The following is a 55199-nucleotide window of genomic DNA, read 5'->3' as shown; positions in this document are numbered from 1 at the left end:
TCTGCAGCCCCTTGCTGAGGATCAATACCGCGGCCACGGTGATGACCGCCGGATGACCGAAACCGACAAAGGCCTCGGTGGCCGGTGTCAGGCCGCACACCACGCAGGCCATCAGCGCCGCCAGCGCGACCACATCGTGGCGCCAGCGGCCCCAAAGGAACAGCCCGACGGTACAGGCGAGGATCAGCAGAATCAGTTGCTGGCTGGCGTCCATGCGTGGGCAGGCCTCCCGGGTTGGTTGTTCAGATCAGCCGCACCTTGAAGCGGCGCCCCTTGATCTTGCCGTCTTCCAGGCGCTGCAGCGCGAGTTTGGCCTGATCACGGCGGATGGCGACGAGGGCCTGATAGTCGCTGATGCTGATCTTGCCGATCGCATCACCAGTCAGGCCGGCCTCGCCGGTAAGGGCGCCGAGCAGATCGCCGGGGCGCAGTTTGTCCTTGCGGCCACCGGCTACTGCCAGTGTACGCATGGGGGCAATCAGCGGCCGGTCCGGGCGCTCCGGCAGGCGTTCGATATCCTGCCAGTTCAGCTCGCCGTAGGCTTCCTCAATCGGCTTCAGACGCTTGAGTTCGCGCGGGGCGACCAGACTCAACGCCAGACCGGACTGGCCGGCACGACCGCTGCGACCGATGCGGTGAACATGGGCGGCCGGGTCGGCAGCCAGCTCGACATTGATGACTGCCGCGACGCCGGCGATGTCGATGCCGCGTGCGGCGACGTCGGTGGCGGTCAGCACGCTGCAGCTCTGGTTGGCGAACAGCGCCAGTACCTGATCGCGCTCGCGCTGCTCCATGTCGCCGTGCAGGGCCTGGGCGCTGATACCTTCCTTGTTCAGATAATCGGCCAGTTCCTGACACTGCTGGCGCGTATGACAGAAGGCGATGCAGGGTTGCGGGCGGTTGGCTGCGAGCAGGCGCAAGACGGATGCGAAGCGCTGCTCCGGCTGAATTTCATAGAAGCGCTGTTCGATCGGGTTTTCCGGCGCGGACTGCGCAATCCGCACCTGCGCCGGATTGCGCTGAAACTCGCCGGTCAACTGCTCCAGACTCTCGGGGTAGGTAGCCGAAAACAGCAGGGTCTGGCGGCGGCTCGGGGTCTGCTGGATGATCTCGCGAATGGCGTCGACAAAGCCCATGTCGAGCATCCGGTCGGCCTCATCCAGCACCAGGCAGTTCAGCTTGTCGAGGCTCAGGGTGCCGCGCTTGAGGTGATCCTGAACCCGGCCCGGCGTACCGACGATGACGTGGGCGCCCTGCTCCAGCGACGCTGCCTGCGGGCCGAAGGGAACGCCACCGCTGAGTGTCACGATCTTGATATTGCCCATGCCGCGGGCCAGCTTGCGCAGCTCATCGGTGATCTGGCCCGCCAGTTCGCGGGTCGGGCTGAGTACCAGTGCCTGACAGCCGAAAAAGCGCGGGTTCAGCGGCGTCAGCAGGCCGATGCCGAAGGCGGCGGTCTTGCCGCTGCCGGTAGGCGACTGGGCGATCAGGTCCTGACCGGCCAGAATCGGTGGCAGTGCCTGTGCCTGAATCGGCGTCATGCGCTCGTAGCCAAGCTGGGTAAGTGTCGCCAGCATGCTTTGCGGCAGTGGCAGGGTATTGAACTGATCGGAAGTCACGGCAGGCGCCCTTTGGACCGGGCGCTGCAGTGTAGCAGAGATGACTGGTACTCAGCGACGGATGCGGGTCTTGCGAAAGCCGCCGTGGCTGGGAAAGGTGCCGGTGTCGCCGGTCAGCCAGAATCGCGTCGCCCGGTAGGCCGCTTGCAGTTTGCCGGTGTGATAGCTGCGGGCCTTGGCATAGGCCCAGCGCCAGCCGCGCTTTCGATCGTCCATGGTCGTTGGCCAGTATCGTACGGTGCAAAACGGAGCTGTTTTGCAGGATTAATGGTAATCAGGCCCGGCTCTGTCGTGCCCGGGCTGCCAGAGAATAACGGTATTTTGATATCACTGACAACCGCTGCTGTCAGTGATCGCCTGCTATGCCTGAGGAGCCAGTGTGACCCGGTTTCGTCCTTGCTCCTTGGAGGCATACAGGGCTTTGTCTGCGCGCTCCAGCAGTATCTGGTAGTTGGCCATGTCATCGCTGATAGTGGCTACACCGAGGCTGATGGTGTAGCTCAGCGGTGAGCCCTGATAGTCGAGTACCTGCTGCTCAACCGCCTGACGCAAGCGTTCGGCGAACTGGGCTGCGCCTTCCAGATGGGTGCCCGGCAGCAAGACGACAAACTCCTCGCCGCCGTAGCGTCCGGCGAAGTCGGTTTCGCGGGCCAGCCGGGAAGTGATTTCGGCCACCGAGCGGATGACTTCGTCGCCGGTCTGATGGCCATAGGTATCGTTGACCCGTTTGAAGTGATCGATATCGAAGATGACCAGGCTCACCGGGCTGTCGTAACGCTGGTGACGGGCGAACTCCCGCTCCAGGCAGCTCTCCCAGTAGCGTCGGTTGAGCAGTCCGGTCAGTCCGTCGCGCAACGCCAGCTCCTGCAGCTTGGTATTGGCGGACTCGAGCTGACGCTTGTTCACGGCAACGCCGGTTACATCGTAGATGATCAGGCAGACATGGTCGGTTTTGCCGGTGGCACTGCGCAGTGGCAGGATGGTGACGTTCTGGTACATCTCGTCGGCCAGGCCGGTGATTGGCTGGTAGCTCTTGAAATGAACCAGATTGGGGCGTTGCTCCCAGATAGTGAAGGCGCGGGTGCCTAGCATCACGGCCGTTTCAACCTTGTGGGTGAACCAGCTCTGGTCGATCTCCGGAAACAGTTCGAACAGCGAGTGGCGCGAAGCCTGCTCGGCGCTGACACCGGAGTGGTTCTCCATGAAGCTGTTCCAGACTTCGACGTTGTAGTCGCGGTCGAGTACGACCACGCCGACGTCGATGCTCTGGACGATATCGAGCAGCCAGTGAAGTTCATTGATATCGAAAGTGTCGGCCATGTGCTGCGTCTTCTTCCTTGATCAGTCGATCATGTAGTCGAGCCGCTCCCGCAACTTGGGTACCGAATCTTCGGTAAACAGCAGCAGCAGATCGAAATGAATGTCCAGGTTCTCGAGACCGTAGCTGATTTCGACAGCCAGCGTGCGTTTCCAGCGCCGCTGATTGATACGAATCAGGTCTTCGATCGGGCAGTGCTGGCCGAGCACCAGTGGATGCCCCTGCGACAGCGTAATGTTGAGCTGTTCGGACAGACCGTTGAGGCAGGCGCCGATGATGATACTGGCCAGGTCCAGCAGCATTTCAAGCTGGGCACCCTCATCGCGCTGGGTGTTCAGCAGTCGGGCAACATCATCGATCTCCGAGTCGTGGAAGATCAGCAGTGCCTCGCCGGCAATACCTCCACCAATATAGCCTTGGCAGATGGCGGACAGCCGGGCGTCGCGCTGGGCGTCTGCCAGGGCCATGTGCAACTCGCCCACCTCGAGAATGTTGACGTTGGGGATCGGCAGTTTGATGAATACACCCAGCACGCGTGCGAGCAACTCGGCGGCGCGGCCCATGGCGACGTTGGACACCTCGCGGAAGGCGTCGCGGAACGAGACATTGGGCAGCGTGCGGTAGACGTCTTCTTCTGCCGTCGCTGCTGTCGCCATCGGGACATCAACGCCGAGTGTGTTCAATGCCTCGGCCAGTTGCATCGGGTCAGCCGGCTTTTTGATGAAAGCGCGTGCACCGAGTGCCTTGGCTCGGCGTACTGCTTCATCCTGTACGTCGCCGGAAACCACGATGACTTCAGGCGTCAGGCCTTCCTCGCGTAATGCCGCCAGCACGCCAAAGCCATCCAGCTCCGGCATGGTCAGGTCAAGCAGCACGATCTGTCCGTTGCCCTGGCGGATGGCCTCAAGGCCCTCGACACCGTTGGCGGCCTGGCTGATGCGGAACGGCCAGTTGGCCGGCAGCGCACGGATAAGCTGCTTCCGAGCCATGTTCGAGTCGTCGCATACAAGCAGAGGAATGGCACTCACGGCATGATCCTTGTTGCTAAGCTGTCCGGCAGAGTTCAGTTGAGGGCAGGGTGGCCGATAGAAGGCAGATAGCCATCAATAAGTCTATTGGCCAAGCATGACAACTTATTGACCTGTTGAGAAGGGATATCAGGGTATATGTTTCGGGTTTTTCCGCGAGAATTCGGGTATTTTGCTGACCATGTCCGGCAAACAGGGATTAAAGGATGATCCACTACCAGGAGTGGTCCGTTGGCTGTGGTGTTCAAACGGTGATCTGGCATGACTGACAGTCTCGAGCGCAACCTGCAGCATCGGCGGCGGGTGCTGCGGGCGCTGTTGTGGATGACCCTGATCGCGGGTGCCAGCTTTGCCCTGATCAACATCAAGCGCGAGCTTTATCTGCTGGCGTCGCTGGAGCTGATCTACGCCGCCTTCGCCGCTTTCATGCTGCGCTTTGTTGATACTACGCCGCATCTCAAAGCCTGGACCCTGGCTTTTCTTGTGCCGTTTTTCTGCATCATGGTAATTGCCCTGTTGTTGCCGCAAAGCTCGTTTACGGTCTTTGCCTGGATTCAGTCCATCCCGATCATTTCCTACCTGCTGCTGGGTAAGCGCGGAGGCTTCTGGATGGCGTTGATCTTCATCAGCCTCGGTGTACTGGCCTTCAACGTGCGCTATGTGACCGAGTTGAGCCTGGTCAATATGGCGGTGATGGCAAACGTGGGCTTCAGCGCTCTGGCGGTGATGCTGTTTTCGCATATCTACGAGCGCAGCCGTGACGATAACGAGCAGCGGCTGATCGAACTGGCCGGCACTGACAGCCTGACAGGATTGGCCAATCGCATGCGTTTGTCGGAGGCCTTTCGTGCGATGCGCAGTCAGGCGGACCGAAGCAATACCCCGTTGTCGCTGGTGGTGCTGGATCTGGATCATTTCAAGCAGGTCAATGACCGCTATGGCCATGAGGTTGGCGATAGCGTCTTGCTGCACACCGCGCAGTTGCTCAAGCGCCGGCTGCGAGACTCTGATCTGCCCTGTCGGCTGGGGGGAGAGGAGTTCGCCATGCTGCTGCCGGGTGCAACGCTGGAGCAGGCCGCTGATCTGGCCGACGCTGTCCGTGTGCTGCTGGCTCAGAGCCCGGTTGCAGTCGGCCGGGAAAGACTGAATGTAACCTTCAGTGCCGGGGTTGCCACCCTCGGTGAGGACGGAGACAGCCTGAGCGAGCTGCTCAGGATCGCTGACCGACGAATGTACGAGGCCAAGGGCGGTGGACGTAATCAGGTGGTGGCGGCCGGGCAGCGCTATGCGCTGGCAAAGCCGGACTGCGCCTCTGATGCGTGTTCTGAATAAAGAACGAGTCGTTCAGATTAATTGCCGATGACGTGGGCTCTTCTACACTGTTCACAGAAGTTGATTAACGGACGGGAGAGCGAGCCATGCGTATCGGCGTACCACGAGAAATCAAGAATCATGAATACCGGGTCGGACTGACTCCTGCATCGGTGCAGGAGCTGGTCGGCCACGGTCACGTGGTGCTGGTCGAGTCAGGTGCCGGTGACGCGATTGGTTACGATGACGCGTCATACCGGCAGGCTGGCGCCCAACTGGTTGCCTGTGAGCAGGTTTTCAGTGACAGCGACCTGATCGTCAAGGTCAAGGAGCCGCAGGCCGAGGAGCGGCAACGCCTGCGTCCAGGGCAGACGCTGTTTACCTATCTGCATCTGGCGCCGGATCCGGCCCAGACCCGGGACCTGCTTGCATCCGGGGCAACCTGCATCGCCTATGAAACCGTGACGGACGCGGCCGGCCGTTTGCCGCTGCTGGCGCCCATGTCTGAGGTTGCCGGCCGTATGGCCATTCAGGCCGGTGCCAGCTGCCTGGAAAAGGCCCATGGCGGCCGCGGCGTTCTGCTGGGTGGTGTTCCGGGCGTGCCACAGGGGCGAGTAGTCATCCTCGGAGGTGGCGTTGTTGGCAGTAATGCGCTGGCGATGGCGGTCGGACTGGGAGCGCAGGTCCAGGTTCTCGACAAGAGTGCTGACGTGCTGCGTCGTCTTGATGACCGGTATGGCAACCGGATTCAAACCCTGTATGCGACCAATAGCGCTATCGAAGAAGCGCTGCTGCAGGCAGATCTGGTGGTGGGGGCGGTGCTGGTACCGGGTGCGGCTGCGCCAAAGCTGATCACTGCCGAGATGGTTGCCAGGATGCCGTCGGGCAGTGTGCTGGTGGATGTTGCCATCGATCAGGGCGGCTGCGCCGAGACCTCCCATGCCACGACCCATGCAGATCCGACCTATATTGTTGATGGCGTGGTGCATTACTGCGTTGCCAACATGCCGGGCGCGGTCGCCCGCACGGCGACGCAGGCGCTGAATAATGCGACATTGCCCTTTGTGCTGGCACTGGCGGAGCAGGGTGTGGCGGCTGCGTTGCGCTCCAATCAGCACCTGGCCAACGGCCTGAATGTCAGTCGGGGGGCGTTGTGCAATCGCGAAGTCGGTGCGGCGCTCGGCCTGCCGGTGCAGTCTCTGCAGGAGGCCTTGAGCGCGATGGCCTAGCCTGGCTGGCCGCCAAGGGGTAACGACAACAACGCTTGTAAACCGATGGGGGCTCTATAACGTGGACAACCAGACTGCCGCGGCAAACCTGCGGACCCTGTACGACGAATATGCCCGGCGCCTTGATGCGCTGGAGCGGGACCTGCGTAGCAGCCATTCTACCGACTGGGCCGAGCAGGCCCAGGAGCGCGAGAATGACGATGTGATGCGGGGGCTCAAGCTGGAGGCCGAAGCGGCGCTGCGTGAGGTGGAAGCAGCGCTGCAACGTCTGCGTGAAGGGCATTACGGGCAATGTCAGCGCTGCGGCGAGCAGATCGCGTCCGCGCGTCTTGAAGCCTTGCCGGCGACGCCCTGGTGTGCCGGCTGCGCCGATCAGGCCTGATCGCTCTCGCTGCGCAACTGGTCGATACGCTGATCTTTGCGTTGCCACAGATCTGAGACCCAGCGCTGGAAGTGCTCCCGGTAATGCGGATCGCCGCTGTAGTCGCCTTCCAGCAGGGCCTCTGGCAGCTCGCATTCGTGAATGTCGACGATTACATGCGGGACCTGACCGCTGACCAGCGCCCAGAATCCCGGAGGTCGTGCACCGGGGTAGACGATGGTGACATCCAGAACGGTGTGCATCTGTTTGCCCAGCGCGGCGATGACGAAGGCGATACCACCGGATTTGGGTTTCAGCAGGTTACGGTAGGGCGACTGCTGCTGAGCGTGTTTGGCCGGGGTGAAGCGCGTGCCTTCCAGATAGTTGACCACGGTAACCGGCAGCCCCTGAAACTTTTCGCAGGCACGCTGGGTGATTTCCAGATCCTTGCCCTGATCCTCCGGATGTTTCGCCAGGTGGGCCTTGCTGTAGCGCTTCATGAAGGGGTAGTCGAGCGCCCAGAAGGCGAGGCCTAGAAATGGCACCCAGATCAGCTCGCGTTTGAGGAAAAACTTGAAGTAGGGGGTCTTGCGGTTGAAGGCCTTGACCAGCGCGGGGATGTCGACCCAGGACTGATGATTGCTGATGACCAGATAGGAGTGCTGCTGGCTGAGATTGGCATCGCAACGGATGTCCCAACGGGTCGGCGTCAGCAGTGCGAAGATCGCCTTATTGCCCTCTGCCCAGGTTTCGGCGATCCACATGACGGCGGCGGAGCACAGTCGTTGCAACGGGGGCCATGGCAGCAGCTTGACGATGCCGATCAGCAGCATCGGGCCGATTCCTGTCAGCGTGTTGAGCAATATGAGCAGGCAGGTAAGGATACCTGTGATCCAGTGCGGCATGGCATGTCCCTTGGGTAATTCAGTTCCAAGCATAGCGAGTTTTCTGCGGACGCGACCAGTCTGTGTTCACCCGTAAGGGTGATGTGCAGGCGCCCGGGGCGCTTCTATCGTCGGGGGCCTGACGGGTTTACGTTGCAGCCTTGGAGTGGGCATGGGTTCTGCCGGCAAGCTGGATATCTGTTTTCTCTACCGTCGGGCAGCGGGGGTGCCGATAGTGCGTCGACGTGGTCAGCAGGTTTTGCTTGCCATGCTGTCCGGCGTACTGCTGTGCCTGCCCTGGGTCGATGGCAGTCTGTACTGGACCGCCTGGTTTGGCTGGCTTCCGCTGCTCTGTGCCCTGCAGGGCGTGTCGCCGCTTCGTGCGGCGCTGCTGGGATGGCTGACCGGCAGCCTGTTCTATCTGGGCACAGCCTATTGGATGGTCCACTTTGCCATTCACCTCAAGGGCTTGTCACTGCCGCTCAGCGTGCTTCTGGCAGCGCTGTTCTGGATCTATTGCGGGGCTGCTATCGGCCTCGGTTGCCTGCTCTATCGCTGGTTGGCTCGGCGTCTGCCGCAACTGGTACTGCTAAGCTTTCCGCTGTCCATCGTCGGCGTCTGCGCCCTGTTTCCCGGGTTGTTCGATATTCGTTTCAGTGAGACCCAGGCAGCGTTCCTGATCGCGATTCAGGGCGCTGATGTGGTCGGCGCTCAGGGCATGGACTTGCTGATCCTGCTGGTCAACGGACTGCTGTTTCAGCTGCTTGCGGGTGTGCGCGGTAGGGTAGCGTCGGCACTGGCGGCAACGGGCGCGGTGCTGGTGCTGGTCTGGTTTGTTTACGGTTGGCAGGCGCTGGCCCACTGGGATGCCGAGGTTGCCAACTGGCAGCGTATGCGTGTCGGGCTGGTGCAGCCCAATGACGCGCCGACCCGGCGGATTCCCGCGCCGCCCGTCGGATATTCCCGGCAATATCCCGAGGAGATGGAAGCAAGCCGTCGCCTGGCCGCCGCCGGCGCGCGCTGGGTTGTCTGGCCGGAGGCCCGTTACAAGGGTTACTTTGATCACCAGAGTGTCCGTCAGGCCTACGCCGACCAGGTGCTGGCGATGGGCGCCGATCTGCTGTTCCATGATGTGGAGACCCGCAATCGCCACGCCGAGCCGATCAGTTACAACACGATGGGCTGGCTGCGCCGCGACGGCGAACTGGCAGAGCGATACCGCAAGATGCTGCGCGTGCCCTTTGGTGAGTACCTGCCGGCGTTCTGGCAACTGCCCGGCATCAGCACCTTGACCCACGCCGTGCTGGGGGACTATCTCCGGCCCGTAGGGGCGGGGGACGTGCATACCCGTTTTGCGATCGACGGGATGCAGGTGGTACCGAAAATTTGCTACGAGACCGCCTTCCCCGAGTTTATTGCCGACGCGATCGGGGATGAGGTGAGCGGCGCTGTGCTGCTGTTTGTCTCCCAGGACAACTGGTTTGGCGAGACCTCGCAACCCTTTCAGCACCGGGCCATATCGATCATGCGAGCGGTTGAAAATCGGGTTCCCATGGTGCACCTGATCAACAATGGCCCTTCGGTTGCGGCGGCACCCAGTGGTCGGCCGCTGGCGGGTACGCCGGCCTTTTCGCGGGCCGAGTTGCTGGTTGATCTGCCCTATTCCGTCAGTGCGCAGGCCAGCTTCTATGGCCGTCATGCACATCTGCTGGGGCGGCTGTGGCTGGCGATGCTGGCCGCGCTGATACTGCTGGCAATCCTGCTGGTCCGGCGGCAGGGGCGTGACGCCGGCACGGCAGAGGTTCACGGCACTCGCTAACCTGCACGCGGAGTATGCAGCTCAGCGTGTCAGCTACCTGGCAGCTTCTCGCTGCGGTAGAGGGGTTGTCCTTCCTTGATGGTTTCCAGCACCCGGAGCGAGAGCAGGTCCTCTTTAGCCACGGTGCTCGGGTCACGATCCAGGATGATCAGGTCTGCCAGCTTGCCGCTGCTGATCGAGCCCTTGCTGTCCCCTTCAGAATGCTGCCAGGCGGGCCAGAGAGTCATTGCCTTGAGGGCAGTTTCCACATCCAGCCGCTGGTCCGGGCCAAGCACATAGCCGCTGCGGGAAACGCGGTTGACCGCGCTGTGCAGCAAACGCATCGAGTCGGGGAAGATAACCGGCGCATCGGAGTGGATGCTGAAGGTCATCCCAGCCTGCTGAACCGCGCGGGTGGGAGAGATGAAAGCGGCCCGCTCCGGTCCGGCAACCGAGGTGCGGTGCCAGTCGCCCCAGTAGAATGTATGCATCGGATACAGTGAGGGGAAGATACCCAGCGCCTTGAGCGGCGGTATCTGGTCGGCTCGCAGATACTGTCCGTGGATCATCACCGTATGCGGTCCGGACGAGGGCGGGTTGCCGGGCTGAGCCATGCGCACCAGCCGGATCATCTGATCGATGGCGGCGTCACCGTTGGTGTGAATCAGCAACTGCCAGCCGTGGGCGTAGGCCTTGCGCATCATCGCCAGCGGTACGGCGTCGTCGGCAAAAATCGGACGGCCGCGGTAACCGGCCTGTTCATGTTCAGGGGGCTGGGCGTAGGGCTGGGTGAACTAGGCAGTCTTGCCCTGCGGAGAGCCGTCAAAGGTGAGCTTTACACCGCCCAGACGCAGGTGACTCCGATAGTTGTGGGACATCAGCGGGCCGGTGAGTACCGAGCTGTCGAGGGTTTGCTCCAGGTCCGGATAGATCACCAGGTCCAGCTTGAGCAGACCGGCGTCGGCGGCCTGTTGCATGCCGACCACGGTATCGGCGGAGGCGCGGCCTTCCTGCACTGTAGTGAAGCCGTTGGCCAGATAAATCTGTTGGGCCCGGTTGAGCATGTCGGCGTGCTGAGCCGCAGTGAAACGGGGTATCAGCCTGATCAGGGTGGCGATATGCGCGTTCTCTTCCATGACGCCATTGGGCGTGACACCGTCCGCCTCCCGGATAATGACGCCGCCTTCGGGATTGACGGTGGTCGCGTCGATACCGGCCTGCTTCAGCGCCAGGCTGTTGTAGACCCCCAGGTGCCCCGACTGGTGGATGGCAACAATCGGAATGTCGGTGGCAACTGCATCGAGCTCCTGGCGAGTTGGGTGGCGTTTTTCCGCCAGTTGCGAGTCGTCGTAATTGAAGCCGATCAACAGGTTCATCTCGCGCGCCTCGGGATGGGCTGCGAGGTGCTCCCGAAGCGCAGTCTGCAGCTCGGCGATTGAGCTTCCCGGACCATCGGGCGGCGGCAGCAGGTTGGCCGAGATGGCCTGCAGGCCAACCATGCTGAAATGGCTGTGCGCATCGAAGAACGCGGGCAGCAACGCGTGACCTTGCAGGTCATGCAATGCAGTCTGTGCCGTCCGGTGGGCACGTTCGATCTCGGCACGCGAGCCGACGCCGATAATTTTTCCATCGGCAACGGCAACCGCTTCGGCGCGCGGTTGCTGGTCATCCATGGTCAGAATCGGACCGCCCAGGTAAATGCTGTCGGCGACTTGCCCAGTGGCAGCGGTTGTCGGGATGCTGGCAAAAAGCGTCAGGGCAAGGGCTGTGTAACGTGCGCTCATGGCGTGCCTCGCTCCATTTGGTTGGCCGTCTCAATGGGGCGGCACCGAGGGTGATCAGTTGGAGTGTAGACGGCTCTGTGGCAAGGATACCGGAACGGGTTGGGTTTGCCGTGGCCCCTGGGCCATGGACCGATTCAGGCGAATTGACCCGCGGTGTAGCCGGATGACCAGGCCCACTGGAAGTTGAAGCCGCCGAGATGGCCGCTGACGTCGATCACCTCGCCTATGAAGAACAGCCCGGGACAGTGTTTGGCTTCCATGGTCTTGGAGCTGACGTCGTCGGTGCTGACGCCGCCGAGGGTAACCTCGGCGGTGCGATAGCCTTCTGTGCCGGAGGGCTTGAGCTGCCAGTTGTTGAGCTTCGCCCCGATCTCGCGCAGCTGTCGATCCGGCATTTCGGCCAGCGCTGTATCGTCGTCGGCCGGCCACCAGAGCGCCTGCAATTCGGCTACCAGCGACTTGGCCAGATGGATGGTCAGACGGGTTTTCAGCCGGCCGCGTGGTTGCTGCTGTTTTTCCTCGAGCAGCCAGGCTGTGGCATCGAGGCCTGGCAGCAGGTCGACGCTGAGGGTGTCGCCCGCCTGCCAGTAGTTGGATATCTGCAGCATGGCCGGGCCGCTCAGACCGCGATGGGTAAACAGCATGGCTTCACTGAAGTGCTGGCCGTTGCAGCTGACCTCGACATCCAGCGCCAGGCCGGCCAGCCGCTCGCAGATCGGCTTGAGCTGGTCGCTGAAGGTGAAGGGCACCAGCCCCGCGTGGCGCGGGACCAGTTTGAGGCCGAACTGCTCGGCCAGCTGATAGCCAATGCCGCTGCCGCCGAGTGTCGGGATCGACAGACCACCGGTGGCCACCACCAGCGACTGGCAGCGCAGTGTGCCGGGGCGGCCCTGCTGTTCGACGCTGAGGACGAAGCCGCCATCCTCTGCCCGGGCTACGGTGCTCAACTCGCAGTGGGTACGAATTTCCACGCCGGCCTGCAGACATTCGTTCTCCAGCATGTCGAGGATCGGCTTGGCCGAGTCACGGCAGAACAACTGCTGGTGTTTGCGCTCTTCATAGTCGATGGCGTAGCGGCCGACCATGGAGATGAAGTCCCACTGGTTGTAGCGCTTGAGGGCTGATTTACAGAAGTGCGGGTTGGCGGAGATGAAGTTGTCTGCCTCGACACTGTAGTTGGTGAAGTTGCAGCGCCCGCCACCGGACATCAGGATTTTCTTGCCGATGCGGTTGGCGCGCTCGAGTACCAGCACCCGGCGGCCACGCTGGCCTGCGGTGGCGGCGCACATCAGGCCCGAGGCGCCGGCGCCGAGTACGATTACGTCAAAGTCGAAAGCGGGCTGGGGCACGTTGAACTATCCGCAAGGGCAGGGTGGCTGGAAACGGCGAATTCTAGCATTGTTGGGGTGTCTGCGCCGGGCTGGCGTAGAATGGCGGTTTATCCCGTTATCGAGGCTTGTCGCATGTCTTCCAGTGTCCCGCCGGACCACCGCAATGCTGATCCGCTGCACGGCGTTACTCTCAAGGTGCTGCTGCAGTGGCTGGTTGATCGCTATGGCTGGGACGAGTTGGGGCGGCGGATTCCGATCAACTGCTTTGTGCACGAGCCCAGTCTGAACTCCAGTCTGAAATTCCTGCGGCGTACCCCGTGGGCGCGCGAGAAGGTAGAGGCGCTGTATATTGCTAGTCTGCCAGCCAGCCGAGAGTAACGCCTGCCAGAATCAGGTAACGCCCGCCCTTGGCGACCAGTACGATCAGGGTGAAGCGCCAGAGCGGTTCGCGCATGACCCCGGCGACGATGGTCAAAGGGTCGCCGATGAAGGGCGCCCAGCTCAGCAGCAGTGACCAGAAGCCCCAGCGATGATAGGCCTGCTGGGTGCGATGCAGACGCTCGGGTGTCAGCGGGAACCAGCGCCGTTTCTGGAAGTGTTCGATATAGCGCCCCAGCCACCAGTTGATCATGGCGCCCAGCAGGTTGCCGGCGGTCGCCACCATCAGCGTCAGGGTCAGGTCGTAGCGCTCGGTCAGCAGCATGCCGACCAGCACCACCTCGGACTGCAACGGCAGCAGGGTGGCGGCACCCAGTGCGGCCAGGAACAGCCCTGCATACCCGCTAAGTTCCCACATCTATTCGTCTCGACTGCGGTGTTGGCCTGCATGATAACCCGCGTAGCCGATATTGCCTGAGTTGACCTGAATTTCAGCGCTTTGTTCTGAATTTCCAGAAAAGCCGAAGTATGCCTTCACGCGCCTGGGCAAAACGTGAATAATTCCCCGCCCCGATCTTCTACCGTGCCGGAGTTTCCTTGTCAGAGCTGTCTGCCGACCTGTCGTCGGCGTCTTCAGATACCCCCCATCGTTCCCTTTCCTGGCTGGTACTGCTTGCCCTGGCTGTCGGAGGCTTCGGTATCGGTACCGGTGAATTTGTGATCATGGGCCTGATGCCGACCATGGCCGCGGATCTGGGTGTCAGCGAGCCGCAGGTCGGGCACGTCATCAGTGCCTACGCTCTGGGCGTGGTCGTCGGTGCGCCTATTCTGGCTGTGCTGGGTGCTCGCCTGTACCGGCGACACCTGCTTTTGCTGCTCATGGGGTTCTTTGCCCTTGGTAATGCTGCGACGGCGCTGGCGCCGGGGTATCACTCGCTGATACTTGCCCGTTTCGTTACCGGCCTTCCGCACGGCGCCTATTTCGGAGTTGCGGCGCTGGTGGCCGCGTCAATGGTGCCATCGCACAAGCGTGCGGCGGCGGTCAGCCAGGTAATGCTCGGGCTGACCATCGCGATTCTGATCGGCAATCCTCTGGCAACCCTGATGGGCCAGTCGATTGACTGGCGTTATGCCTTTGTCGCTGTGTCGCTCATTGCGCTGCTGACCATGCTGCTGGTTGCCTGGGTTCTGCCGCTGGATCGCAGCGAGCATCGCAGCAACCCATTGACCGAACTGCAGGCGTTTCGGCGCATTCAGGTCTGGTACGCGCTGGGTATCGGTGCAATCGGTTTTGCCGGCATGTTCTGCGTGTTCAGTTATCTTGCGGTAACCCTGCTGGAGGTCACCCGGGTATCGCCGCTGGTGGTACCGGTAGCGGTGGCGACCTTCGGTGCAGGCACCCTTGCCGGCAATCTGCTGGGCGGCTGGCTGTTCGAGCGTCTGCAGTTCAGGGCCGTTGCTGTGGTGCTGATCTGGAGTGTGCTGGTGCTGCTGTTCTTTCCGTTTGCCGTACAGACGCTGTGGAGCGCGCTGCTGGCAGCCTTTCTGGTCGGCACCATGGTTGCCCTGTCGCCGCCCCTGCAGACCCGCTTGATGGATGTGGCGGCCGATGCCCAGACCCTGGCAGCGGCCTCGCACCATGCGGCGTTCAATGTGGCCAATGCCCTTGGCCCCTGGCTGGGCGGAGTGGCGATCAGCGCCGGTCTGGGCTGGACGGTGACCGGCTATGTCGGTGCCGTCACGGCAGCACTGGGCATGCTGCTGTTTCTGCTCGCCTGGCGGCACCAGCGCCAGCACCCGGAGGACATGCGTCCCGGGAGCTGATCTCAGGCCTCGCCGATGTTTGCGTCGTTGAAGGCGTTGGCGCGCTCTGCTGCCGGGCGCGCGAAGGCGGCGCCAACGTAGTCGGCAAAGCCGGGGCGTTCGGGGACGATCCCCTCCTGCATGGCCCAGCCCAGCTGGGATGACAGATACAGATCGGCGGCGGTGAAGTTGTCGCCGCACAGCCAGGGGCCGCCGAGCATCGCCTGTTGCAGGGTATCGAGGGTGTCTTCGAAGCTGCCGAAGCCGACCATGCGCGCGCGCTCCGGTGGAACTTCCCAACCCAGCTTGCGGGCGGTAATGGCTTGTTCCAGCGGGCCGGCTGCAAAAAAGAACCAGCGCAGATAGGCGGCACGGCGCGGATCGTCGACCGGCGGTGCCAGCCGGTGCCGCGGGAAACGGTCGGCAAGGTAGGCGCAGATGGCCGGGCACTCGGTAATCAGCAGGTCTCCGTGCATCAGGGCGGGTACCTTGCCCATCGGGTTAATCACGCGATAGGCGTCGCCTTTCATCTCATCGCCGTAACGAATCCAGACCGTTTCGTAGGAAACCTGCAGCTCCTCGAGCATCCAGTGCACCATCCGGCCGCGCGACTGCGGATTGCTGTAAAGGGTGAGTCCATGCATGGGTGGTTCTCCATTACCGCTCATTCAGTGTCTTGCAAGCATAGTCGCTGTTTGTCGAGTCACCAGTCCAGCACTACCTTGAGCAGGCCGATGCTGCTGACGGCCAGCAGAGCCAGGCCCAGTACGCGGAAGAAGCGGCCGCCGCTGTCTGCCAGCATGCGGTTGTGGAAGCGCAGGCCAATCAGGTGGCCGACTGTTACACAGGGCAGCAGCCAGAGATGATGAATCAGTTGCAGGTCTACTCCGGCCCAGACGAAGGCGGCCATCTTGATGGCAACCAGCACGAACCAGAGTACGAACAGGGTGTCGCGCAGCTTTTCCCGGGCAACATGCTGCGCCGCAACGGCGATGATCAGGGGCGCGCCGATCAGCGATGTGCCGCTGATATAGCCGCCCAGCATCAGAAACAGGGTATCAACCAAGCGGCTGTTACTGCGAAACGGCCGGTTGAGAATGTAGGAGATCGCGTAGCCGGAGACGATGACGAAGATGATCATGCTCATCACGTCGGCCGGCAGGGTCAGCAGGCCGAACACGCCGATCAGCTTGGGCACCATCATCACTGTCAGCATGTGGCCGAGATAGCGCCAGTCGACCGTGCCGCCGCCAGCCGGGCGCGACGCCGCGCGGTTGTTGAGAAAGACCGTGAGCGACGAGAACAGCAGCAGATGTGCGGCGATCAGCGGCAGGAATACCAGCGGATCGTCATGTACCAGCAGCAGAAACGGCAGTGACAGTACGGCCCCGCCGAAGCCCAGCCCGGACCGGACAAAGCCACTCCAGACGAAGATCAGGCCGATCAGCAGATACTGCGTCAGGGTCAGATCAGTCATGGCAGCGTCTCCGGGTCAGTGTGGCGCGATAGTGTACCCGAGCGCGCTGGCGCGGTGGTTCAGCGATTGCGGTCGAGCGTCAGATCGGTGTGTCTGTAGAGGCGGAAATCGCCGCTGGTTTCGGCATAGTCCCAGCGTTCGACAGCGCAGTGGTGAAACAGGCCGTCGGTGCTGTGTTCGATCAGGTTGACCGAGTTGGGTATGTTGCCCCGCACCCGGGACGACAGGGCGGTGCCGGCCTGGGCGGTCCAGGCTTGCCGTTGACCATGGCCGTTCAGCGGTCGCACATAGGGCAGGTGGATGTGGCCGGCCAGCAGCAGGTCCATCCCGGCATCAATCCAGCGCGGCACGATCCGCTCGTGATTGATCAGCAGATTGGCCTTGTCCGACGCTTCAATGGCTCGTACCGGATGGTGCTGGATAACGATGCGTAACTGGTCGCTGCGCGCACTTCGCAGCAGGCGTGAGACCCGCTCGATCTGACGCTCGCTGAGTTCACCGTTCTTGTGGCGCTGCGGGCGGGTGGAGTTGACGCCGATGACCAGCAGTCGTCTGCTCTCGTACACCGGCTCCAGTTCGTTGCTGATGTGGTTGCGGTAGTGACCGTAGGGGTTGAACAGTCGGCCGACCAGATTGAACAGCGGCAGATCATGGTTGCCCGGCACCGAGAGTACCGGGGCCGGCAGTTGATCGGCAAAGGCCCTGGCGCGGCGGAACTGCTCGGCGCGCGCGCGCTGGGTGATGTCGCCGGTGAGCAGCGTGAGGTCCGGTCGTCGTTCCGCCGCGAAGGCGAGCAGGGCGGCCATGACCTCTGGCTGCTCGGTGCCGAAATGCGGGTCGGACAGGTGCAGTAACCGGATCATGCGTACTCCCGCAGATGCTGATCGCGGGGCACCAGCAGCGGCAGTCGATGGCCTGCTACCTGGAATAACAGCGGCGAATGCATCCAGCTGATCTCGCCGTCCATGGCTACCTTGACCCGACGACCCCGCTTGCCAAGGCGCACGCGCATCTGCCGGAAGCCGAAGCTGCTGACTTGCTCTGCATCACCGAGTCGGCTTAGCAGACCACGCAACAGCAGGCCGTAAAGTGCCAGCGTCCCCATTGGTCTGGCGGTCATGGCGACCAGATTGCCGTTGTCAAGCGCTTCACGCTGGGCAATGCCCACGTGCTCAAGCTGCAGCGCGTTGTTGCCGACCACGATGGTCTGGGTGCGGAAGCGTTTCAGCTGGCCCGCAGTCTCCAGTTGTACGCTGAACTGGCGATGAGCCCTGAGCAGGGTTGCCAGAGCGGCCCAGAATGCGACCAGGCGGCTGCGACCGTAGCGTTGCTTCCAGGCCTCGCGATCCTCGAGTAATGCGGGGTAGAGGCCAAGGCTGGCATTGACCAAAAATACCTGGCCGTTGAGCAGGCCGACCTGGACCGGCTCGATTATCGCGTCCAGCAGGCAGCGGCAGGCCTGCTCGGTATTCTGTGGAATGCCATAGCGGCGACCGAAATAGTTGAATGTGCCTTGCGGCAGGATGCCGAACGGGACATCGCTGCCCAGCACCGCGTTGCTGACGGCATTGAGTGTGCCATCGCCTCCTGCGGCGATCACCGCGCCCTGGTGCCGGCGTGCCTGTTCCAGTGCGATTCGGGTCTTGTCGGCCAGCTCGCTGCCTTTGCCCGCCTCGAGCAGGGTAAAGGTGCGGCCTGCCTGAGTAAGGACGCGTTCTATGGTCTGACGCACGGTCTCGCCGTCGTGGCGACCGGAGCTGGCGTTGAGCACGATGAACAGCGGGGCCTCGGCGGGCAAGGGCTGTCCGGCGGATAGGGGCATGCGGTACCTCGCGGCTGCGTGTGTATCGGATACGGGTGACGCAGATCCTGGCTGGTTTCGGTTTTAGTCAGGCGGTTGTCGCCGAAGGTTCCATCCGTGTTGTTCGCACCGAGCGCTGTGTCGCGGCTCTTAAGGTTGGATTAAGACTCGCTCCCTAAACTACAGCCACTCTCCACTTCGGCTCAGGGATTTGTGATCATGTCGGCGTCTACCCAGCGGTACCACTCACTCAACGTATCATTGCACTGGCTCATGCTGCTGCTGATTGCAGCGGTGTATGCATGCATTGAACTTCGTACCAATTTTCCCAAGGGCAGCGATCCGCGCGAGCTGCTCAAGCACTGGCACTTCGCTCTCGGCATGGCGGTGTTTGTGCTGGTCTGGTTGCGCCTGATCGGGCGGTGGCTGTTTTCTGCCCCGACCATTACGCCAACGCCGCCGGCCTGGCAGCGTGCGCTGGCGAGCGCCATGCACTGGGCGTTGTACGGTTTGATGATCGGCCTGCCGTTGATTGGCTGGCTTATTCTCAGTGCCGGCGACAAGACCCGGATTTTCAGTTGGTTGACCTTGCCGTCACTGGTCGCGCCTGACCGTGCGCTGGCAGGGCAGCTGAAGGAAGTGCATGAATGGCTGGGCATCGCCGGCTACTGGCTGATCGGTCTGCACGCCGCCGCTGGGATTGCCCATCACTACGTGCTGCGCGACAACACGCTGGTGCGCATGCTGCCGGGGCGCCGCGCCAACTGAGTGCCGCAACGGGTTGTTGAAAGGGTGTCAGGCGCCGGGGCTCGCGAGCTCCGGCGTCGGTGTTCATGCCGGCTGGCGACAGCCTGGCAGCCGGCTCAACAGCAGCGGTAACGCCAGCCCGGCGCAGGCTCCGGCCAAGACGTCGCTTGGCCAGTGCACGCCCAGTGTCAGCCGCGACAGCCCGACCAGCAGCAGCCAGCTCAGGCCGAGCGTCACCCATAGCGAGCGCTGTCGGGGGTGCCGACGAGCCAGCACAATGACCAGCGCACCGGCGCAGGCGGCGGTGCCCAGTGTATGGCCGCTGGGAAAGCTGTAGGTGCTTAATGCTGCGGTGTCCCACAGCTCCGGCCGCGGGCGGGCAATCAGCAGCTTGCTGATGACCACCAGCAGGGCGCCGCCCAGTCCGGACAGCGCCAGCAGCAGGGCATTGGCAAGGTCGCGCCGGACCAGCATGCCGATCACCCAGCAGCTGATCAGTATCGTCAGGAACGGTGCTGAACCGGTGTGCGTTGCAAACGCCAGTAACTGCGACAGCGCGGAGGGAGTGTGTTGACCGACCTGAAGCAGCAGGGCCCGGTCGGCACCTGCTGTTGCGTCGTTGCTCACCAGAGCGGTCAGCGTGGCTGCAATCATCAACAGGGCGAGCGGGCCCAGCAGCAGGTGGCGTGGCGGTGGAGCGCTGGTCGTCGACATCCGGCTGGCGTACAGCAAGCCGAGCGCGACTGCGGTGCTCAACAAAAGCAGCGGCAGCGGCTGCATGGCAGCGTCCTCAGAACGTATAAGTGCCGGGCTGCGGCTCCAGAGCCGGCGGTACCGGCGGCTTGACTGTCGGTTCCGGTACGGGGCTGGGGGCGGGTGGTGTCAGCGGCCTGGGAGCCTCGACCTTGACGTGCTCGGCCAGCGTTGCCTGCCAAAGGGTCTCAAACTTGCCGACAAAGTCTCTGAAGCTGTTGCGCTCTGCCAGTTGGCGAGCGTTATCGATAGCCGCCTCGGAATTCCACATGCTGGCGCGTTGGGACTCGCGCGCAGTGGATTCGGCGGTGCCGTAGATGAAGCCGGTTCTCACATCAACCAGCAGTGCGGACGTGGTTGCGCTGACGAACGCTTCCTTGTTCGGCAGAAAACCCAGGGTCACCGCCGACAGCGGACCGAGCGAGGTGCTTTCGACGTTGAAGCGTGTATCCAGAGTGTAGATCAGCAACATATCGGCCTTCAGGCGGGCGGCCCCCAGGCGCAGATCCTTGATGGTATTGAGCTCCTGCGGCAGGATCAGGCGGGTGATTGGCGCCACTGCGGCAACATTGTCCAGGGCGGCGATGCGCTGCACATCTTCTTCGCTCTCGACGTCGCGGGTGGTCACCACACTGAAGCTGCCGGTGCCGTAGCTGTCGGCGGTCAGCGAGCGGTAGCCGGAAGACTGCACGCGGACCATGGCCAGTCGTGCGGGGAATTGCGCGGCGGGCTCCAGCGCCATCAGCTCGACGATATCGTCATCGCCAAGCGTAGACATGTTTACCCCGGCCGCCGGTGTGGTGTAGGTGGCGCAGCCTTGCACAATGGCGAGGCCAAGGGCGAGCAGGGACACAAGAATACGTCGATTCATCGGCGTAGCGGTTCCTCGGAATAAGGGTGGGCGGTCCCGCGCGGCAGCCTTGTGGCAGCGGGGCCTGCGAACCGCGCATGGTATCGCGTTGAGCGCAGGGCAACAATCGGCGACAGAATCTTTCTCGGCTTTGCGGCCGCCTGCTGCGCGATGCCGGGGCGAGCACGTACACTGTGGGTCTTTGCATGCATCAGGGGTGGTAACCAGTGAGCGAGCTTTTTCGTATCGAACAGCGTGATCCCGAAACTTTCAGAAGGCAGACCCGGCGCAGCACGCTGATTGTCGTGGTGCTCTTTGCTCTGCTCGGCATGGCACTGCCGGCGCTGCTGATCGGCCTGTTCGGCAGCGCCGATGGCAGCAACTTTGGCCTGAATCTGACCGGTGTGCTGCTGGCGGCAGCGATCACCGCGACCCTGGTCCGTACCGTGTTTCTCAAACAATCCTGGATGGACGCTGCGGCTTACGGCTGGCGCCTGAAGCGCGCACTGATGCGGGTAACCAACCAGATGCATCAGGTCAAGGACGCGGTGAAAGCGGGTGACGAGCAGGCGATGCTGCTGCTGCGCTTCTACCACCTTGGTCTGCAGCAGATGCACCACCTTGATGGCAACACCAGCGACATGCTGGAGCTGGTGGCCGAGCGCGAGCAGTTGCGTGAGGCGCTGGTCGAGCGTGGTCTCGCGGAGGATCAGATGGTGCTGCGCAGTGAATGGCTGGAGCATCTTGCCGGCCGCACCAAGGGCTAGCCGGCTTTCGGCGGCATAACTACCCATTCGGGTTCGTCAAACTCCCCGACGAAGCGAATCTCGCAGCAGTCTGCAGCGCTGCGGATAATTTCCGCGACGGCCGGGTCAGGCGTGCCTTCCATCGCATCCCGCGCGGCCTTGCTCTCCCAGTGGGCTATGGCAATCAGCTTGGCCGGGTCGCTCAGGCTGCGATGCAGTTCGGTGCCCAGGGCGCCGGGAGCCTGCTGAATCAGGCTGCTGGCGCGCACCCAGGCATCGGCGTAGTCCTCGGGCTGAAAGCCCGGCTTTATCGTCACCTCGAAGATGTATTTCATCGCTGGCTCCCGGAGTCAGTGCCGGCTGCTGTCGATATTCACCAGCCGCCCATCAATAAAGCGCAAGCGCCGGACCATGCCGTTGTCGGGGCCATAGGTCCAGAGGTCGATCGTGACGCTGCCTTCGGTCGGATAGCCATCCGGATCGATCTGACGCGGCGTGTGCTCGCGTTGATCGGGCTCGCCGCACAGTGCCAATACGTCATCCTGCGAGTCACCGGTCTCGACGATGCCGTTATCGCAGCGCAGTGAGGCGGCCTGTGCGGTGGATGTGGCGCTGACCACGGTCAGCAGGGTCAGTAGTAGCAGTCGGCCGTGCATTGGTTGCCCTCCCTTGGGGCAGGACGCTTGATGTTTACATCATGCCTGTGTCATTTGCACAGGTCGAACGTCAGGCACAAAAAAGCCCGGCGCGATGGCCGGGCTTCTTGCTTGCTGCGGGTCTTACAGGCCGAACTTGGCCTTGAACTCACGGCGACGGCGGTGCAGGACTGGCTCGGTGTAGCCGTTCGGCTGCTTGGTGCCTTCAACGCACAGTTCAACGGCGGCCTGGAAGGCAACGCTGTCGTCAAAGTTCGGCGCCATCGGCTTGTAGGCCGGGTCGCTTTCGTTCTGACGGTCAACCACTGCGGCCATGCGCTTCATGGTTTCCATGACCTGCTCTTCGGTGCAGATGCCGTGGCGCAGCCAGTTGGCGATGTGCTGGCTGGAAATACGCAGGGTTGCGCGGTCTTCCATCAGGCCCACGTCGTTGATGTCCGGTACCTTGGAGCAGCCGACGCCCTGATCGATCCAGCGTACAACGTAGCCGAGGATGCCCTGGGCGTTGTTGTCCAGTTCCTGCTGGATTTCCTCGGCGGACCAGTTGGTGTTCGGCGCCAGCGGAATGGTCAGAATGTCGTCAACGGAGGCCGGAGTGCGCTTGGCCAGCTCTTCCTGGCGCTCGGCGACGTTCACCTTGTGGTAGTGCAGGGCATGCAGGGTAGCGGCGGTCGGGGACGGAACCCAGGCGGTGTTGGCGCCGGCCATCGGGTGACCGATCTTCTGCTCCAGCATGGCAGCCATCAGGTCGGGCATGGCCCACATGCCTTTACCGATTTGCGCACGACCTTTCAGGCCGGTGGCCAGACCGATGTCGACGTTGTTGTTCTCGTAGGCACCGATCCAGACTGCGCCCTTGATTTCGCCCTTGCGGATGAACGCGCCGGCTTCCATGGAAGTGTGGATCTCGTCACCGGTGCGGTCGAGGAAGCCGGTGTTGATGAACACAACGCGCTCGCTGGCGGCCTTGATGCAGGCTTTCAGGTTGACGGTGGTGCGACGCTCTTCGTCCATGATGCCGACTTTCAGGGTGTTGCGCGGCAGGCCCAGCATGTCTTCAACGCGGCCGAACAGCTCGGTGGTGAACGCCACCTCTTCCGGACCGTGCATCTTCGGCTTAACGATGTAGACCGAACCGGTGCGGGTGTTCTTGCGGCTGGTGTTGCCGTTCAGGTTGTGCATGGCGATCAGGCTGGTGACCGCTGCGTCCATGATGCCTTCCGGCACTTCGTTGCCGTCCTGGTCCAGGATCGCGTCGTTGGTCATCAGGTGGCCGACGTTGCGAACGAACAGCAGGGAGCGACCGTGCAGGGTCAGGGTGGTGCCGTCGGCCTTGGTGTATTCGCGGTCCGGGTTCATGGTGCGGGTGAAGGTGCTGCCGCCCTTGTTGACGGACTCGGCCAGGTCACCTTTCATCAGGCCCAACCAGTTGCTGTAGACAACGGTCTTGTCGTCGGCATCAACGGCGGCGACGGAGTCTTCGCAGTCCATGATGGTGGTCAGCGCAGATTCCATCAGCACGTCTTTGACGCCGGCAGCGTCGGTCTGGCCGACGTTGCTGGTCGCATCGATCTGGATTTCGAAGTGCAGGCCGTTGTGCTTGAGCAGGACGGCAGTCGGCGCCGCAGCGTCGCCCTGGAAGGCGATAAACTGGGCGGCGTCTTTCAGGCCGGTGGTGCTGCCGTCTTTCAGGCTAACGCTCAGCTGGCCGTCCTTGACGGTGTAGCTGGTGGAGTCAACGTGGGAACCATTGGCCAGCGGTGCTGCCTCATCAAGGAAGGCGCGGGCGAAGGCGATAACCTTGTTGCCACGGATTTCGTTGTAACCCGGGCCCTTGGTGGCGCCGCCTTCTTCAGAGATCGCGTCGGTACCGTACAATGCATCGTACAGCGAGCCCCAGCGTGCGTTGGCAGCGTTCAGGGCGAAACGGGCGTTCATCACCGGCACAACCAGCTGCGGGCCGGCCATGGTGGCGATTTCCTCGTCAACGTTCTGGGTGGTGGCCTGGAAGTCAGCGGGTTCGGGCAGCAGGTAGCCGATCTCCTGCAGGAAGGCTTTGTATTCGGCAGCATTGTGGGGCTGACCGGCGCGTGCCTGGTGCCATGCATCGATCTTCGCCTGGAAGTCGTCGCGCTTGGCCAGCAGTGCCTTGTTCTTGGGAGCCAGGTCCTTGATCAGCGCTTCGACACCGGCCCAGAAGGCGTTGGCCTCGACACCGGTACCGGGAATGGCACGCTCGTTGATAAAGTCGTGGAGAACCTTGGCTACTTGCAAACTGCCAACTTGGACGCGATCTGTCATGTTACACCCTCACTGTGCTGACAACCTGCGCGCTACGCGCATCAGGACGTGGAAATTGGAGACGCGGTATGTTACACGATGATGTGTTGCAAAGCATGCCCGACAGGCGCAAATGTCCCGGGTCTGCGGCAGATCAGGGCGTGACCTGCGGGTCTGCTTCTCCCCAGCTGACTGGATACCGAATGGATCAGGCTTTTTTCTCATCCCTCGCTGAACGCCTCCCGGCATTTGACCCGGGGTTGGCGACGGACGAGGCGGCCCGCCGTTACGCTGGCTATTACGGCATCGATTTTCGTGACCGGGCTGAACAACACCTGGGCCGAATCGATGTCGATGGCTTCAGCGTGGCCACTCAGATATGGAAGCCGCCTGTGGCGCGCGGCACCTTGCTGATCCTGCATGGCTACTACGATCACATGGGGCTTTACCGCCATCTGATTGAGTGGGCACTGGAGCAGCATTACGCGGTGCTGGCGTTCGATTTGCCGGGGCATGGCCTGTCCAGTGGCGAACGGGCCAGTATCGACTGTTTTTTGCGTTACCAGAAAGTGCTTGATGGCGTACTGGAGCAGGCGCTGCGCTGGAAGCTGCCGGCGCCCTGGCACATGCTCGGGCAAAGCACCGGTGGCGCGATTCTGATCGACCGCCTGCTGCATGGACCGCTGCCGGCGGAGCTGGGGCAGACGGTGCTGATGGCGCCGCTGGTCCGTCCGAAACAGTGGGCCTTTTCGCAAATGGGGTTGAAGCTGTTTGGCGGTTTTGTCCAGCAGCTCAGTCGGCGTTTCACCGACAACTCCACCGATCAGGCGTTTCTCGATTTCATTCGCAGCCAGGACCCGTTGCAGCCGCAGGTGTTGCCGGTAGCCTGGGTGCAGGCTCTGGAGCGCTGGATTCCGCGCATCGAGTCAGCGGCCTCGGTCGCCCATCGGCCGCTGATCATTCAGGGCCAGGAAGACGGCACGGTCGACTGGCAGCACAATCTGCAGGTGCTGGAGAGCAAGTTCACCCGCCCGGACACCTTCTACTTGCCGACGGCGCGCCACCACCTGGCCAACGAGCACCAGACGTTGCGCCAGCAGTACCTGGACTGGCTGGCGCCGCGGCTGGCAGGTTAAGTCGCCTGGCTTAGGGGTTCAGTGCATCGCGCGCGGCGGCGCTGGCGGCCTGGAAAAAGGCGCGGCCCGCATCGGACTCGCTCCAGTCGGCGTAGCGCCTCAGTTGCTGATCCGTCAGGTCACGGTAGACGTAGGCCAGGGTCTGCGGCAGGTTGGGTTCCATCTGGGCGCGCAGTGTGCCGCGGCGCTGGTCCGCCAGCCCGTCGGGAATGGTCAGCAGGCCGCCCAGCATATCGTTCGCACTTTGGGTCGCCAGACTGGCGAGCGCGAGCGATACTTCCTCGCCCATGTCCAGTGCCGGAAGCTGTTTGCCAAGCCGATTCAGCAGTGCTGCCCGCTGTGCGCTCGGGTTCTGCGCAGGCAAGCCGGCCTGCATCCGGCTGACCTCGGCGGGGGAGGTGGCGCGGGTTTCGGCGGCAGTGATCAACCGGCCAAGATCGCTGCGGTAGAACCGCAGGGCTTCGCTCAGCTGCTGGTCTGACAGATTGACGGATAGGCTCGCCATGGCGCGCGCTTCCATGCGGTCCGGTGCAAAACGTTCGCTGCTTTTGCGCATCAGGCTGTCGGCCAGTGCTGCGGGCAGCTGGGCAGCGTACCGGCTGCTAGCCTTGCTCAAGGCCTGCTGGAAGTGTTCCTGATGTGTTTTCATGCCGGAAGCCTGGTACAACTGGTGGGTTTCTGCCTGAACCGAGAGGCCAAGGCAGACAAGTCCGGCGAAGAGTGCGCCCTGTGCGGCGCGGAGCAATGTTTGGGGCATGATTTTCTCTGGATTGGCGGTGCGCAAAATTGCTTGCCTGTTGGGGGTGATCACCTAAAATGCGGGTCTCGTTGCTGCGCACGGTAGCAGATGCTCTTCTCCTGCCGCGTACCAGCCCTCCGCCAACAGCGACGAGTAGACGTCCCTCCCTTTGAGTAGTGTCACTATGTCCGAGTTCCCGTTGGTACCGGCCTCACGTTATGCGTGCGTGGCTGATGAGTTGGCCGAGCGTGGCTGGTCCGTGCAGGAGCAGTTTCTGCCCGAATCGCTGGCGCAGGCGCTGGAGCGAGACTGCCGAAGTCTCTGGCAGCAGGATGACCTCACGCCCGCAGCCATCGGCCGCGGTGACAGTCAGTTGGTCGTGCCAGGTATTCGCGGTGACTACACCCGTTGGCTGGATGAGTGCCCGCCAACGGCAGCCGGTCGAGCGTACATGGCGCTGATGGACGGGCTGCGTGAAGCGCTCAACCGCAGCCTGTTTCTCGGGCTCGATACCTTTGAAACCCACTATGCGCTATATCCGCCCGGGGCCGGCTATCAGCGCCATCTCGATCGTTTTCAGGACAGCCCGCTGCGCACCATATCGGTGGTAGCCTATCTGAACTCGGTGTGGCAGCCGGGCGATGGCGGTGAGCTGCGCCTGTTTCTGGCGGATGGCGAGCGCGATGTTGCCCCGCGGGCCGGCACCGTGGTGATTTTTACCAGTGCCGATGTCGAGCATGAAGTGCTGGCGTCGCGCTTTGAGCGCGCCAGCCTGACCGGCTGGTTCCGCCGTCGGCCGGATAACCCGCTGCTGCGCTGATCGCTCCATCGCGCAGCCACTCTGGGAGTACGCATGGAGAGGATTCTGGTCAGTGCCTGCCTGCTGGGTCAGCGGGTACGTTATGACGGTGGCGGTTTTGATCCGTTGCAGCAATTGCTGGAGTGGCAGGCGCAGGGGCGACTGGTCGTGGTGTGCCCGGAAGTCGCCGGAGGCCTGCCGACGCCACGCCCGCCTGCCGAAATTCCCGGTGGGCAGGGCGCAGAGGTGCTGGCCGGACGGTTGCCGGTGCATACCGATCAGGGCGAGGATGTCACCGCGCCCTTTGTTCGCGGCGCCGAGCAGGCGCTGGCGCTGGTGCGCAGGCACGGTATCCGTTACGCGCTGCTCAAGGCACGGAGCCCGTCCTGCGGTAATGTCGAAACCTATGATGGCAGCTTCAGCGGCGTGCGCGTGTCGGGTGAGGGCGTGGCCGCGGCGGCGTTGCGACAGGCGGGTGTGCGGGTTTTCAACGAAGAGCAGCTTGCTGATCTGGCTGCGCTGCTTCAGAGCTAGAGGGCGCGCATAAAACGAAAAAGGCGCAACCGAGGTTGCGCCTTTTGGCGTTGCAGCGAGCTGCTTAGAACAGCACGCGAACGCGGATGGTGCCTTTGACCTGCTGGATCTTCTCAAGAGCCAGATCGGAGTACTCGGCATCGACGTCGATGACGACGTAGCCAACCTTCTCGTTGGTCTGCAGGAACTGACCGCAGATGTTGATGCCGTTGGCAGCGAACACCTGGTTGATCTCGCTCATGACGCCCGGCACGTTCTCGTGGATGTGCAGCAGGCGGTGTTTGCCCGGATGTGACGGCAGAGCGACTTCCGGGAAGTTGACCGAGGTAATGGAGGTACCGTTGTCGCTGTAGCGAACCAGCTTCTCGGCGACTTCCAGACCGATGTTGGCCTGAGCTTCCATGGTCGAGCCACCGATGTGCGGGGTCAGGATGCAGTTCTGGAACTCGCGCAGCGGGCTGACGAACTCTTCACCATTGGCACGCGGCTCAACCGGGAATACGTCGATGGCAGCGCCGTTCAGGTGCTTGTCGCGCAGCGCTGCAGCCAGTGCGTCGATATCGACCACGGTGCCGCGAGCGGCGTTGATCAGAATGCCGCCCTTCTTCATGGTGCGGATTTCCTTCTCGCCGATCATCCACTTGGTGGCAGCGGTTTCCGGCACGTGCAGGGTGACGATGTCGGCCTCTGCCAGCAGCTCGTTCAGCGAACCTACCTGGGTGGCGTTGCCCAGCGGCAGCTTGGTGACGACGTCGTAGAACAGCACCTGCATGCCAAGGCTTTCTGCCAGAACCGACAGCTGGGTACCGATCGAGCCGTAACCGATGATACCGAGCTTCTTGCCGCGGATCTCATAGGAGCCGGTAGCGCTCTTGATCCAGCCGCCTTCGTGGCAGGAGGCATTTTTCTCGGGAATCCCGCGCAGCAGCAGAATGGCTTCGGCCAGCACCAGTTCGGCAACCGAACGGGTGTTGGAGTACGGCGCGTTGAATACCGCTACGCCCTGACGCATGGCGGCGTCGAGATCAACCTGGTTGGTACCGATGCAGAAGCAGCCGACCGCGACCAGCTTGTTGGCGTGGCTGAAGATCTCTTCAGTCAGCTGGGTGCGGGAACGGATGCCGATGAAGTGAGCGTCGGCAATGGATTCTTTCAGCTGCTCTTCCGGCAGCGAACCCGTGTGGTACTCGATGTTGGTATAGCCAGCGGCGTTCAGAGTATCGACCGCAGTCTGGTGTACGCCCTCGAGGAGCAGAAACTTGATCTTGCTTTTGTCCAGCGAGGTTTTGGCCATGGTCATGGTGCAGTTACCCAAAATGCTGATGAAGGAAGGCCGAGCAACCCGTCTGCCCCGGAATGCGACGGAGGGGTCCTGTTTCGGAAGTCGCGTATGCTAGCATAATCTGCCTTTTTTGATGCCTGGCTGCGCATGAAATGTGTTCAGGCGTTGCATGAATTCCCTTTGAGAGCTCGCCATGACCCCAGACGCTGTGATTGCAACCCTCAAGACGCTGGTTGATCCGGACAAGGTGCGGACCGACGCCGAATCCCTCGACAACTGGGGTAAGGACTGGACCAAGCACTTTGCTCCGGCTCCGCTGGCGATTGTGTTTCCAAAGACCGTTGAGCAGGTGCAGGCGATTGTGCGCTTTGCCAACGAACAGAAGCTGGCGCTGGTGCCCTCCGGTGGCCGTACCGGCCTGTCGGCGGCGGCGGTGGCTGCCAACGGCGAGATCGTGGTGTCGTTTGACTACATGAATCAGATTGGCGAGTTCAACGCTTACGACCGCACCGTGGTCTGCCAGCCGGGCGTGGTGACCGCGCAGCTGCAGCAGTTTGCCGAGGAAAAGGGGCTGTACTACCCGGTGGACTTCGCCTCCGCCGGGTCCAGCCAGATTGGCGGCAATATCGGCACCAATGCCGGCGGTATCAAGGTAATTCGCTATGGTATGACCCGCAACTGGGTGGCCGGCCTGAAGGTCGTCACCGGTACCGGCGAGCTGCTGGAGCTGAACCGTGACCTGATCAAGAACGCCACCGGCTACGATCTGCGTCAGCTGTTTATCGGCGCTGAAGGTACGCTGGGCTTTGTGGTTGAGGCGACCATGCGTCTGGAACGTGCGCCGAAGAATCTGACTGCGATGGTGCTGGGTACGCCGGATTTCGATTCCATCATGCCGGTGCTGCACGCGTTTCAGGACAAGCTGGATCTGACGGCCTTCGAGTTCTTCTCCGACAAGGCGATGGCCAAGATCATGGGCCGTGGCGATGTGCCCGCGCCGTTCGAAACCGAGTGCCCGTTCTACGCGCTGCTGGAGTTCGAAGCGATCAGCGAGGACATTGCCAACGACGCGCTGGCGACCTTCGAGCACTGTGTGGAGCAGGGCTGGGTGCTCGATGGCGTGATGAGCCAGAGCCAGCAGCAGCTGGAAAATCTGTGGAAGCTGCGCGAGTTCATCTCGGAAACCATCTCCCACTGGACGCCCTACAAGAACGACATCTCTGTGACCGTCGGCAAGGTGCCGGCCTTCCTGCATGACATCGACAATATCGTTGGCGAGCATTACCCGGATTTCGAGATCGTCTGGTTCGGCCACATCGGTGACGGCAACCTGCACCTGAATATCCTCAAGCCCGAGAATCTGTCCAAGGACGAGTTCTTCGCCAAGTGTGCGACGGTTAACAAGTGGGTGTTCGAGATCGTCGAGAAGTACAACGGCTCGATCTCTGCCGAGCACGGCGTCGGCATGACCAAACGCGACTATCTGACCTACAGCCGCAGCCCGGAGGAAATCGCAGTGATGAAAGCAATCAAGGCCGTGTTCGACCCCAACGGCATCATGAACCCCGGCAAGATATTCAACTGACAGCTTCAAGCTTCAAGCGGCAAGCAAAGGCAAAAGCGGGAGCAGGGTATATGACCTACCAGCATCAGTATGTAGACGGCAGTGTGATTGATCTGCCAATGGGCAAGGTGGTGTGTGTCGGTCGCAACTACGCCGAGCATGCCCGCGAGCTGAACAACCCGGTACCGACCGAGCCGCTGCTGTTCATCAAGCCGGCGACCTCGGTGGTGCCGATGGCTCCGTCGATCAAGCTGGTGCAGGGGCGCGGCCCGGTGCATTACGAGACGGAGATTGCGCTGCTGATCGGTGCGCCGCTGAGCGGTATGGTCAGCGAGGAAGAAGCCGAGGCGGCGATCATTGGCGTGGGCCTGGCACTGGATCTGACTCTGCGTGAGCTGCAGGATCAGCTGAAGGCCAAGAGTCATCCCTGGGAGCGCGCCAAGGCGTTTGACGGCGCCTGCCCGCTGTCGCCATTCGTGCCCAAGGCCCATGCGGGTGATCTGCACGCGCTGTCTCTGCAGCTGGACATCAATGGCGAGCGCCGGCAGCAGGGTAGCGCAGCGGAAATGATTACGCCGATTGTGGCGCTGGTGCGGCATATCGCGAACGAGTTCAGTCTGCTGCCGGGCGACGTTGTTATCACCGGTACCCCGGCTGGTGTTGGCGTACTCAACCCCGGTGATGAGCTGACCCTGGCCATTGCCGGTAAGCTGCAGGTGCAGACACGCATCGCCGAATGAACCTATGGCACCGGCAGCGGTCTGACGCTGCTCCGTTCCGCTGTCGGAAGCCAAATATGAAGAAGTTTTTGCTTGCCGTGGTCCTTTTGCTGCTGGGTGCTGCAGCGGGTATTCATTATCTTCATCTTGATGCCATCTGGTGGCATAGCTGGCGGATGCATCAGGCTCCTCCCCATGTCGATTCGCTGGAGCTCGATCACTACCGGGCCGATATCCAGGCTCAGCCTATTCAAGGGCTGGACGACGATGTCTCTGCGCTGACCTTCAATCCTGAAACGGGAACGCTGTTTGCGGTGCTTAATGGCGAGCCGCTGCTGGTCGAGTTGTCGACGGACGGTCAGTTGCTGCGTAAGGTGCGGATCAACGGGGTGGTGGACATGGAGGGGTTGACCCATGTCGTCGATGACCGCTTTGTGATTGCGGAAGAGCGGACCCAGCGTCTGATCGAGATCGAGGTGCCCAGCGGAGCTGAGCAGATTGATGTGGCTGGCGCACCCAGCCTGGTGATCGGTCTCGACCTTAACGGCAACAAGGGGTTTGAGGGCCTGTCCTGGGATGCGCGTCAGCGCCGCCTGCTGGTGGTCAAGGAGCGTGATCCGCTAAGGGTGTTGGCGGTAACCGGCTTCGTTGGAGCTGAGCCTGGAGCGGTCATCAGCGTGCACATTACCGAGTTGAAACCCCCGGGCTCGCCGCGGCTGTTTATGCGTGATCTGTCTTCGCTGAGTCTGCATGATGAAACCGGCCATCTGCTGTTGCTGAGCGATCAGTCCAACATGGTGGTTGAGTATGACGAAGAGGGGCATCCGCGCGGCCTGCTTGGGCTCTGGAGAGGCATGGGCGGCCTGCAGCAAACGGTGCCGCAGGCGGAGGGGCTGGCGATAGATCGGCAGCGGCGGCTGTATATGGTCAGCGAGCCGAACCTGTTCTATCGCTTCGTACCCGGCCAGTAGCGCAGCGGTTCAGCTGCGCTCGATAGTACGCACGCCCTGTGGTGTCCCCAGCAGCAGCACGTCAGCCGGACGGGCGGCGAACAGGCCGTTGCAGACCACCCCGACGATGGCGTTGAGGTCGGCTTCCAGCTGCTTCGGGTTGACAATCGACATGTTGTAGACGTCGAGGATGACGTTGCCGTTGTCGGTCACGCAGCCTTCACGGTAAACCGGATCGCCGCCGAGCTTGACGATCTCGCGGGCCACGTGGCTGCGCGCCATCGGGATGACTTCGACCGGCAGCGGGAACTCGCCCAGCACCGGCACCAGTTTGCTTTCGTCAGCGATGCAGATAAAGGTTTTGGCTACGGCGGCGACAATTTTTTCACGGGTCAGGGCGGCGCCACCGCCCTTGATCAGTTCGAGGTTTTCGTTGCTTTCGTCGGCGCCGTCAACATAGAAGTCCAGCTGCGGCACGCTGTTCAGATCGTAGACTGCGATGCCGTGGCCTTTCAGACGCTCGGCGGTGGCTTCGGAGCTGGCGACGGCGCCGTCAAACGCCAGTTTGTGCTTGGCCAGGGCGTCGATGAAGCAGTTGGCGGTGGAGCCGGTACCCACCCCGACGATGCTGTTGGCATCCAGATGTGGCAGCAGGCGCTCAACGGCGGCCTGTCCTACCGCCTGTTTCATTTCGTCCTGGGTCATCTCGGCTCCTCATCGTTGGCTGGGCAAAGAGTGCGATTATACGGGGTTGCAGGGGCGCGCGTGTAGTCGCGCGGGCTGTGATTCGCTAGACTGGCGCCTTTCCCATCCCCTGCGATCAGTTGACCTCACCCATGCTGGAAACCTACGTCAAGAAGATTCTCTGCTCCCCGGTTTACGATGTGGCGGTGGAAACCCCGGTGCACGCCGCACCCTTTCTGTCCGAGCGGCTGGGCAATACCGTGCTGCTCAAGCGTGAAGACCTGCAGCCGGTGTTCTCGTTCAAGATTCGCGGCGCCTACAACAAGTTGGCCCAGCTGACCGACGAGCAGCGCGCCTGTGGCGTGGTCGCGGCCTCAGCCGGCAACCATGCCCAGGGCCTGGCCTATGCTGCGCGTCATATGGGCGTGAAGGCGACCATCGTGATGCCGCGCACCACGCCCGAGATCAAGGTCAAGGCGGTGCGGGCCCGGGGCGGCAAGGTGGTTCTGCACGGCGATGCCTTTGATGAAGCGCTGGCCTATTCGCAGAAGCTGGTTAAGGAAAAGGGCTTCGTCTATATCCACCCTTACGACGACCCGGACACCATTGCCGGTCAGGGTACCGTGGCAATGGAAATTCTGCGTCAGGTGCAGGGTCCGCTGAATGCGATCTTCGTCCCGGTCGGTGGGGGCGGCCTGATCGCCGGTATCGCCGCCTACGTAAAGTATCTGCGCCCGGACATCAAGGTGATCGGCGTCGAACCGCAGGATTCAGCCTGTCTGCAGGCCGCCATGGCCGCCGATGAGCGGGTGGTGCTCGGCCAGGTTGGTCTGTTTGCCGACGGCGTGGCGGTGGCGCAGATCGGTGAGCACACCTTCGAGGTCTGTCGCCGGTATGTTGATGAAGTGATTACCGTCACCACCGACGAGATGTGTGCAGCGATCAAGGATATCTACGACGACACTCGCTCGATCTGCGAGCCGGCCGGCTGTCTGGGTGTTGCCGGCATCAAGAAATATGTGGAGCGCGAAGGGTGCAGCGGCCAGGTGCTGGTGGCCATCGACTCGGGCGCCAATATCAACTTCGATCGTCTGCGCCACGTTGCCGAGCGTGCGGAAATCGGCGAGAAGCGCGAGGCGCTGCTGGCGGTGACCATCCCGGAAAAGCCCGGCAGCTTCAAGCAGTTCTGCGAGGCCATCGGTAAACGGGCGATCACCGAGTTCAACTACCGCTATCACACTGGCAGCGAGGCGCACATCTTCGTCGGGGTGCAGACCCATCCGGAGCTCGATCCGCGCGACAAGCTGGTCAGCCAACTGGCTGCGGACGGCTTCCCGGTGCTGGATCTGACCGACAACGAGCTGGCCAAGTTGCATGTGCGTCACATGGTCGGCGGTCATGCCGAACACGTGACTGACGAGCAGGTGTTCCGTTTCGAGTTTCCGGAGCGCCCCGGTGCCTTGTTCAACTTCCTCAACAAGTTGGGCGGACGCTGGAATATCTCCATGTTCCATTACCGTAACCACGGCGCGGCCTATGGCCGTGTGGTTGCCGGACTGCAGGTGCCCGAGTCTGAGCGGCATCTGATCCCTGCGGCGCTGGAAGCCATTGGTTATCCGTACTGGGACGAGACCGACAATCCGGCCTATCGTCTCTATCTGGGCTGAGTGTTACAAGGTGGTTGTCTCATCACCCAGTTCGGTGCGGTTGCGGCCGTTGGTCTTGGCCTGATAGAGCGCCAGGTCCGCCTGGCGGATCAGGTCATCCGGTGTTTTGTCGGAGGCCGGAATCAGGCTGGCGGCGCCTATGCTGACTGTCAGCAGGCCGGATGCCACTGAGGTTTTCGGGTGGTGAATGGCGATTTTGGCCACGGCTTCGTGTACCCGTCCGGCTGCCTGCAGGCACTGGCTGGCGTCGGCACCGGGCAGGATGACCGCGAACTCCTCGCCGCCGTAACGGCAAATGCAGTCTCCCTCACGGGTCAGGGCTCTATTCAGGGCGGCTGCCAGCTGTCGCAAGGCGTCGTCGCCAGCCTGGTGACCCAGTTCGTCGTTGAATCGCTTGAAATAATCAACATCCAGCATCAGCAGTCCCAGTGGAGCCTGCTCGCGGCGCAGTCGGCGCCATTCTCTGAGCATGGTGTCGTCGAAGTGGCGGCGGTTGAACAACCCTGTCAGGCCGTCCTGGTGAGACAGGCGTTGCAGTTGCTCTGCAATCTGCAGTTGCTCGCTGTTGTTGCGGCCGACGCAGATCAGGTAGTCCCTGCCCATGCGGCGGATGTGGCGAACGCTGACCTCAAGCGGTACGCTGTGTCCGTCACGATGCATGACCCGCCTCTGGAAGATCGCATCACCCTCGCGCTTGAGCATCTTGCGCAGGTCTGCGAGCCACTGTGCTGCGTCGGGTATCACGTCTGTGGGGGAAACCTGCACCAGATTACGAAGCTCCTGTTCGGTGTAGCCGAGCCCCTGCCAGCAGGTGCGGTTCAGGTAGACAATCTCAAGGGGCGCCAGACTGATGATGAACAGGGCATCGTGGCTGTTGTCGGTCATGTCATTGACCAGCCTGAGGTGTGCCTGGTTCTGCTTGAGGATTTCTTCGGTTTTCTGTCGCCGGGCGATTTCGGCCTGCAACCGGCGGTTGCTGTCGTTTACCTGGCGGTTGCGTTGTGCAACGCGCACCGCCAGCCAGAGCGAGCAGCAGAGCAGGATGGCAATCAGTGTGCTGGTGCCGGTTGCCAGTGCCGGCAGAGCCGTGGTGGCGCGTTCAAGCAATTGCTGGCTTGGGTAGATCAGCAGCCGGAAATCGTTGTTACCGCCCAGGCGAACCGGGCTGCCGACGTTCCAGTTCGCGCCGGGCAGGTTGGTTGCGCCGGTGCTGAACAGCATCTTTTCGTTCTCGAGTAGCCGCAGGTTCATCGGTTCGGTGTGCAGGTGCTGCACCAGGTCGTTCAGCAGCACCTCGACACGGAAGATGCCGATCAGAAAGCCGTCGAACTCCCCATCCTTCAGATAAAGCGGCACATAATAGGCCATGCCGAGACCACCCTGAGCGAGAGTGAAGGCGTTGCTCAGCTGTGGCCGGCCGCTGCTACCTGAGCTGAGCAGAACCGGGTAATTGGGATGGGTCGGCTGATACACCAGATTGGCGGCGGCTTCATTGCCTGCCAGTGGCTCGACCCATTGCATCCGGTAGTTACGATCCAGCCACTCGATGGCCTGAAAGCTCGGAAAGTCGTGCAGCAACTGCTCGACATCGCTATTCCACAGATCTCGGCGGCTGCTGTGCAGTGGCCATCGCTTGGCGAGCCGAAGCAGGGCCTCGGTTTGATTGCCGAAATGGGCCTCAATCTGGTGCGCCAGTGCGTCGGACTCAAGTTGAAGGCGCGCGCGGGCCTGCTCCTGTTCAGCAAGATAAAGTGCGCGCCAGACAACGAACAGCGCGATCGCCAGGGCGCAACAAAGAACGACGATCAGCGCAGGAAGCTTCTTTGCATGGCGGTCTATAACGGGTACTGGCATAGATATTCCCGAGGTTGCCTCCTACTGATAGCACATTGCCGGGTTGCCGGCCAGAGGGCGTCAGTTATGCTGCTCCCAGCACAATCTGCCACTGCTGCTCCGTGACCGGCATCACCGACAGCCGACTGCCTCGCTGTAATAATGCCAGCGCCTCCAGCCCGTTCAGCGAGCGCAGCCTGGTGAGTGTCAACAGGGTTGGGAACTTTCTCTCGAATGCCACGTCCACTGCCGTCCATGGCAGTTTTTCAGTGCTGGCTTTCGGGTCGTAGTAAGGGCTGTCGGGATCGATGGCGGTGCGGTCCGGGTAGGGTTCGCCAATGATGCGACCGATACCGGCAATGCCGGGTGGCTGGCAGCTGGAGTGGTAAAACAGAAACTGGTCACCGGGCTGCATGTTGCGCATGAAGTTGCGCGCCTGATAGTTGCGTACGCCATCCCAGGGAGCCTGCCCCAGGCGCTCCAGGTCGGAAATGGAAAAGGTATCGGGCTCGGATTTCATCAGCCAATAGGCCATGACACTCTCCTGGGTGAGTTGACACAATTTTTGCATGAGTGTAAGACAGCGTGTGATACACGGATATGACTTGTCTCATCGGGGGATGGGAAAGGCGTATATCCGTCTCGCACTGATTATTAGATTGCCGTATCAATTAGGAGGCAACGCGTGAGACGCAAACCGGATTTGCTGTGGGTACTGGTCATTGTGTTTGGTTTGGGGGTGGTCACTACGGGGTATACCCAGAGCTACCTGGATCGTAACGCAGAGCCTGTTGTTGAACAGGTGCCCTGATCAGTAGCGTCTGCAGTCCGTAATCACGCCATCAAGCGGGATATCCCATCCTGCGCACGGCAGTTGCTCGACCCGCTGACATTCGTGTGCCAGTCCGATCAGGCAGGGACGGCTGGTGTGCTTCCGACGTCCGCGGTAGGCGAAGGTGCGGTCATAGAATCCTCCGCCCATGCCGAGGCGGTTACCCTGCGGGTCAAATCCGACCAGTGGCACCAACACCAGATCCAGGCGCCAGGCCTTGACCTGGTGTTTGCGGCTGCGCAGTGGCTCGCGAATACCGAATCTATTGCGCTGCCAGCGTTGGCCCCTGGTCAGTTTCTGAAACGCCATCGCCGTGGCTGGCCAGCGCTGCAGCACAGGCAGGTAACAGTGCTTGCGATGGCGGCGGGCAAGGAGCATCAGTGGGGTTGGGTCAATCTCGCCGTCATTCGCCAGGTAGAAGGCGATATGCCGGGCGCGCAGAAAGCGCTTGTCCTGGGCCAGGTTGGCCGCCAGTCGTATGGCTGCCCTGCGCTGCTGGGCGGGGCTGAGTGCCCGGCGAGCCTGGCGCAGCTGCTTGCGAAGGGTGGTGCGTGACGCAGTGAGAGTCATGTCAAAGAAGGTCCCCAGAGTGCCGCTGCCGGGTTAGCCCTTGAACCCGAAAGTTCAAGGCGGAGATTACGGCGATACCTCAGGCTTTCCGTCATGCGGACATGCACACTGGTATCAGCGCGTCCTCTCCTGGTACAGGAGTATCGGCTCAGGGACATCTCCGGCTGGCCAACACCCCAGGGATGGGCTCACTATACAGAAAAGCGGCAGGGACTTCGATGCCTGAATGGGCTGATGTCAGGCCTTGTGGCTTTCCAGTGCCTGATCCAGCCGTTTGACCAGCTCGCTGATCTGCGCCTGCTGTGCGCTGAGCGTGCTGTCCTGCTGGTGACTGCCGGTCAGCATTTCGTGGGTGATATTCAGTGCCGCCATGACGGCGATGCGCTCAACGCCAATCACCTTGCCGCTGTTGCGGATGTCGCGCATCGTGGTGTCGAGGTGGCGTGCGGCCTGCTCCAGATTGCTGCGCTCTTCCGGCGGGCAGGCAACGCGGTATTCCTTGTCCAGAATGTGCAGGGTGACTGTCAGGGGTTGGCTCATGAGTCGTGCTCCAGGGATTTGAGTCGCAAAATCATGGCTTCGACCTTCTGACGGGCCAAATCGTTCTTTTCGATTAGCTGAACACGCTCGTCGCGCCATAGGCGCTCCTGTGCCTGCAAGTGCTGGTTCTGCAATTTCAGCTGGTCGCACAGGTCGATCAGCTGGCTGATGCGCTGAGTCAGTGCGTTGATATCGGATTGGTCCATTGCCGCCATTCTGTCGTCCCGGGGGTTGAGCCACTATAGAGGCGGCCCGCAGGGCGGTCAAACCCCTCGCCGCTGGCCTGTCGGGCGGGCCGATTGGCGGTCCCGGCGGTAGATTTAACCGGGGCCGGGCAGGCACAATAGAGCTCATTGGGTTTACCCGCTGCGCGGGTCGCTTTGTCGGGCGCAGGATACCGGTATTTGCGAGTTTGCGGCAGCCTCAGTCAGCAGTCTGGAGTATGTTTATGGCCTTGATGCCGGCAGTGTTTGATTTTGATCGTTATGCGCAGATCTGCAGCGACGTGGGCGCGGTGGGTCAGCCGGCCGAGCTGCATGGCCATCTGGTCGGTCGTCTGAGTGCGGGTGCGCGGCTGGACCATACCACCTGGCTGAGTGTGGCGCAGGAGTTGCTGGATGGTCGCGGTGCTCTGACCGAGGCCGGCAAGGTGGCGCTGATCCAGTTGTACGACGCCAGTTTGGCCGAGTTGTCGGGTAGCGGGTTCGATCTGACGCTGGTGTTGCCCGATGACAGCGCCGCCATCGATCACCGGACTGCCGCGCTGGGGCAGTGGTGCGAGGGTTTTCTGGCCGGTTTCGGCATGGTCGAGCGCAGCGCCCAGCTGAGCGAGGAGGCCGATGGCGTCCTGCGTGACTTCGCTGCCATCTCGCAGGTTCAGACCGACCTCGACGAGTCCGAGGCCAACGAAGTGGACTTTATGGAAGTGATGGAATACGTGCGCATGGCAACCCTGATGCTGTTCAGCGAGTGCCAGAGCGCCGACCCGAAACAGGATACGCCCCCCGCTGCTCTGCATTGATGAGGTAAGCATGCGAATCACCAAGGCCGAATATGCGCGCCGCCGCAAGGCGCTGATGAGTCAGATGGAACCCAACAGCATCGCCATTTTGCCGGCGGCGCAGGTCTTTATCCGTAATCGTGATGTTGAACACAATTATCGCCAGGACAGTGATTTTCAGTACCTGACCGGTTTTCCCGAACCGGAGGCGGTGGCCGTGCTGGTGCCCGGGCGTGAGCACGGCGAGTACGTGCTGTTCTGCCGCGAACGCGACAAGGAACGCGAGTTGTGGGATGGCTATCGCGCCGGGCAGGAAGGCGCTGTTGTCGAATACGGTGCCAATGATGCGTTCCCGATCAATGATATCGACGACATCCTGCCTGGGCTGATTGAAGGGCGGGAGCGTGTCTACTACGCCATGGGCGCCAATGCCGACTTTGACCGCCGGCTGACTAACTGGATCAACCTGATTCGCAGTAAGGCGCGTCTCGGTGCCCAGCCGCCGAAGGAGTTTCTGGCGCTGGACCATCTGCTGCACGATATGCGACTGTACAAGAGTGCGGGCGAGCTGAAAGTCATGCAGGCCGCCGCCGATATTTCCTGTCAGGCCCATGTGCGTGCCATGCAGTTCTGCCGTCCCGGCGTCTACGAGTACCAGCTCGAGGCCGAGCTGCAGCATTGCTTCATGCACCACGGCAGCCGCTCACCGGCGTACTCGTCGATCGTGGCGGCCGGCGTCAACGGCTGCATCCTGCATTACACCGAGAATACGGCACAGGTCCGCGATGGCGATCTGGTGCTGATCGACGCCGGCTGCGAGCTCGATTGCTACGCCAGCGATATCACCCGTACCTTCCCTGCCAATGGCAAGTTCAGCCCGGAGCAGCGGGCGATCTACGAGATCGTGCTGGCCGCGCAGGAAGCCGCCATGGCGGTAATTGGTCCCGGGCACAGCTGGAATGAGTCCCATGATGCCAGCGTGCGGACGATCACCGCAGGGCTGGTCGATCTGGGGCTGCTCAAGGGCGATGTCGACGAGCTGATTGCCAGCGAAGCCTACCGCCGTTTCTATATGCACCGTCTCGGTCATTGGCTGGGTATGGATGTACACGATGTGGGCGAATACCGGGTGGGCGGTGTCTGGCGCGAGCTGGAACCGGGCATGGTGATGACCGTGGAACCCGGCATCTATATTGCGCCGGATGACGAGACGGTGCCACGTAAGTGGCGCGGTATCGGCATTCGTATTGAAGATGATGTGGTTGTTACCAAGACCGGTTATCAGGTGCTGACTGGCAAGGTGCCGAAAGATCCGGATGAAATCGAGGCGCTGATGGCTGCCGCGCGTCAGCCCGAGGCCGAGCCGGCGTGAGCCAGCACATCAGTATCGTCGGTGGCGGGATGGTGGGTGCCAGCCTGGCCCTGGCCCTGCAGCAGCATGCAGCCCGTCGCGGCTGGCGAATCAATCTGATTGAGGCGCAACCGCCGGCCAGAGGACAGACTCAGCCAAGTTTTGACGCGCGTTCGACCGCGCTGTCGCACGGCAGTTACCTGCTGTTTGAGCAGCTCGGTATATGGGCCGAGCTGGCCGGACAGGCAGAGCCCATCCGCCAGATTCATGTATCCGATCGCGGTCATCCCGGGGTTACCCGGTTGTTTGCCGAAAAAGAGCGGGTGCCCGCGCTTGGCTGTGTGGTCGAAAATGCCGCGCTTGGGAAGGTGCTGCTGGCTGCACTGGACCCTGCGGTAGTGCGCTGGCAGGCGCCGGCCCGGGTGGTGCGCGCCGAGCCTACCCGCAGTGGCTGGCTGATGCAGGTTGAGGAGCATGAGCAGTTGCACGAGCAGGCCACTGATCTGCTGATAGTCGCTGACGGCGGCCGCTCGGGCCTGCTGGAGCAACTGGGCATTCATCGTCAGGTGCGCCCCTATGGGCAGACCGCGATTATCGCCAATATCACCAGCTCGCAGGGCCATGATGGCGTCGCCTACGAGCGCTTTACCCCCAACGGCCCGCTGGCGCTGTTGCCGATGTCCGCCGGGCGCAGTGCGCTGGTGTGGACGCAGCCTGACGCGCAGGTGGACGAGGTCATGACACTCTCCGATGCGGCGTTTCTTGAGGCGTTGCAGGATGCCTTTGGCTTTCGTATGGGTGCACTGACCCGCGTGGGGCAAAGGCATGCCTATCCGCTCAGCCTGATCGAGGCTGAAGAGCAGGTGCGAACCGGCCTGGTTGTGCTGGGTAATGCCGCACACAGCCTGCACCCTATCGCCGGTCAGGGCTTCAATCTCAGCCTGCGCGATGCCATGGCACTGGCTGATACCCTGATTGATGCCCCGGCGCACGGCGCGCCTGGTGATCTGCGCCTGCTTGAGGGGTACCTTGATCGCCAGCGCCAGGACCAGCAGCAGACCATTGCGTTCAGTGACGGATTGACCCGGCTGTTCAGTAACCGTCGTCCGGTGCTGGCGGCAGGGCGTAATCTGGGCCTGCTGGGGATGGATATCGTGGCACCGCTCAAGTCGGTGTTTGCCCGGCAGGCAATGGGCCTTAAGGGATAACTCTGGAGCGCACAGATGCAACAGCGTTTTGATCTGATTGTGGTGGGGGCCGGCATGGTCGGCTCGGCGCTGGCCTGTGCGCTGGCCGATAGTGGCCTGAAGCTGGCGCTGCTGGATGCGCAGTCCCTGCAGCCTGTGCCAGAGCCGCTCAGTGGCTCCGGGTACGATCCGCGGGTCAGTGCGCTGAGCGCAGCGTCCGAGCAGATTCTGCGCCGCCTCGGCGCCTGGCAGCAGATTCCCTCGTCGCGGCGCTGCGCCTATCGTCATATGTGCGTCTGGGATGCCGAAGGTACCGGTGAGGTGCGGTTTGACGCCCGTTCACTGAATGAGTTGCGCCTGGGGCATATTGTCGAGAACTGGCAGGTTCAGAATGCGCTGCTGGCGGTTCTGCAGGGGCACCCGGTCGAGCTGCTCGGTGACAGTCGCGTGCAAGGACTGGTGCAGGAGGACGACGGCTGGCGACTCAATCTCGATGACGGCCGTCAGTTGCACGCGCCGCTGATTCTCGCCGCGGATGGTGCCCGTTCTCAGCTGCGTGACCTGGCCGGTTTTGCCATGCGCGAGTGGGATTACCTGCATCACGCGGTGGTCACCACGGTGGAGTTGTCCGAGCCGCACCAGGAGACCGCCTGGCAACGGTTTTTGCCGTCCGGCCCGCTGGCCTTTCTGCCATTGCCGTCGCGCGACGGCAAACACTACTGTTCGATTGTCTGGTCGCTGCTGCCCGAGGCTGCCGAGCAGGTCATGGCGCTGGATGACAAGGGTTTCTGCATTGCGCTTGCCGAAGCGCTGGAATGCCGTCTGGGGCCTGTTCTGGCGGCGGATCGGCGGGTCTGTATTCCGCTGCGCCAACGACATGCCAAACGCTACGTGATGCCGGGCCTGGCGTTGCTGGGCGACGCCGCCCACAGCATTCACCCGCTGGCTGGGCAGGGCGTCAATCTTGGTTTTCTCGATGCTGCCCAGCTGGCCGATGTGTTGCTGGCCGCCCGCGAGCGTGGCGAGAATATCGCGGATCTGACGGTGTTGGAGCGCTACGAGCGTGCGCGCATGGGCAACAATCTGGCCGTGATGGCGGCAATGGAAGGCTTTGAACGTCTGTTCCATGCCGACGCCTTGCCACTGCGCTGGCTGCGCAATACCGGTATGGCGCTGTTTGATCGCGCTCCGCTACTTAAAAGCGGCGTCATGCGTCAGGCCATGGGGCTGAGCGGAGAACTGCCCAGTCTTGCGCGCGGCTGATCGGTAACATCTCGCGACGGACTGGGGCAGTACGCCGCATTGCCAGTGCAATGGGGAATGATTATCATCTCCTCTCATTTTTTCAACGGAGAGGCGTTTTCATGTCTGTGATCCGCAAGCTGGCAGTCTTTGGCCTGGCCATCAGTACCCTGAGTGGTGTCGCTCAGGCCAAGGAACTGGTTGTTTATTCGGCACGTCAGGACCACCTGATCAAGCCTGTATTCGACCTCTACACCGAGAAGACCGGTACCACCTTTCAGTTCATCACCGACAGCGAGGCGCCGCTGCTGGCGCGTCTGAAGGCCGAAGGTGCCAATACGCCGGCTGATCTGCTGATCACCGTAGACGCCGGTAACCTCTGGCAGGCCGAACAGCAGGGTGTGCTGCGCCCGGTCGAGTCCGACATCATCAATGCCAACATTCCGGCCAAGTACCGTTCCGCCAACGGTTACTGGACCGGTCTGTCGCTGCGCGCCCGCACCATTGCCTATTCCACCGAGCGGGTTGATCCGGCCGAACTGAGCACCTATGAAGCGTTGGCGGATGAGGCCTGGGCCGGCCGTCTGTGTCTGCGTACTGCCAAGAAGGTGTACAACCAGTCCCTGACCGCCACCATGATGGAAACTATCGGTGTCGAGCGCACCACTGAAGTCCTGCAGGGCTGGGTCAGCAACCTGGCAACGCCGGTGTTCCCGGATGATACCGCTCTGCTGAACGCCATCGAGGCCGGGCAGTGCGATGTCGGTATCGTCAACAGCTACTACTTCGGTCGCCTGGAAGCAGCCAATCCCGACCTGCCGATCAAGCTGTTCTGGCCGAATCAGGATGACCGTGGCGTTCACGTCAACATCTCCGGCGCCGGTGTGACCCATTACGCCAAGCACCGTCGCGGCGCGATCGCCTTCCTTGAGTGGCTGACCACCGAAGAAGCCCAGCGCGTGTTTGCCGACGTCAACCAGGAATTTCCGGCCAACGAATCGGTTGCGCCGTCCGAAGAGGTTGCCTCCTGGGGCTCGTTCAAACGTGACGACGTCAATGTGGAAGTGGCCGGTCGCCGTCAGGCCGAGGCCATCATGTTGATGGATCGCGTTGGCTGGAACTGATCCGGCGCGATTTTGCCGATATACTGCACGCCCGGCCGGGGTCATATGCCCCGGCCGGGCGTTGTTGTTTTTGCTCCACTGGTTGAGCTCGCAGGAGTCTGAGTGCCGCTTCCGTCCGTTGTGTCCAAGCCCCACTGGCGCGCCGTAGCCTACACAGGTGCCGCGCTGGTACTGATGCCGTTGCTGGTACTGGCGCTGAGCTGGAGCAGTCTGGATACCAGTATCTGGCGCCACCTGCTGGAAACCCAGATGCTGCGCCTGCTCGGTAACACTCTGGTGCTGTCGGTTGGCGTGGTCGCGGGTGTGGTGCTGCTCGGCGTCAGCCTGGCGTGGCTGACCAGTCTGTGCGAGTTTCCGGGGCGACGATGGCTGGATTGGGCGTTGATGCTGCCGTTTGCGGTGCCGGCCTACGTGCTCGCCTTTGTGATGATCGGCCTGCTGGACTTTGCCGGGCCGCTGCAAAGCCTGTTGCGCAGCTGGCTGGGCAACGATTTTCGGATGTTTTCGATTCGCTCCACCGGCGGTGTGATCTTTGTACTGGTGCTGGTGTTTTATCCCTACGTCTACATGCTGGCGCGCGGTGCCTTTCTGGCGCAGGGGCGCGGGCTGATGGAGGCGGCGCGCATTCTGGGTCACAGCCCATGGCATGCGTTCTGGCGGGTTGCACTGCCAATGGCGCGGCCGGCGATCGGCGCTGGTGCCGCGCTGGCAGTGATGGAGACGCTGGCGGATTTCGGCGCGGTCTCGGTATTCAATTACGACACCTTCACCACCGCTATTTACAAGACCTGGTACGGGTTTTACAGCCTGCAGACAGCCACCCAGCTAGCCAGTCTGCTGCTGCTGTTCGTTCTGCTGGCGCTCTATGCCGAGCGCCGGGCGCAGGGTAGTCGGCGTTTCCCCGGCGTTGACAAGCCGCGCCAGGGGGCACTGTTTCGTCTGCGGGGGGCGCGTGGCTGGCTGGCGACCGGTTACTGTCTGCTGGTACTGGCAATCGCGTTCGTGATCCCGCTGTTACAGCTGTTCTACTGGCTGTTGACCAGTGATCGCAATGACTTCGATGACCGCTACTGGTCGCTGATTCGCAATACCCTGAGCCTGGGTGCCATCGCTGCGTTCCTGACGGTGTCTGTTGCGCTGCTGATGGTGCTGGCTCGGCGTCTGCAACCTATGCGTCGGGTGCGCTCGGCGGTCGCGCTGGCCAATCTGGGGTATGCCCTGCCCGGATCTGTGCTGGCGGTCGGCATCATGTTTGCGTTCAGTTTTGCCGATAATCAGTTGCTGGTTCCGCTACAGGGCTGGTTCGGCGTTGAGGAGCCACGGCCCTGGTTGCTGGGCAGTCTGTTTGCGCTGCTGCTGGCCTACCTGATTCGCTTCATGGCGGTTGCCAGCGGTCCGATCGATACGTCGCTCGCGCGCATTCGGCCGGCCCTGCCCGAAGCCGCACATAGCCTGGGACATTCCGGCTTCAGCGTATTCTGGCGCGTCTATTTGCCGCTGCTGGTGCCCGGATTGCTCAGCGCCGGTCTGCTGGTGTTTGTCGATGTGCTCAAGGAAATGCCGGCAACCCTGCTGATGCGGCCTTTTGGCTGGGATACTCTGGCCGTGCGCATCCACAGCCTGACCGCAGAGGGCGACTGGCCCCGGGCGGCGCTGCCGGCGATTACACTGGTGGCGACCGGCTTGCTGCCGGTGATCATCTTGATACGTCGCTCCGCGCAGCCGGTCAGTCGCCGCACGCGCTGATCGACGGGCTGCACAGAGCGCAGGTTTGCGGCTACAATTCGCCCTTTGCAACCCCCTGATTGAAGGACGGCGCAATGGCCTTGCGGACCCCTCTGTACGACCAGCACCTTGCTGCTGGTGCCAAGATGGTCGATTTTGGCGGCTGGGAAATGCCGATCAACTACGGCTCCCAACTCGAAGAACACCATCAGGTACGCCGTGCTGTCGGCATGTTTGATGTGTCCCACATGACCGTCGTCGATGTGGCTGGCAGCGAGGCTCAGGCCTATCTGCAGTACCTGCTGGCCAACGACGTTGCCCGCCTGAAGACGCCCGGCAAGGCGCTTTACAGCGGTATGCTGAACGAGGCGGGCGGGGTGATTGACGATCTGATCGTCTATCTGGCAAGCGACGGTTACCGGGTCGTGGTTAACGCGGCAACCCGCGAGAAGGATCTGGCCTGGATGAACACTCAGGCCGAGTCTTTTGCCGTGAAGCTGACCGAGCGCGCCGACCTGGCAATGATCGCGGTACAGGGCCCGCAGGCCCTGGAGCTGGTCAAATCGGTGGTCAACGATGATCGCGCGGCGTTGATCAGTGACCTCAAGCCGTTCCAGGGCCTGGCCTCGGGTGACTGGTTTATCGGTCGTACCGGTTACACCGGTGAAGACGGTCTGGAAATCATGCTGCCCGCCGAGCAATCAGCCGAATTCTGGCAAACGCTGCTGGCCGCCGGCTGCAAACCCTGTGGTTTGGGTGCGCGTGACACCCTGCGCCTGGAAGCCGGCATGAACCTGTACGGCTCGGATATGGATGAAAGCATCTCGCCGCTGGCCGCCAACATGGCCTGGACTATCGCCTGGGAGCCGGCTGAGCGCGACTTTATCGGCCGTCAGGCGCTCGAAGCTCAGAAAGCCGCCGGCGATCAGCCCAAGCTGGTGGGTCTGGTGCTGGAAGAACGCGCGGTGCTGCGTGGCCACCAGAAGGTTATCGTCGACGGTGTCGGCGAGGGCGAAATCACCAGCGGTACCTTTTCCCCGACCCTGGGTTACTCCATCGCGCTGGCCCGTGTGCCACGTGCGACCGGCAGCAGCGCCAAGGTCGAGATTCGCGGCAAGCTGCTGGACGTGCGCGTGGTCAAGCCCTGCTTCGTTCGCAACGGCCAGTCGGTCATCGAATAAGTATCAAGTTCAACCCCCGAGGATATTCCCATGAGCAACATTCCCGCCGATCTGCGTTACGCCGCCAGCCACGAGTGGACCCGTCTGGAAGCCGATGGCACCGTGACCGTTGGTATCACCGACCATGCGCAGGACCTGCTGGGCGACGTGGTTTTTGTCGAGTGCCCCGAGGTAGGTCGCGAAGTCGCTGCCGGTGAAGAGTGCGCGGTGGTCGAGTCGGTCAAGGCCGCTTCCGACATCTACGCACCGATCAGTGGCGAAATCATCGCCGTCAATGACGCCCTGGCCGACTCCCCCGAGCTGGTCAACAGCGCACCGTACGGTGAGGCCTGGTTCTTCAAGATCAAGCCGAGTGACGCTGCCGAACTGGACAAGCTGATGGACGCCGCAGCCTACGGCGCCTCCATCTGACCGGTTTTTTTGCTGTAGTGCTGAAGCCCTGATTCGCGTCGGGGCTTTTTGCTTTCACACTTTGCACAGGTACACCCCATGAGCCACACCCCGAGCCTCGTCGAGCTGGAACAGACCGACGCCTTCATTCGTCGTCACATCGGCCCGGACGCCGCAGAGCAGCAAGCCATGCTGTCGACCCTGGGCGCCTCCTCGCTGGAAGCGCTGGTTGCCGAGACCGTGCCGCAGAGCATTCTGCGCACTGATCTGCTGGCGCTGGACGGCCCGCGCAGCGAGGCCGAGGTGCTGGACTATCTGAAGCAGGTTGCCAGCCGCAACCAGATCTTCACCTCCTGCATCGGCATGGGTTACCACGGCACGTTGACGCCGACCGTGATCCTGCGCAACGTGCTGGAAAACCCGGGCTGGTACACCGCCTACACCCCGTATCAGCCGGAGATTGCCCAGGGTCGCCTGGAGTCGCTGCTGAACTTCCAGCAATTGACCATCGACCTGACCGGCATGGAGCTGGCCAGCGCTTCGCTGCTGGACGAAGCCACCGCTGCGGCCGAAGCGATGGCGCTGGCCAAGCGGGTTGCCAAGAGTAAGAGCAACCTGTTCTTTGTTGATCAGGATTGCCATCCGCAGACCATCTCCGTGGTGCTGACCCGCGCCGAGGCCTTCGGCTTCGACGTGGTGGTCGATGACGTCAGCACGCTGGGCGACTACGAGGTGTTCGGGGCGCTGTTCCAGTACCCGACAACCTGGGGTGAGATCCGCGACCTCAAGCCGCTGATCGAACAGGTTCAGGCGCAGAAAGGTCTGGCCTGCGTGGGCGCCGACCTGCTCGGCCTGACCCTGCTGACCCCGCCGGGTGAGCTGGGCGCCGACGTGGTCTTCGGCTCGGCGCAGCGCTTTGGCGTGCCGATGGGCTACGGCGGACCGCACGCGGCGTTCTTTGCCACCCGCGACGCGTACAAGCGTGCGATGCCGGGTCGCATCATCGGTGTGTCTGTCGATACCCGTGGCAACCGCGCCCTGCGTATGGCGCTGCAGACCCGTGAGCAGCACATTCGCCGCGAGAAGGCCAACTCGAACATCTGTACCGCACAGGTGCTGCTGGCCAATATCGCCAGCTTCTACGCGGTCTACCACGGCCCGCAGGGTCTCAAGCAGATCGCCGAGCGGGTGCAGCGCTTTACCGCGATTCTGGCTGAAGGCCTGAGTGCGCAGGGCATCGAGCGTCGCAACGCGACCTTCTTCGACACCCTGACCCTGAAGGTGCCGGGCAAGGCCCGCGAGATTCTGGAACGCGCCCGCGCCGCCCGTATCAACCTGCGCGTGATCGATGCCGATCACCTGGGCGTCAGCCTGGATGAAACCACCACCCGCGCTACCATCGACCAACTGCTGGCTGCCTTCGCCGGTGCCGCGCACGGTCAGGATATTGCCACGCTGGACGCCAAGGTCAGCGCCACCGAGATGGGCATTCCGGCGGCTCTGCGTCGCACGTCCGCCTATCTGACTCACCCGGTGTTCAACAGCTACCACTCGGAAACCGAGATGCTGCGCTACATCAAGTCGCTGGAGAACAAGGATCTGGCGCTGAACCACGCGATGATCCCGCTCGGCTCGTGCACCATGAAGCTGAACGCCACCACCGAGATGATCCCGATCACCTGGCCGGAATTCGGTCAGTTGCACCCGTTTGCCCCGCTGGCGCAGGCCGAGGGCTACAAGCAGATGATCGACGAGCTGGAAGCGATGCTGCGCACCATCACCGGCTTTGACGCCATCTGCATGCAGCCGAACTCCGGCGCGCAGGGCGAGTACGCCGGTTTGCTGGCGATCCGCAAGTTCCATGAAAGCAACGACGAGGGTCACCGCAACGTCTGTCTGATCCCGACTTCGGCGCACGGCACCAACCCGGCTTCGGCGATGATGGCAAGCATGCGCGTGGTGCTGGTCAACTGTGACGATCAGGGCAACGTGGATGTGGCTGACCTGCGTCAGAAGGCTGCAGACAACGCCGACAACCTGTCCTGCCTGATGATCACCTACCCGTCGACCCACGGTGTCTACGAGGAAGGTATCCGCGAGATCTGCGAGATCATCCACCAGCACGGTGGTCAGGTGTACATGGATGGCGCCAACCTGAACGCACAGGTGGGCCTGACCCGTCCGGCCGACATCGGCGCCGACGTATCGCACATGAACCTGCACAAGACCTTCTGCATTCCGCATGGCGGCGGCGGCCCGGGCATGGGCCCGATCGGCGTCAAGGCGCATCTGGCGCCGTTCGTTGCCAACCACCCGGTGGTACCGCTGGATGGCCCGAACCCGGAAAACGGCGCAGTCAGCGCGGCGCCGTGGGGCAGCGCGAGCATTCTGCCGATCAGCTGGACCTACATCGCCCTGATGGGTGCCATCGGTCTGCGTCAGGCCACCTCGGTCGCGATCCTCAACGCCAACTATCTGGCCAAGCGTCTGGGTGATGCCTATCCGGTGCTGTACAGCGGTCGCAACGGCCGGGTGGCGCACGAATGCATCATCGACATCCGTCCGCTCAAGGCAGCCTCGGGTATCAGCGAAGAAGATGTGGCCAAGCGCCTGATGGACTTTGGTTTCCATGCGCCGACCATGTCGTTCCCGGTAGCCGGCACCTTGATGATCGAGCCGACCGAGAGTGAGTCCAAGGCCGAGCTGGATCGCTTTATCGACGCGATGCTGACCATTCGCGCCGAGATCCACAAGGTCGAGCAGGGCGAGTGGACGGCAGAGGACAACCCGCTGCACAACGCGCCGCACACCCTGGCTGATATCACCGGCGACTGGCAGCGTGCCTACAGCCGTGAAGAAGCGGTATTCCCGCAGCCCTGGGTCGCGGCCAACAAGTTCTGGCCGAGCGTGAACCGGATCGACAACGTGTACGGTGACCGCAACCTGTTCTGCGCCTGCCCGCCGATCGAGGCCTACGAAGGCTAAGATCGACTCAGTCAGGAGAGAGAGGCGGCGTCCTCTCTCTCCTGGTGGTTTCTGTTCAGCATCATCTCCACTTCCACGCCGCCTTCCGCGCGGTTATACAGGCTCACCCGGCCGCGGTGCAGTCTGGCGATTTCCCTGACAAAACTCAGCCCCAGCCCGGTGCTCTTGCGCTGGCCGTCTGGCCGCGGCAGGGAATAGAAGCGTTCAAACACCCGTCCCAATGCATAGTCCGGCACCGCCGGCCCGTCGTTGCGCACGCGCAGACTCAGGGTCGAGCCGCTGCCGGTGATCTGCAGCGCAACGGCACCATCGGGCAGGCTGAACTCGATGGCGTTGTCGAGCAGATTGCTGATCGCCTGCTCCAGCAGGAAGCGATCCCCCGCCAGTGAGCAGTCAGCGTCACATTCAAGCGTGAGCGTCAGGCCCTTGCGTTCTGCCAGCGGGCGCTTGGCCTCCAGCTCGATGGCGGCAATCTCTGCTAGATCAACTCGCTCGGTTTGCTCCAGTTGCTGGCGCTTTTCGACCCCCGCCAGTGACAACAGACGATCCACCAGCCGCTGCAGACGCAGCGACTCGCCGTCGATATTGGCCAGAAAACGCGCGCGCATGGGCTCGGGGACGTCGGCTTCCTGCAGCAGTTCGGCCGCGCCGCGGATCGCCGACAGCGGCGACTTCATCTCGTGGGTCAGGGTATGCACGTACTGCTCGACGTAGGCCTTGCCGTCAATCTCGCGGCGCATCGCCTCGGTGGCAGCGGCCAGCCGTGCCAGCTCCTTGTCGGCCAATTGCGGCGGGCTGACCCGCTCGCCGTGGCGCACCCGCTCGACGTAATCCACCAGCCGTCTGACCGAGCGGTTCAGCCAGAAGGCCATGCCGGCACCGAGCAGCAGGGCGCCGAACAGAATCACCCCGCCGCGCTGCCAGAAGTAGCCGTGGGCGAGGGTGATGAACGGGTGCAGGCTGGCGTTGGGCTTGCCGAGGGTCAGCACGCCGGCGAGCTGGCCGTTCTGATACATCGGTGCGGCGATGTACATCAGGCTGCTGGTGTCGTCCTCGGGATCGATGCGTGTGGTACGCGCACCGTACTCGCCACGCAGGGTGAGCGATACGTCGCGCCATTGTGAATAGTCCTCGCCGACCTGCTGTGGGTCGGTGTGGTAGAGCACGGTGCCATTGAGGTCGGTCAGGTAGATCACCAGCTCGGTGCCGGTCTTGTGTCGTGACCAGATCTGGGCGTTCAGCTGACGTGCCAGATAGCGGTCAATGGCGACGGCAAACGGGCTGTCCGCAGCAAAACCCTCCTGCCAATGCTGTTCGGCGATTTCGGCCAGCAGGTTGGCGCTGTCGACCATGACCTCCTCGCTGGCCTGGCGCACCGACGAGGGCACCTGATTGAGGATGCTGTTGAGAAACAGCACGGTGGCCAGCCCGGCGATGACGAACCACCCGAGCAGCAGCCGGGTGCTCAGGCTCATCCGTCTGCACCCGGCAGCTGCGGCTTGATGCTGTAGCCCAGTCCGCGGTGGGTCACGATCGGGTCGTGGCTCGGGAGGATGCGTTTGAGCTTGGTGCGGATGCCCTTGATGTGGGTGTCGATCACCCGGTCGAGGCTGGCACCGGGGTCGGCCCAGACTGCCTCCATCAGCTGATCACGGCTAAGCACGTGCTCGGGGCGGCGCAGCAGGGTGCTGAGAATCAGGTACTCGTAGCGAGTCAGCTCCAGCCATTGCCGGTGGTAGCGAATGCGCCGCCGCTCGGCGTCGTGTAGAAACAGCTCGGCGGGCGCCGGCTGTTCGCTGGCCAGCGGCTCGGCCCGGGTGCGGCGCAGGATGGCACGCACCCGGGCGGAGATTTCCCGCGGGCTGAAGGGTTTGACCACGTAGTCGTCGGCGCCGATTTCCAGCCCGACGATGCGGTCGACCTCTTCCTTGCGCGCGGTCAGAAACATGATCGGCAGGGCGGAAAACTGGCGAATGCGGCGACAGACTTCAAAGCCGCTTTCGTCGGGCAGACCGACATCCAGCACCAGCAGGTCGACCGGGTTGTCGCGCAGCCACTGCATGCCATCACCAGCCAGAGCGCACCAGTGCACGTCGAAGCCCTCGGTGCCCAGTGCGTAGACCAGCGCATCGGCGATGGCGGGCTCGTCCTCGATAATCAGAATCCTATCCGGCATGGTCTGCTCTGTCCGTGAATCGTCCGCCGATTGTGGCGGTTTCGCCGGGGGCAGTGCAATCATGCAGGGGCCTGCGGCAATCACGAGGCAGGCTCCTCCAGCCAGGCGGTGACGACATAGCGCAGGGGACCGCCGCTGGTCAGCGCGCGGAACGGATAGCAGGTGACCAGCCGCAGTTCGGCGCGGTCGTACTGCAGCACCATCGGCTCCTTGCGACTGTCGACGATACGCTGGGTCGCCACGTGATAGCGGTACTCGCGGCCGCTGGCGTCCTGCAGGGTGAGAACCTGGCCGGTCTGCAGGTGTTCGACAAAGGCGAAGTGGCTGTCCTGGTGGCCGGCCAGCAGCAGGGTGCCGGTCTGCCCGGGCGCCACACCGTTATTGAGTTGCCCCGGGCCGAAGGCCAGGGCCTGGCCGCTGACACTGTCCAGCACGTAGCGGGCTTCGCCGTCGGGCGTGGTCAGTTTGGCAACCGGCCAGGTATCGGCCCAGGGCCAGGGCTTGCTCGGGGTCCCAGCCTGCAGTTGCTCGGCCCAGGCGTCGGCAATCAACCATTGGGCAAGCCACGCCTTGGCCTGCAGCCAGCTGCCCTGGGCTGCGACGGCCGCGGCACCCAGTAGCAGGGCAGCGGCAATCAGCTTACGCATGGCGCGGTTTCCAGTTCAGGATCAGCAGGCCAGCCAGCAACAGCGCGATTGCCAGCGCCCAGAGGCCATTGAGGCCGAGCGAGGTCTGCGGGTACAGGCGGTGGTCGACCGGGTTCAGGTTGGGCACCAGTTGGCTGTCGAGCGGCTCGTCAGCGGCGCGTACCGGTTGCTCCTCGACGGCGACGAAGCTGGTGAAGCGGCTCATCAACTGGTGCTCCAGCGCCACCGGCAGGACCAGATCGCGCACTTCGTCCTCGCCAGCGCCCTCGTTCAGGCGATCCATGGCGGCTTCGATCTTGCGGCGTGCCCAGATCCGGGCGATGCCGTTGCCCTGCTGTGGTTCGGGAATTTGCAGGTGCTGCTCCCATAGCGCCGGTTGGCGGCCGTGCAGGGCTACTTTCTCTGGCAGTTGGTTCAGTTTCATGGCGATCAGCAACGGCCGGTCCGAGTACAGGTCGGGCAGCTTTTGCGGCCAGATTTCGGCATCGATGCCTTCTGGCAGTTCCAGCTGCAGGTGGGTCAGTACCGGTGACTCCAGTTTCTCGAACAGCCGCTCCATGGATTGTTCAATGCCGCTGCGATCATCAATCGAGGTGAACTGGCCGCGGCCGACTTCGGCTGCCTTGCGCAGCAGGAAACTGTTTGGGGAGGCGCCAATGCCGACGGTGAAGATCCGCGCCTGACGCAGGCGCTGCTGGATCATCTGCAGAACCTCGCGCTCGTTGCTGACCGAACCGTCGGTGATGAAGATCAGCTGGCGCAAGTAGCCTGCCTCATTGGGCTGGGTCAGTGCAGCACGCAGCACCGGCAACATCTCGGTGCCGCCACCGGCCGGCAGCCCGGCGACCCAACTGCGGGCCTCACTCAGGTTCTCTTCGCTGGCCGGCACCGGTTCGCGATAGAGCATGCTGTACTCGCTGTTGAATTCGAGCACATTGAAACGGTCTTCGGGCTGCAGGCGGCTCAGTGCGTGAATCAGACTGCTGCGCGCCTGGCGAATGCGCTCGCCCTGCATCGAGCCGGAGGTGTCGAGAATCAGAAACACTTCGCGCGGCTGGCGCTGGCGACTGACCGGTTGGGCAGCAGGCGACAGCATCATCAGCGCGTAGTGATCTTCGCCCACCTGCTCAGTGAACACGGCGACCTGATTGCCGGCCTCGCTCGGCAGTTGCCAGTTGAGGACGAAGTCGCGATCCATAACCACCGGATTTTCCAGCAGTTGAACGCGGTATCGGCGGCCGTCAAAGTGGCTGCTGATGGCGTGGCTGGGGCTGCTCAGGCTGTGCAGGGCAAAGCCGCTATCGAGGGTGATCTGGATGTCGGCCTGATGGGATGGGCCGTTGCGCCAGAGGCTGGCGACAATCGGGCCTTCCGGGCTGGCAGAGCTGGCGTTCGGTTTGCGTTGCTGCCCGTCGACCGGCTGCGGGCGGGCGTTGTAGCGCGGCGTCATGGTCAGCGGCAGGCGCAGGCTGTAGCGTCCTGCATCCGGCTGCAGCAGTTCGGTGTAGCTGAGGATGACGCTGATGGTTTCACCTGCGCCGATATTGGCGACCGAGGTGCTGAACAGGTTGGGACGCTGCTGTTCGACCAGGCCGGTCTGCTGGCCGTTGTCACGGGCTTGCTGATAGGTCTTGCGGGCCTGCTCGCGCTCCTGAATCTGGCCGTTGATCCGGCGCTCACCGATTTCCAGGGTCATGGCATGAATGGCGGCGCTCTCGCTGGTCGGCAGCACGTAGCGACCCTCGGCAAAGGCGCCACCGGGGTTGGTGAAGGATTGGCGAATCTGCACCTCGGCTACCGGGCCGCTGATCTGCACCTGCATGTCGGTATTGAGCAGCAGCGCCGGTTGCCAGCTGCCGTCGTCCGAGCGAAGCAGGAACATGCCTGTCTCGGGGTTTTCTGTTGATGCCTGAGTGGCGTTGCTGAACAGGCTGATACACAGCAGCAGCCAGGTGATTGCGGTTTTCATGTCGGGCCTCCCTGATGGACGATGCCGGCAGTGTGGCGACCCTGTTTGTGCTGATTATGTGGTTTGTGTGTGGTTTGGGGCGTCTCTGAACGGTACATTAACGATGACGTTAAACGCTGCTGGAGCATGCCTGCCTATGACCGACACCGACAGCCAGACCACCCGCACCGAGCTGGACGCCATTATCGAGGCGTTGCATCGGGACAAGCGCAAGCGGGT

55 protein-coding genes, 1 other RNA gene and 1 pseudogene (2 of these 57 only partly in view) are annotated in these 55199 nt (G+C 62.5%); 26 read left to right on the top strand and 31 right to left on the bottom strand.

Translation table 11 applies throughout. The features are described 5' to 3' along the window. The 5 genes from AC13EY_RS06670 to AC13EY_RS06650 all read right to left on the bottom strand — a co-directional run. Positions 1-214, bottom strand: partial view of an SLC13 family permease gene (locus AC13EY_RS06670; RefSeq protein ID WP_482877710.1) — the beginning only. It extends 1655 nt beyond the left edge of the window; the window shows 214 of its 1869 coding nt (coding positions 1-214); it begins with the start codon at positions 212-214; its stop codon lies off the left edge, out of view. A 28-nt stretch (positions 215-242) separates the two neighbouring features. Next, positions 243-1619 (bottom strand): ATP-dependent RNA helicase DbpA, encoded by a 1377-nt coding sequence (gene dbpA, locus AC13EY_RS06665; protein ID WP_269688068.1) that lies wholly within the window; start codon positions 1617-1619, stop codon positions 243-245. 51 nt (positions 1620-1670) lie between these two features. After that, the gene (locus AC13EY_RS06660) at positions 1671-1835 is read right to left on the bottom strand and encodes a hypothetical protein (protein WP_228245481.1); all 165 of its coding nucleotides are present in this window, start codon (positions 1833-1835) and stop codon (positions 1671-1673) included. A 144-nt stretch (positions 1836-1979) separates the two neighbouring features. Beyond that, positions 1980-2939 carry a sensor domain-containing diguanylate cyclase gene (locus AC13EY_RS06655; RefSeq protein ID WP_269688067.1) on the bottom strand — a complete coding sequence of 320 codons (960 nt, stop codon included), beginning with the start codon at positions 2937-2939 and terminating at the stop codon, positions 1980-1982. A 21-nt stretch (positions 2940-2960) separates the two neighbouring features. Continuing rightward, positions 2961-3965, bottom strand: a complete 1005-nt coding sequence (locus AC13EY_RS06650; RefSeq protein WP_228245479.1) for a response regulator — start codon at positions 3963-3965, stop codon at positions 2961-2963. A 261-nt stretch (positions 3966-4226) separates the two neighbouring features. On the opposite strand from AC13EY_RS06650, the gene AC13EY_RS06645 reads away from it, so the two are divergent. The 3 genes from AC13EY_RS06645 (at position 4227) to AC13EY_RS06635 (ending at position 6887) form a co-directional block, all read left to right on the top strand. After that, complete coding sequence (locus tag AC13EY_RS06645) at positions 4227-5297, top strand: GGDEF domain-containing protein (RefSeq protein ID WP_228245478.1); 1071 nt, start codon at positions 4227-4229, stop codon at positions 5295-5297. A gap of 86 nt (positions 5298-5383) precedes the next feature. Further along, the gene (ald, locus tag AC13EY_RS06640; protein WP_088274449.1) at positions 5384-6505 is read left to right on the top strand and encodes an alanine dehydrogenase; all 1122 of its coding nucleotides are present in this window, start codon (positions 5384-5386) and stop codon (positions 6503-6505) included. A 61-nt stretch (positions 6506-6566) separates the two neighbouring features. Beyond that, on the top strand, positions 6567-6887 hold the full coding sequence (locus AC13EY_RS06635) for a TraR/DksA family transcriptional regulator (RefSeq protein ID WP_228245477.1): 321 nt from the start codon (positions 6567-6569) through the stop codon (positions 6885-6887). Here the strand turns inward: AC13EY_RS06635 and AC13EY_RS06630 are convergent. Then, a complete protein-coding gene (locus tag AC13EY_RS06630; protein WP_228245476.1) occupies positions 6878-7771 on the bottom strand; it encodes an acyltransferase in 894 nt (297 codons plus the stop codon). The two genes, AC13EY_RS06635 and AC13EY_RS06630, sit on opposite strands and share 10 nt — an antisense overlap. 151 nt (positions 7772-7922) lie before the next feature. On the opposite strand from AC13EY_RS06630, the gene lnt reads away from it, so the two are divergent. Continuing rightward, complete coding sequence (gene lnt / locus AC13EY_RS06625) at positions 7923-9569, top strand: apolipoprotein N-acyltransferase (protein WP_285677459.1); 1647 nt, start codon at positions 7923-7925, stop codon at positions 9567-9569. Between the two features lie 29 nt (positions 9570-9598). Here lnt and AC13EY_RS06620 read toward each other — a convergent pair. Together AC13EY_RS06620 and AC13EY_RS06615 are read right to left on the bottom strand one after the other, a co-directional pair. Beyond that, a pseudogene (locus AC13EY_RS06620) lies at positions 9599-11221 on the bottom strand (amidohydrolase). A 245-nt stretch (positions 11222-11466) separates the two neighbouring features. After that, positions 11467-12681, bottom strand: coding sequence for a BaiN/RdsA family NAD(P)/FAD-dependent oxidoreductase (locus AC13EY_RS06615; protein ID WP_482877706.1), 1215 nt, complete (start codon positions 12679-12681; stop codon positions 11467-11469). Between the two features lie 114 nt (positions 12682-12795). On the opposite strand from AC13EY_RS06615, the gene AC13EY_RS06610 reads away from it, so the two are divergent. Next, positions 12796-13041, top strand: coding sequence for a VF530 family protein (locus AC13EY_RS06610; protein ID WP_228245472.1), 246 nt, complete (start codon positions 12796-12798; stop codon positions 13039-13041). Here the strand turns inward: AC13EY_RS06610 and AC13EY_RS06605 are convergent. Further along, positions 13016-13459 carry a YqaA family protein gene (locus AC13EY_RS06605; protein WP_088274461.1) on the bottom strand — a complete coding sequence of 148 codons (444 nt, stop codon included), beginning with the start codon at positions 13457-13459 and terminating at the stop codon, positions 13016-13018. The genes AC13EY_RS06610 and AC13EY_RS06605 overlap by 26 nt on opposite strands. Positions 13460-13647: 188 nt before the next feature. Here AC13EY_RS06605 and AC13EY_RS06600 point away from each other — a divergent pair, with 188 nt between their 5' ends. After that, complete coding sequence (locus AC13EY_RS06600; RefSeq protein ID WP_474121974.1) at positions 13648-14865, top strand: MFS transporter; 1218 nt, start codon at positions 13648-13650, stop codon at positions 14863-14865. A 2-nt stretch (positions 14866-14867) separates the two neighbouring features. On the opposite strand, the gene AC13EY_RS06595 is transcribed toward AC13EY_RS06600, so the two are convergent. From AC13EY_RS06595 to AC13EY_RS06580, 4 genes are read right to left on the bottom strand one after another with little or no spacing between them, the layout of a single operon-like run. Then, positions 14868-15488 (bottom strand): glutathione S-transferase family protein, encoded by a 621-nt coding sequence (locus tag AC13EY_RS06595; RefSeq protein ID WP_482877704.1) that lies wholly within the window; start codon positions 15486-15488, stop codon positions 14868-14870. A 59-nt stretch (positions 15489-15547) separates the two neighbouring features. Then, on the bottom strand, positions 15548-16321 hold the full coding sequence (locus AC13EY_RS06590) for a TSUP family transporter (protein ID WP_482877702.1): 774 nt from the start codon (positions 16319-16321) through the stop codon (positions 15548-15550). 59 nt (positions 16322-16380) lie between these two features. Beyond that, the gene (locus tag AC13EY_RS06585) at positions 16381-17184 is read right to left on the bottom strand and encodes a metallophosphoesterase family protein (protein WP_482877700.1); all 804 of its coding nucleotides are present in this window, start codon (positions 17182-17184) and stop codon (positions 16381-16383) included. Beyond that, complete coding sequence (locus AC13EY_RS06580) at positions 17181-18143, bottom strand: diacylglycerol/lipid kinase family protein (protein ID WP_228245467.1); 963 nt, start codon at positions 18141-18143, stop codon at positions 17181-17183. The genes AC13EY_RS06585 and AC13EY_RS06580 overlap by 4 nt, the downstream gene beginning before the upstream one ends. Before the next feature lie 198 nt (positions 18144-18341). Here AC13EY_RS06580 and AC13EY_RS06575 point away from each other — a divergent pair, with 198 nt between their 5' ends. After that, positions 18342-18890 (top strand): cytochrome b, encoded by a 549-nt coding sequence (locus AC13EY_RS06575; protein WP_482877698.1) that lies wholly within the window; start codon positions 18342-18344, stop codon positions 18888-18890. A gap of 63 nt (positions 18891-18953) precedes the next feature. Here the strand turns inward: AC13EY_RS06575 and AC13EY_RS06570 are convergent, their stop codons facing one another. Both AC13EY_RS06570 and AC13EY_RS06565 read right to left on the bottom strand, forming a co-directional pair. Next, the gene (locus AC13EY_RS06570; protein WP_482877697.1) at positions 18954-19649 is read right to left on the bottom strand and encodes a phosphatase PAP2 family protein; all 696 of its coding nucleotides are present in this window, start codon (positions 19647-19649) and stop codon (positions 18954-18956) included. Between the two features lie 10 nt (positions 19650-19659). Then, positions 19660-20493, bottom strand: a complete 834-nt coding sequence (locus AC13EY_RS06565) for a hypothetical protein (RefSeq protein WP_088274475.1) — start codon at positions 20491-20493, stop codon at positions 19660-19662. Positions 20494-20699: 206 nt separating this feature from the next. Between AC13EY_RS06565 and AC13EY_RS06560 the strand changes: the two genes are divergently transcribed. Further along, positions 20700-21239, top strand: coding sequence for a DUF3087 family protein (locus AC13EY_RS06560; RefSeq protein ID WP_228245464.1), 540 nt, complete (start codon positions 20700-20702; stop codon positions 21237-21239). On the opposite strand, the gene AC13EY_RS06555 is transcribed toward AC13EY_RS06560, so the two are convergent. The 3 genes from AC13EY_RS06555 to AC13EY_RS06545 all read right to left on the bottom strand — a co-directional run bounded on the left by AC13EY_RS06555 (position 21236) and on the right by AC13EY_RS06545 (position 24175). Next, positions 21236-21553 (bottom strand): antibiotic biosynthesis monooxygenase family protein, encoded by a 318-nt coding sequence (locus AC13EY_RS06555; RefSeq protein ID WP_228245463.1) that lies wholly within the window; start codon positions 21551-21553, stop codon positions 21236-21238. The genes AC13EY_RS06560 and AC13EY_RS06555 overlap by 4 nt on opposite strands. A gap of 15 nt (positions 21554-21568) precedes the next feature. Beyond that, positions 21569-21874, bottom strand: a complete 306-nt coding sequence (locus AC13EY_RS06550; protein ID WP_228245462.1) for a DUF2845 domain-containing protein — start codon at positions 21872-21874, stop codon at positions 21569-21571. Between the two features lie 123 nt (positions 21875-21997). Further along, positions 21998-24175, bottom strand: a complete 2178-nt coding sequence (locus tag AC13EY_RS06545) for a malate synthase G (RefSeq protein ID WP_228245461.1) — start codon at positions 24173-24175, stop codon at positions 21998-22000. Positions 24176-24357: 182 nt separating this feature from the next. On the opposite strand from AC13EY_RS06545, the gene bipL reads away from it, so the two are divergent. Next, complete coding sequence (gene bipL / locus AC13EY_RS06540; RefSeq protein ID WP_269688060.1) at positions 24358-25290, top strand: phospholipase BipL; 933 nt, start codon at positions 24358-24360, stop codon at positions 25288-25290. A gap of 10 nt (positions 25291-25300) precedes the next feature. On the opposite strand, the gene AC13EY_RS06535 is transcribed toward bipL, so the two are convergent. Then, positions 25301-26047 carry a DUF2059 domain-containing protein gene (locus AC13EY_RS06535; RefSeq protein ID WP_482877693.1) on the bottom strand — a complete coding sequence of 249 codons (747 nt, stop codon included), beginning with the start codon at positions 26045-26047 and terminating at the stop codon, positions 25301-25303. A gap of 166 nt (positions 26048-26213) precedes the next feature. Between AC13EY_RS06535 and AC13EY_RS06530 the strand changes: the two genes are divergently transcribed. Both AC13EY_RS06530 and AC13EY_RS06525 read left to right on the top strand, forming a co-directional pair. Then, positions 26214-26849, top strand: a complete 636-nt coding sequence (locus tag AC13EY_RS06530; protein ID WP_228245458.1) for a 2OG-Fe(II) oxygenase — start codon at positions 26214-26216, stop codon at positions 26847-26849. A 33-nt stretch (positions 26850-26882) separates the two neighbouring features. Further along, on the top strand, positions 26883-27362 hold the full coding sequence (locus tag AC13EY_RS06525; RefSeq protein WP_233048973.1) for a 2-thiouracil desulfurase family protein: 480 nt from the start codon (positions 26883-26885) through the stop codon (positions 27360-27362). A 64-nt stretch (positions 27363-27426) separates the two neighbouring features. Here the strand turns inward: AC13EY_RS06525 and serA are convergent, their stop codons facing one another. After that, positions 27427-28656 carry a phosphoglycerate dehydrogenase gene (gene serA / locus AC13EY_RS06520; RefSeq protein WP_228245566.1) on the bottom strand — a complete coding sequence of 410 codons (1230 nt, stop codon included), beginning with the start codon at positions 28654-28656 and terminating at the stop codon, positions 27427-27429. Between the two features lie 181 nt (positions 28657-28837). Between serA and AC13EY_RS06515 the strand changes: the two genes are divergently transcribed. Genes AC13EY_RS06515 through AC13EY_RS06505 form a run of 3 tightly spaced genes read left to right on the top strand, consistent with a single transcriptional unit; the run spans position 28838 to position 31898 of the window. Beyond that, positions 28838-30229 (top strand): FAD-binding oxidoreductase, encoded by a 1392-nt coding sequence (locus tag AC13EY_RS06515; protein WP_088274491.1) that lies wholly within the window; start codon positions 28838-28840, stop codon positions 30227-30229. 50 nt (positions 30230-30279) lie between these two features. Next, positions 30280-30948 carry a fumarylacetoacetate hydrolase family protein gene (locus AC13EY_RS06510; protein ID WP_482877691.1) on the top strand — a complete coding sequence of 223 codons (669 nt, stop codon included), beginning with the start codon at positions 30280-30282 and terminating at the stop codon, positions 30946-30948. 56 nt (positions 30949-31004) lie between these two features. After that, positions 31005-31898, top strand: a complete 894-nt coding sequence (locus AC13EY_RS06505; protein WP_285677452.1) for an SdiA-regulated domain-containing protein — start codon at positions 31005-31007, stop codon at positions 31896-31898. Positions 31899-31907: 9 nt separating this feature from the next. Here AC13EY_RS06505 and rpiA read toward each other — a convergent pair whose 3' ends face one another. Then, positions 31908-32582, bottom strand: coding sequence for a ribose-5-phosphate isomerase RpiA (gene rpiA, locus AC13EY_RS06500; RefSeq protein ID WP_285677451.1), 675 nt, complete (start codon positions 32580-32582; stop codon positions 31908-31910). A 131-nt stretch (positions 32583-32713) separates the two neighbouring features. On the opposite strand from rpiA, the gene ilvA reads away from it, so the two are divergent. Next, positions 32714-34228, top strand: coding sequence for a threonine ammonia-lyase, biosynthetic (ilvA, locus tag AC13EY_RS06495; protein WP_233048977.1), 1515 nt, complete (start codon positions 32714-32716; stop codon positions 34226-34228). 3 nt (positions 34229-34231) lie between these two features. On the opposite strand, the gene AC13EY_RS06490 is transcribed toward ilvA, so the two are convergent. After that, positions 34232-36082 carry a sensor domain-containing diguanylate cyclase gene (locus AC13EY_RS06490; RefSeq protein WP_482877690.1) on the bottom strand — a complete coding sequence of 617 codons (1851 nt, stop codon included), beginning with the start codon at positions 36080-36082 and terminating at the stop codon, positions 34232-34234. Between the two features lie 64 nt (positions 36083-36146). Beyond that, positions 36147-36596 (bottom strand): EVE domain-containing protein, encoded by a 450-nt coding sequence (locus tag AC13EY_RS06485; protein ID WP_482877688.1) that lies wholly within the window; start codon positions 36594-36596, stop codon positions 36147-36149. Positions 36597-36746: 150 nt separating this feature from the next. Here AC13EY_RS06485 and AC13EY_RS06480 point away from each other — a divergent pair, with 150 nt between their 5' ends. Further along, entirely contained in the window at positions 36747-36872 is a 126-nt protein-coding gene (locus AC13EY_RS06480; protein WP_266101745.1) for a hypothetical protein, read from the top strand. Here the strand turns inward: AC13EY_RS06480 and AC13EY_RS06475 are convergent, their stop codons facing one another. The 4 genes from AC13EY_RS06475 to AC13EY_RS06460 all read right to left on the bottom strand — a co-directional run bounded on the left by AC13EY_RS06475 (position 36873) and on the right by AC13EY_RS06460 (position 38209). Next, positions 36873-37463 carry a 5-formyltetrahydrofolate cyclo-ligase gene (locus AC13EY_RS06475; protein WP_482877686.1) on the bottom strand — a complete coding sequence of 197 codons (591 nt, stop codon included), beginning with the start codon at positions 37461-37463 and terminating at the stop codon, positions 36873-36875. It lies immediately after the preceding gene. A gap of 7 nt (positions 37464-37470) precedes the next feature. Beyond that, positions 37471-37649, bottom strand: a non-coding RNA gene (gene ssrS / locus AC13EY_RS06470) — 6S RNA. A 51-nt stretch (positions 37650-37700) separates the two neighbouring features. After that, on the bottom strand, positions 37701-38003 hold the full coding sequence (locus AC13EY_RS06465) for a cell division protein ZapA (protein ID WP_088274505.1): 303 nt from the start codon (positions 38001-38003) through the stop codon (positions 37701-37703). Next, positions 38000-38209: a TIGR02449 family protein gene (locus AC13EY_RS06460; protein WP_088274507.1), complete on the bottom strand. Its 210-nt coding sequence runs from the start codon at positions 38207-38209 to the stop codon at positions 38000-38002. The genes AC13EY_RS06465 and AC13EY_RS06460 overlap by 4 nt, the downstream gene beginning before the upstream one ends. A 242-nt stretch (positions 38210-38451) precedes the next feature. Here AC13EY_RS06460 and AC13EY_RS06455 point away from each other — a divergent pair, with 242 nt between their 5' ends. The 9 genes from AC13EY_RS06455 (at position 38452) to gcvP (ending at position 50188) form a co-directional block, all read left to right on the top strand. Further along, entirely contained in the window at positions 38452-39024 is a 573-nt protein-coding gene (locus tag AC13EY_RS06455) for a UPF0149 family protein (RefSeq protein ID WP_228245449.1), read from the top strand. Between the two features lie 10 nt (positions 39025-39034). After that, on the top strand, positions 39035-40375 hold the full coding sequence (pepP, locus tag AC13EY_RS06450; protein WP_482877684.1) for a Xaa-Pro aminopeptidase: 1341 nt from the start codon (positions 39035-39037) through the stop codon (positions 40373-40375). Then, a complete protein-coding gene (gene ubiH / locus AC13EY_RS06445) occupies positions 40372-41562 on the top strand; it encodes a 2-octaprenyl-6-methoxyphenyl hydroxylase (protein WP_482877682.1) in 1191 nt (396 codons plus the stop codon). Before pepP ends, ubiH begins: the two co-directional genes overlap by 4 nt. Positions 41563-41577: 15 nt before the next feature. After that, positions 41578-42804, top strand: coding sequence for an FAD-dependent monooxygenase (locus tag AC13EY_RS06440; protein WP_269688053.1), 1227 nt, complete (start codon positions 41578-41580; stop codon positions 42802-42804). A gap of 101 nt (positions 42805-42905) precedes the next feature. Further along, positions 42906-43907 carry an extracellular solute-binding protein gene (locus AC13EY_RS06435; RefSeq protein ID WP_228245445.1) on the top strand — a complete coding sequence of 334 codons (1002 nt, stop codon included), beginning with the start codon at positions 42906-42908 and terminating at the stop codon, positions 43905-43907. A gap of 174 nt (positions 43908-44081) precedes the next feature. Further along, complete coding sequence (locus AC13EY_RS06430; protein ID WP_410172312.1) at positions 44082-45653, top strand: ABC transporter permease; 1572 nt, start codon at positions 44082-44084, stop codon at positions 45651-45653. 74 nt (positions 45654-45727) lie between these two features. Next, positions 45728-46813: a glycine cleavage system aminomethyltransferase GcvT gene (gene gcvT, locus AC13EY_RS06425; protein ID WP_285677445.1), complete on the top strand. Its 1086-nt coding sequence runs from the start codon at positions 45728-45730 to the stop codon at positions 46811-46813. A 30-nt stretch (positions 46814-46843) separates the two neighbouring features. Further along, positions 46844-47224, top strand: a complete 381-nt coding sequence (gene gcvH / locus AC13EY_RS06420) for a glycine cleavage system protein GcvH (RefSeq protein ID WP_228245442.1) — start codon at positions 46844-46846, stop codon at positions 47222-47224. Between the two features lie 78 nt (positions 47225-47302). After that, positions 47303-50188: an aminomethyl-transferring glycine dehydrogenase gene (gene gcvP, locus AC13EY_RS06415; protein ID WP_482877679.1), complete on the top strand. Its 2886-nt coding sequence runs from the start codon at positions 47303-47305 to the stop codon at positions 50186-50188. Positions 50189-50199: 11 nt separating this feature from the next. On the opposite strand, the gene creC is transcribed toward gcvP, so the two are convergent. The 4 genes from creC to AC13EY_RS06395 all read right to left on the bottom strand — a co-directional run bounded on the left by creC (position 50200) and on the right by AC13EY_RS06395 (position 54980). Then, on the bottom strand, positions 50200-51663 hold the full coding sequence (gene creC, locus AC13EY_RS06410; protein ID WP_482877677.1) for a two-component system sensor histidine kinase CreC: 1464 nt from the start codon (positions 51661-51663) through the stop codon (positions 50200-50202). Next, entirely contained in the window at positions 51660-52364 is a 705-nt protein-coding gene (gene creB / locus AC13EY_RS06405; RefSeq protein ID WP_482877675.1) for a two-component system response regulator CreB, read from the bottom strand. The genes creC and creB overlap by 4 nt, the downstream gene beginning before the upstream one ends. Before the next feature lie 80 nt (positions 52365-52444). Then, positions 52445-53011, bottom strand: coding sequence for a class GN sortase (locus AC13EY_RS06400; protein WP_482877674.1), 567 nt, complete (start codon positions 53009-53011; stop codon positions 52445-52447). After that, entirely contained in the window at positions 53004-54980 is a 1977-nt protein-coding gene (locus tag AC13EY_RS06395; protein WP_482877672.1) for a marine proteobacterial sortase target protein, read from the bottom strand. Before AC13EY_RS06395 ends, AC13EY_RS06400 begins: the two co-directional genes overlap by 8 nt. A gap of 136 nt (positions 54981-55116) precedes the next feature. On the opposite strand from AC13EY_RS06395, the gene mgtE reads away from it, so the two are divergent. Further along, a protein-coding gene (mgtE, locus tag AC13EY_RS06390; RefSeq protein WP_228245436.1) for a magnesium transporter crosses the window boundary here: on the top strand, positions 55117-55199 show its start. It continues 1540 nt past the right edge of the window; the window shows 83 of its 1623 coding nt (coding positions 1-83); its start codon is at positions 55117-55119; its stop codon lies beyond the right edge, outside the window.

It is taken from the genome of Halopseudomonas sp. L-58, from assembly GCF_056859475.1.
The sequence above is the reverse complement of the archived record's forward strand: the minus strand, read 5'-3'. Positions and strand labels throughout refer to the sequence as shown.

Excerpts from the sequence above, each read along its gene's own strand:
- AC13EY_RS06580 (WP_228245467.1), bottom strand. The coding sequence starts at position 18,143 with ATGCCCCTATCCGCCGGACAGCCCTTGCCCGCCGAGGCCCCGCTGTTC.
- AC13EY_RS06455 (WP_228245449.1), top strand. The coding sequence starts at position 38,452 with ATGGCCTTGATGCCGGCAGTGTTTGATTTTGATCGTTATGCGCAGATC.
- AC13EY_RS06505 (WP_285677452.1), top strand. The coding sequence starts at position 31,005 with ATGAAGAAGTTTTTGCTTGCCGTGGTCCTTTTGCTGCTGGGTGCTGCA.
- AC13EY_RS06440 (WP_269688053.1), top strand. The coding sequence starts at position 41,578 with ATGCAACAGCGTTTTGATCTGATTGTGGTGGGGGCCGGCATGGTCGGC.
- gcvH (WP_228245442.1), top strand. The coding sequence starts at position 46,844 with ATGAGCAACATTCCCGCCGATCTGCGTTACGCCGCCAGCCACGAGTGG.
- creC (WP_482877677.1), bottom strand. The coding sequence starts at position 51,663 with ATGAGCCTGAGCACCCGGCTGCTGCTCGGGTGGTTCGTCATCGCCGGG.
- AC13EY_RS06605 (WP_088274461.1), bottom strand. The coding sequence starts at position 13,459 with ATGTGGGAACTTAGCGGGTATGCAGGGCTGTTCCTGGCCGCACTGGGT.
- AC13EY_RS06610 (WP_228245472.1), top strand. The coding sequence starts at position 12,796 with ATGTCTTCCAGTGTCCCGCCGGACCACCGCAATGCTGATCCGCTGCAC.
- AC13EY_RS06485 (WP_482877688.1), bottom strand. The coding sequence starts at position 36,596 with ATGGCCTATTGGCTGATGAAATCCGAGCCCGATACCTTTTCCATTTCC.
- AC13EY_RS06460 (WP_088274507.1), bottom strand. The coding sequence starts at position 38,209 with ATGGACCAATCCGATATCAACGCACTGACTCAGCGCATCAGCCAGCTG.
- AC13EY_RS06435 (WP_228245445.1), top strand. The coding sequence starts at position 42,906 with ATGTCTGTGATCCGCAAGCTGGCAGTCTTTGGCCTGGCCATCAGTACC.
- AC13EY_RS06515 (WP_088274491.1), top strand. The coding sequence starts at position 28,838 with ATGACCCCAGACGCTGTGATTGCAACCCTCAAGACGCTGGTTGATCCG.
- lnt (WP_285677459.1), top strand. The coding sequence starts at position 7,923 with ATGGGTTCTGCCGGCAAGCTGGATATCTGTTTTCTCTACCGTCGGGCA.
- AC13EY_RS06655 (WP_269688067.1), bottom strand. The coding sequence starts at position 2,939 with ATGGCCGACACTTTCGATATCAATGAACTTCACTGGCTGCTCGATATC.
- AC13EY_RS06530 (WP_228245458.1), top strand. The coding sequence starts at position 26,214 with ATGTCCGAGTTCCCGTTGGTACCGGCCTCACGTTATGCGTGCGTGGCT.
- pepP (WP_482877684.1), top strand. The coding sequence starts at position 39,035 with ATGCGAATCACCAAGGCCGAATATGCGCGCCGCCGCAAGGCGCTGATG.
- bipL (WP_269688060.1), top strand. The coding sequence starts at position 24,358 with ATGGATCAGGCTTTTTTCTCATCCCTCGCTGAACGCCTCCCGGCATTT.
- AC13EY_RS06645 (WP_228245478.1), top strand. The coding sequence starts at position 4,227 with ATGACTGACAGTCTCGAGCGCAACCTGCAGCATCGGCGGCGGGTGCTG.
- AC13EY_RS06400 (WP_482877674.1), bottom strand. The coding sequence starts at position 53,011 with ATGCGTAAGCTGATTGCCGCTGCCCTGCTACTGGGTGCCGCGGCCGTC.
- AC13EY_RS06510 (WP_482877691.1), top strand. The coding sequence starts at position 30,280 with ATGACCTACCAGCATCAGTATGTAGACGGCAGTGTGATTGATCTGCCA.
- AC13EY_RS06660 (WP_228245481.1), bottom strand. The coding sequence starts at position 1,835 with ATGGACGATCGAAAGCGCGGCTGGCGCTGGGCCTATGCCAAGGCCCGC.
- AC13EY_RS06595 (WP_482877704.1), bottom strand. The coding sequence starts at position 15,488 with ATGCATGGACTCACCCTTTACAGCAATCCGCAGTCGCGCGGCCGGATG.
- AC13EY_RS06465 (WP_088274505.1), bottom strand. The coding sequence starts at position 38,003 with ATGAGCCAACCCCTGACAGTCACCCTGCACATTCTGGACAAGGAATAC.
- AC13EY_RS06590 (WP_482877702.1), bottom strand. The coding sequence starts at position 16,321 with ATGACTGATCTGACCCTGACGCAGTATCTGCTGATCGGCCTGATCTTC.
- AC13EY_RS06555 (WP_228245463.1), bottom strand. The coding sequence starts at position 21,553 with ATGAAATACATCTTCGAGGTGACGATAAAGCCGGGCTTTCAGCCCGAG.
- AC13EY_RS06545 (WP_228245461.1), bottom strand. The coding sequence starts at position 24,175 with ATGACAGATCGCGTCCAAGTTGGCAGTTTGCAAGTAGCCAAGGTTCTC.
- AC13EY_RS06585 (WP_482877700.1), bottom strand. The coding sequence starts at position 17,184 with ATGATCCGGTTACTGCACCTGTCCGACCCGCATTTCGGCACCGAGCAG.
- AC13EY_RS06550 (WP_228245462.1), bottom strand. The coding sequence starts at position 21,874 with ATGCACGGCCGACTGCTACTACTGACCCTGCTGACCGTGGTCAGCGCC.
- gcvT (WP_285677445.1), top strand. The coding sequence starts at position 45,728 with ATGGCCTTGCGGACCCCTCTGTACGACCAGCACCTTGCTGCTGGTGCC.
- serA (WP_228245566.1), bottom strand. The coding sequence starts at position 28,656 with ATGGCCAAAACCTCGCTGGACAAAAGCAAGATCAAGTTTCTGCTCCTC.
- AC13EY_RS06490 (WP_482877690.1), bottom strand. The coding sequence starts at position 36,082 with ATGCCAGTACCCGTTATAGACCGCCATGCAAAGAAGCTTCCTGCGCTG.
- ald (WP_088274449.1), top strand. The coding sequence starts at position 5,384 with ATGCGTATCGGCGTACCACGAGAAATCAAGAATCATGAATACCGGGTC.
- AC13EY_RS06565 (WP_088274475.1), bottom strand. The coding sequence starts at position 20,493 with ATGAATCGACGTATTCTTGTGTCCCTGCTCGCCCTTGGCCTCGCCATT.
- ilvA (WP_233048977.1), top strand. The coding sequence starts at position 32,714 with ATGCTGGAAACCTACGTCAAGAAGATTCTCTGCTCCCCGGTTTACGAT.
- AC13EY_RS06575 (WP_482877698.1), top strand. The coding sequence starts at position 18,342 with ATGTCGGCGTCTACCCAGCGGTACCACTCACTCAACGTATCATTGCAC.
- AC13EY_RS06430 (WP_410172312.1), top strand. The coding sequence starts at position 44,082 with ATGCCGTTGCTGGTACTGGCGCTGAGCTGGAGCAGTCTGGATACCAGT.
- creB (WP_482877675.1), bottom strand. The coding sequence starts at position 52,364 with ATGCCGGATAGGATTCTGATTATCGAGGACGAGCCCGCCATCGCCGAT.
- AC13EY_RS06395 (WP_482877672.1), bottom strand. The coding sequence starts at position 54,980 with ATGAAAACCGCAATCACCTGGCTGCTGCTGTGTATCAGCCTGTTCAGC.
- AC13EY_RS06475 (WP_482877686.1), bottom strand. The coding sequence starts at position 37,463 with ATGACTCTCACTGCGTCACGCACCACCCTTCGCAAGCAGCTGCGCCAG.
- gcvP (WP_482877679.1), top strand. The coding sequence starts at position 47,303 with ATGAGCCACACCCCGAGCCTCGTCGAGCTGGAACAGACCGACGCCTTC.
- AC13EY_RS06525 (WP_233048973.1), top strand. The coding sequence starts at position 26,883 with ATGGAGAGGATTCTGGTCAGTGCCTGCCTGCTGGGTCAGCGGGTACGT.
- AC13EY_RS06535 (WP_482877693.1), bottom strand. The coding sequence starts at position 26,047 with ATGCCCCAAACATTGCTCCGCGCCGCACAGGGCGCACTCTTCGCCGGA.
- rpiA (WP_285677451.1), bottom strand. The coding sequence starts at position 32,582 with ATGACCCAGGACGAAATGAAACAGGCGGTAGGACAGGCCGCCGTTGAG.
- AC13EY_RS06630 (WP_228245476.1), bottom strand. The coding sequence starts at position 7,771 with ATGCCGCACTGGATCACAGGTATCCTTACCTGCCTGCTCATATTGCTC.
- AC13EY_RS06570 (WP_482877697.1), bottom strand. The coding sequence starts at position 19,649 with ATGCAGCCGCTGCCGCTGCTTTTGTTGAGCACCGCAGTCGCGCTCGGC.